This window comes from Niastella yeongjuensis (assembly GCF_900110245.1).
GTDB classification, from domain to species: Bacteria; Bacteroidota; Bacteroidia; order Chitinophagales; family Chitinophagaceae; genus Niastella; species Niastella yeongjuensis.
This window is the reverse complement of the sequence record NZ_FOCZ01000010.1, coordinates 173,015-230,685: the sequence shown is the minus strand read 5'-3', so window position 1 is coordinate 230,685 and position 57,671 is coordinate 173,015. Positions and strand designations below refer to the sequence as shown.

45 protein-coding genes (1 of these 45 cut by a window edge) are annotated in these 57,671 nt (G+C 44.1%); 17 read left to right on the top strand and 28 right to left on the bottom strand.

Annotation, left to right across the window (positions count from 1 at the left end; genetic code table 11):
• On the bottom strand, positions 1-39 hold the beginning of the coding sequence (locus BMX95_RS24850; RefSeq protein WP_081197303.1) for an MOSC domain-containing protein. 789 nt of this gene lie to the left of the window's left edge; 39 of the gene's 828 nt are visible here — the first part of the coding sequence; it begins with the start codon at positions 37-39; its stop codon lies beyond the left edge, outside the window.
• A 595-nt stretch (positions 40-634) separates the two neighbouring features.
• Between BMX95_RS24850 and BMX95_RS24845 the strand changes: the two genes are divergently transcribed.
• The 5 genes from BMX95_RS24845 (at position 635) to BMX95_RS24825 (ending at position 9,117) form a co-directional block, all read left to right on the top strand.
• Positions 635-1,444 (top strand): MBL fold metallo-hydrolase, encoded by an 810-nt coding sequence (locus BMX95_RS24845; RefSeq protein WP_081197121.1) that lies wholly within the window; start codon positions 635-637, stop codon positions 1,442-1,444.
• Positions 1,445-1,806: 362 nt separating this feature from the next.
• Positions 1,807-2,451: an RNA polymerase sigma-70 factor gene (locus BMX95_RS24840; protein WP_081197122.1), complete on the top strand. Its 645-nt coding sequence runs from the start codon at positions 1,807-1,809 to the stop codon at positions 2,449-2,451.
• Positions 2,452-2,598: 147 nt separating this feature from the next.
• Positions 2,599-3,870 (top strand): FecR family protein, encoded by a 1,272-nt coding sequence (locus BMX95_RS24835; RefSeq protein WP_081197123.1) that lies wholly within the window; start codon positions 2,599-2,601, stop codon positions 3,868-3,870.
• A gap of 413 nt (positions 3,871-4,283) precedes the next feature.
• The gene (locus BMX95_RS24830) at positions 4,284-7,727 is read left to right on the top strand and encodes a SusC/RagA family TonB-linked outer membrane protein (RefSeq protein ID WP_081197124.1); all 3,444 of its coding nucleotides are present in this window, start codon (positions 4,284-4,286) and stop codon (positions 7,725-7,727) included.
• Positions 7,728-7,746: 19 nt separating this feature from the next.
• Entirely contained in the window at positions 7,747-9,117 is a 1,371-nt protein-coding gene (locus tag BMX95_RS24825) for a RagB/SusD family nutrient uptake outer membrane protein (RefSeq protein ID WP_081197125.1), read from the top strand.
• 130 nt (positions 9,118-9,247) lie between these two features.
• On the opposite strand, the gene BMX95_RS24820 is transcribed toward BMX95_RS24825, so the two are convergent.
• From BMX95_RS24820 to BMX95_RS24805, 4 genes are all read right to left on the bottom strand, one after another.
• On the bottom strand, positions 9,248-9,505 hold the full coding sequence (locus tag BMX95_RS24820) for a hypothetical protein (RefSeq protein WP_081197126.1): 258 nt from the start codon (positions 9,503-9,505) through the stop codon (positions 9,248-9,250).
• A gap of 142 nt (positions 9,506-9,647) precedes the next feature.
• A complete protein-coding gene (locus BMX95_RS24815; protein ID WP_165758786.1) occupies positions 9,648-10,088 on the bottom strand; it encodes a MauE/DoxX family redox-associated membrane protein in 441 nt (146 codons plus the stop codon).
• 616 nt (positions 10,089-10,704) lie between these two features.
• Positions 10,705-10,971 (bottom strand): DUF6520 family protein, encoded by a 267-nt coding sequence (locus BMX95_RS24810; protein WP_081197128.1) that lies wholly within the window; start codon positions 10,969-10,971, stop codon positions 10,705-10,707.
• Between the two features lie 364 nt (positions 10,972-11,335).
• Complete coding sequence (locus BMX95_RS24805) at positions 11,336-11,701, bottom strand: phage holin family protein (protein WP_081197129.1); 366 nt, start codon at positions 11,699-11,701, stop codon at positions 11,336-11,338.
• A gap of 267 nt (positions 11,702-11,968) precedes the next feature.
• Between BMX95_RS24805 and BMX95_RS24800 the strand changes: the two genes are divergently transcribed.
• Positions 11,969-13,651 carry a PAS domain S-box protein gene (locus BMX95_RS24800; protein WP_081197130.1) on the top strand — a complete coding sequence of 561 codons (1,683 nt, stop codon included), beginning with the start codon at positions 11,969-11,971 and terminating at the stop codon, positions 13,649-13,651.
• A gap of 18 nt (positions 13,652-13,669) precedes the next feature.
• Here the strand turns inward: BMX95_RS24800 and BMX95_RS24795 are convergent, their stop codons facing one another.
• The 4 genes from BMX95_RS24795 to BMX95_RS24780 all read right to left on the bottom strand — a co-directional run bounded on the left by BMX95_RS24795 (position 13,670) and on the right by BMX95_RS24780 (position 19,705).
• Positions 13,670-14,686 carry a LacI family DNA-binding transcriptional regulator gene (locus tag BMX95_RS24795; protein WP_081197131.1) on the bottom strand — a complete coding sequence of 339 codons (1,017 nt, stop codon included), beginning with the start codon at positions 14,684-14,686 and terminating at the stop codon, positions 13,670-13,672.
• Positions 14,687-14,698: 12 nt separating this feature from the next.
• On the bottom strand, positions 14,699-16,990 hold the full coding sequence (locus BMX95_RS24790) for a GH92 family glycosyl hydrolase (protein WP_081197132.1): 2,292 nt from the start codon (positions 16,988-16,990) through the stop codon (positions 14,699-14,701).
• A 124-nt stretch (positions 16,991-17,114) separates the two neighbouring features.
• Positions 17,115-18,263, bottom strand: a complete 1,149-nt coding sequence (locus tag BMX95_RS24785; protein ID WP_081197133.1) for a formylglycine-generating enzyme family protein — start codon at positions 18,261-18,263, stop codon at positions 17,115-17,117.
• Complete coding sequence (locus BMX95_RS24780) at positions 18,260-19,705, bottom strand: arylsulfatase (RefSeq protein ID WP_242672957.1); 1,446 nt, start codon at positions 19,703-19,705, stop codon at positions 18,260-18,262. Before BMX95_RS24780 ends, BMX95_RS24785 begins: the two co-directional genes overlap by 4 nt.
• 148 nt (positions 19,706-19,853) lie before the next feature.
• On the opposite strand from BMX95_RS24780, the gene BMX95_RS24775 reads away from it, so the two are divergent.
• Positions 19,854-20,675, top strand: coding sequence for a purine-nucleoside phosphorylase (locus tag BMX95_RS24775; protein WP_165758787.1), 822 nt, complete (start codon positions 19,854-19,856; stop codon positions 20,673-20,675).
• Here BMX95_RS24775 and BMX95_RS24770 read toward each other — a convergent pair.
• A complete protein-coding gene (locus BMX95_RS24770; protein WP_081197136.1) occupies positions 20,670-21,083 on the bottom strand; it encodes a response regulator in 414 nt (137 codons plus the stop codon). The genes BMX95_RS24775 and BMX95_RS24770 overlap by 6 nt on opposite strands.
• 94 nt (positions 21,084-21,177) lie before the next feature.
• On the opposite strand from BMX95_RS24770, the gene BMX95_RS24765 reads away from it, so the two are divergent.
• Positions 21,178-22,083: a serine hydrolase gene (locus BMX95_RS24765; protein ID WP_081197137.1), complete on the top strand. Its 906-nt coding sequence runs from the start codon at positions 21,178-21,180 to the stop codon at positions 22,081-22,083.
• On the opposite strand, the gene BMX95_RS24760 is transcribed toward BMX95_RS24765, so the two are convergent.
• The 8 genes from BMX95_RS24760 to BMX95_RS24725 all read right to left on the bottom strand — a co-directional run bounded on the left by BMX95_RS24760 (position 22,080) and on the right by BMX95_RS24725 (position 29,923).
• On the bottom strand, positions 22,080-23,030 hold the full coding sequence (locus BMX95_RS24760; RefSeq protein ID WP_081197138.1) for a cation diffusion facilitator family transporter: 951 nt from the start codon (positions 23,028-23,030) through the stop codon (positions 22,080-22,082). The genes BMX95_RS24765 and BMX95_RS24760 overlap by 4 nt on opposite strands.
• Before the next feature lie 180 nt (positions 23,031-23,210).
• Positions 23,211-23,900: a hypothetical protein gene (locus tag BMX95_RS24755; protein WP_081197139.1), complete on the bottom strand. Its 690-nt coding sequence runs from the start codon at positions 23,898-23,900 to the stop codon at positions 23,211-23,213.
• A gap of 174 nt (positions 23,901-24,074) precedes the next feature.
• Positions 24,075-26,141 (bottom strand): alpha-ketoacid dehydrogenase subunit alpha/beta, encoded by a 2,067-nt coding sequence (locus BMX95_RS24750; protein ID WP_081197140.1) that lies wholly within the window; start codon positions 26,139-26,141, stop codon positions 24,075-24,077.
• A gap of 172 nt (positions 26,142-26,313) precedes the next feature.
• Positions 26,314-26,925, bottom strand: a complete 612-nt coding sequence (locus BMX95_RS24745) for a fumarylacetoacetate hydrolase family protein (RefSeq protein WP_081197141.1) — start codon at positions 26,923-26,925, stop codon at positions 26,314-26,316.
• A gap of 148 nt (positions 26,926-27,073) precedes the next feature.
• Positions 27,074-27,652 carry an aminoacyl-tRNA hydrolase gene (gene pth / locus BMX95_RS24740; protein ID WP_081197142.1) on the bottom strand — a complete coding sequence of 193 codons (579 nt, stop codon included), beginning with the start codon at positions 27,650-27,652 and terminating at the stop codon, positions 27,074-27,076.
• A 291-nt stretch (positions 27,653-27,943) separates the two neighbouring features.
• Positions 27,944-28,585 (bottom strand): 50S ribosomal protein L25, encoded by a 642-nt coding sequence (locus BMX95_RS24735; RefSeq protein ID WP_081197143.1) that lies wholly within the window; start codon positions 28,583-28,585, stop codon positions 27,944-27,946.
• Positions 28,586-28,614: 29 nt separating this feature from the next.
• Positions 28,615-29,565 carry a ribose-phosphate pyrophosphokinase gene (locus BMX95_RS24730; protein ID WP_081197144.1) on the bottom strand — a complete coding sequence of 317 codons (951 nt, stop codon included), beginning with the start codon at positions 29,563-29,565 and terminating at the stop codon, positions 28,615-28,617.
• 139 nt (positions 29,566-29,704) lie between these two features.
• The gene (locus BMX95_RS24725; protein ID WP_090519609.1) at positions 29,705-29,923 is read right to left on the bottom strand and encodes a hypothetical protein; all 219 of its coding nucleotides are present in this window, start codon (positions 29,921-29,923) and stop codon (positions 29,705-29,707) included.
• Between the two features lie 124 nt (positions 29,924-30,047).
• Between BMX95_RS24725 and radC the strand changes: the two genes are divergently transcribed.
• A complete protein-coding gene (gene radC, locus BMX95_RS24720; protein ID WP_081197146.1) occupies positions 30,048-30,740 on the top strand; it encodes a RadC family protein in 693 nt (230 codons plus the stop codon).
• 7 nt (positions 30,741-30,747) lie between these two features.
• Here radC and BMX95_RS24715 read toward each other — a convergent pair whose 3' ends face one another.
• The 8 genes from BMX95_RS24715 to BMX95_RS24675 all read right to left on the bottom strand — a co-directional run bounded on the left by BMX95_RS24715 (position 30,748) and on the right by BMX95_RS24675 (position 44,810).
• Positions 30,748-31,065 (bottom strand): DUF3467 domain-containing protein, encoded by a 318-nt coding sequence (locus BMX95_RS24715; RefSeq protein WP_014216490.1) that lies wholly within the window; start codon positions 31,063-31,065, stop codon positions 30,748-30,750.
• Between the two features lie 104 nt (positions 31,066-31,169).
• Positions 31,170-32,603, bottom strand: coding sequence for a SusD/RagB family nutrient-binding outer membrane lipoprotein (locus tag BMX95_RS24710; protein ID WP_081197147.1), 1,434 nt, complete (start codon positions 32,601-32,603; stop codon positions 31,170-31,172).
• Between the two features lie 14 nt (positions 32,604-32,617).
• The gene (locus tag BMX95_RS24705) at positions 32,618-35,836 is read right to left on the bottom strand and encodes a SusC/RagA family TonB-linked outer membrane protein (RefSeq protein WP_081197148.1); all 3,219 of its coding nucleotides are present in this window, start codon (positions 35,834-35,836) and stop codon (positions 32,618-32,620) included.
• A gap of 414 nt (positions 35,837-36,250) precedes the next feature.
• Positions 36,251-36,721: a lipid-binding protein gene (locus BMX95_RS24695; RefSeq protein ID WP_081197150.1), complete on the bottom strand. Its 471-nt coding sequence runs from the start codon at positions 36,719-36,721 to the stop codon at positions 36,251-36,253.
• 45 nt (positions 36,722-36,766) lie between these two features.
• Positions 36,767-38,239, bottom strand: a complete 1,473-nt coding sequence (locus BMX95_RS24690; protein ID WP_081197151.1) for a SusD/RagB family nutrient-binding outer membrane lipoprotein — start codon at positions 38,237-38,239, stop codon at positions 36,767-36,769.
• Positions 38,240-38,266: 27 nt separating this feature from the next.
• The gene (locus tag BMX95_RS24685; RefSeq protein ID WP_081197152.1) at positions 38,267-41,479 is read right to left on the bottom strand and encodes a SusC/RagA family TonB-linked outer membrane protein; all 3,213 of its coding nucleotides are present in this window, start codon (positions 41,477-41,479) and stop codon (positions 38,267-38,269) included.
• Between the two features lie 440 nt (positions 41,480-41,919).
• Complete coding sequence (locus tag BMX95_RS24680; protein WP_081197153.1) at positions 41,920-43,992, bottom strand: ComEA family DNA-binding protein; 2,073 nt, start codon at positions 43,990-43,992, stop codon at positions 41,920-41,922.
• Positions 43,989-44,810 carry a hypothetical protein gene (locus tag BMX95_RS24675; protein ID WP_133053819.1) on the bottom strand — a complete coding sequence of 274 codons (822 nt, stop codon included), beginning with the start codon at positions 44,808-44,810 and terminating at the stop codon, positions 43,989-43,991. The genes BMX95_RS24680 and BMX95_RS24675 overlap by 4 nt, the downstream gene beginning before the upstream one ends.
• 107 nt (positions 44,811-44,917) lie before the next feature.
• Here BMX95_RS24675 and folD point away from each other — a divergent pair, with 107 nt between their 5' ends.
• From folD to BMX95_RS24630, 8 genes are all read left to right on the top strand, one after another.
• Positions 44,918-45,793, top strand: coding sequence for a bifunctional methylenetetrahydrofolate dehydrogenase/methenyltetrahydrofolate cyclohydrolase FolD (gene folD, locus BMX95_RS24670; RefSeq protein WP_081197155.1), 876 nt, complete (start codon positions 44,918-44,920; stop codon positions 45,791-45,793).
• Positions 45,794-45,883: 90 nt separating this feature from the next.
• Entirely contained in the window at positions 45,884-46,501 is a 618-nt protein-coding gene (locus BMX95_RS24665) for a 7-carboxy-7-deazaguanine synthase QueE (RefSeq protein ID WP_081197156.1), read from the top strand.
• 115 nt (positions 46,502-46,616) lie between these two features.
• Complete coding sequence (locus BMX95_RS24660; protein ID WP_081197157.1) at positions 46,617-48,524, top strand: OmpA family protein; 1,908 nt, start codon at positions 46,617-46,619, stop codon at positions 48,522-48,524.
• 107 nt (positions 48,525-48,631) lie between these two features.
• Positions 48,632-49,735 (top strand): DNA-processing protein DprA, encoded by a 1,104-nt coding sequence (gene dprA / locus BMX95_RS24655; RefSeq protein ID WP_081197158.1) that lies wholly within the window; start codon positions 48,632-48,634, stop codon positions 49,733-49,735.
• Positions 49,736-50,282: 547 nt separating this feature from the next.
• Complete coding sequence (secA, locus tag BMX95_RS24645; protein WP_081197160.1) at positions 50,283-53,603, top strand: preprotein translocase subunit SecA; 3,321 nt, start codon at positions 50,283-50,285, stop codon at positions 53,601-53,603.
• 112 nt (positions 53,604-53,715) lie between these two features.
• Positions 53,716-54,513 (top strand): hypothetical protein, encoded by a 798-nt coding sequence (locus tag BMX95_RS24640; protein ID WP_090519607.1) that lies wholly within the window; start codon positions 53,716-53,718, stop codon positions 54,511-54,513.
• A 117-nt stretch (positions 54,514-54,630) separates the two neighbouring features.
• Complete coding sequence (locus BMX95_RS24635; RefSeq protein ID WP_081197162.1) at positions 54,631-55,503, top strand: class I SAM-dependent methyltransferase; 873 nt, start codon at positions 54,631-54,633, stop codon at positions 55,501-55,503.
• A 13-nt stretch (positions 55,504-55,516) separates the two neighbouring features.
• Positions 55,517-56,020, top strand: coding sequence for a methyltransferase family protein (locus tag BMX95_RS24630; protein ID WP_081197163.1), 504 nt, complete (start codon positions 55,517-55,519; stop codon positions 56,018-56,020).
• A gap of 134 nt (positions 56,021-56,154) precedes the next feature.
• On the opposite strand, the gene BMX95_RS24625 is transcribed toward BMX95_RS24630, so the two are convergent.
• Both BMX95_RS24625 and BMX95_RS24620 read right to left on the bottom strand, forming a co-directional pair.
• Positions 56,155-56,958: a 3-keto-disaccharide hydrolase gene (locus tag BMX95_RS24625; protein WP_081197164.1), complete on the bottom strand. Its 804-nt coding sequence runs from the start codon at positions 56,956-56,958 to the stop codon at positions 56,155-56,157.
• A 47-nt stretch (positions 56,959-57,005) separates the two neighbouring features.
• Positions 57,006-57,593: a c-type cytochrome gene (locus BMX95_RS24620; RefSeq protein ID WP_081197165.1), complete on the bottom strand. Its 588-nt coding sequence runs from the start codon at positions 57,591-57,593 to the stop codon at positions 57,006-57,008.
• Positions 57,594-57,671 lie beyond the last annotated feature (78 nt).

The window sequence follows — 57,671 nt, the reverse complement described above, 5'->3', positions numbered from 1 at the left end:
CTTTATGGGGTAAATGAATAATTCACTAACTGTAAGCATACGCGAAGGTAAAACCTTAGCATCAAAATTACCCGCGGCCCAACCTGCCATTTCTTTTGGTTGGCGCCCGGTCTGTACCGGGGCTTGTTCGGGATTTCTTTTGCTTTTCCCGAAGAAAACCCGGTATTCTCCCAGTGAAGACCAAAAGAAATCCCGAAGAAAAACGAGGGAGAGACTTCTCAAATAATTGGCTTCCAGCCAATTACAATCTTTATAGGCGAATCCCTGTATCGTAAACAAATGCTAATCAACCTACAAGCTGGTTTTCTCAATCCCATGTGCAAAAAAAATCCCGACGGTGACCGTCGGGATCCTGACACTTGTCAGCAGATATTTTGATGGATCGATACCCCAGTTAGGCGATACTAACCGAAAGTGTCCATGAATGATCTGTAGATTTCATGAATACCTCCTTTTCTTTGGTGAAACATAAATATACGCAAAAAACGTCATTCTCTTTTTGGGCAAAACCGAAAAATTTCTGGTATTAACTTTGCATTATCAGAAAACCTGATATAAATAATTATAGTGCGTTCCGGTTAACGTTGTTAAAAGTCTGAATCTCTATAGCAGCATTCTACGCAAACACTTTTCTATGATTATTTCGCCTTCGGCAAAGAACATTTGCAATACCTGCGGTGTTCGATACGGTACTTCTATTATTCCCACTATTTGCGAGATCTGTGCAGACGACCGGCAATACCCGGGTTTTACCGGGCAGATCTGGACGAGCTACAATGAACTGGCTACCCGGAGCACCATTCGGTTTTCCCGCTTACTATCAACCCTATACGATCTTCGAATTTCACCGGCATTTGCCATTGCGCAAAAAGCGCACCTGGTGCTTTCTTCCTCGGGCAATGTCTTATGGGATTGCCTGCCATTCATCGATGATCAAACCATTGCTTTTATCAGGTCATTAGGCGGTATCAGCGCTATTGCCATTTCGCACCCGCATTACTATAGTTTGATGCAGGATTGGGCTACCGCGTTCGACTGTCCTATTTATTTGCATGCCAGCGATAAAGAATGGATCAAAGACCCGGGTGGTTATATTGAGCTATGGAATGGCGCTTCAAAAAGGCTGTGGGACAATATCAGCATCGTTCATGTAGGCGGCCATTTTCCCGGAAGTACCGTATTGCACCTACCCGATCACGGAAGAGCAGGTTGTTTACTTACCGGTGACAGTATTTACATAGCGCCCAGCCGCCGGCACATGTCCTTTATGTATAGTTATCCCAACCATATTCCCCTTCCCAAAAAAGACATTGAATTCATCAATGAACGGGTACACCCCCTCGCTTTCGACGCGATGTATGGTGCCTTTGAATGGATGAATATCGCCGATGGTGCCCGCTCTATCTTTGAAAAATCCATCAGTCGCCATCTTTCCATTTATTAAGCTTCCAATATTTTACCATTGGATGACAAAAGCCCGCTACCGTTTTTTCACTGGAAAAACCAGATTAGTCACTTTTGGTACTCAGAGAAAACACTTAAGTCAATTTTTAATATATTTTTGTAAACTTGCAGCCCGCCGTTAGTTGTTTTAGGGATGAAGCATATAACGTGCATTTCTGGTTCCACGACTGCCTTGATTTTAGCAACCTCCGTTAATTGAAACTGGATAGTTATTCCTGTACCATTAGCAATTTATTGATAGTCATTAACCTTATCACCTATTTCCCTCGGTAAGCACCGGAGGGTTGCCAAACATATGTTGCCAATATGGGCCCTACACAGATGATCATAAATTGAAACCAGATGAAGAAGAAATTTACGGAAAAGGAAAATTGGCTCGCAGCATTTAATCAAGGAAGCAGTAGTGCATTTCGAATCATCTTCGAAAACTACAACAAGATCCTCTTTACCTGTGCCATGCAATTGGTAAAGGACAAAGAGCAGGCTGAAGATATTGTTTCTGAAGCCTTTACAAAACTTTGGCAACGCCATACTGTGTTTCAGACAGAAGAACATATAAAGGCATTCCTGTTTGTTGCCACCCGCAATGCCTGTTTGAATTACCTGAGGCATATTCAAAGAAAAACGGCCTCTCAAAGTGAATTATCCTATTTACAAAAAGACAAAGACGATCAGGATATTATCACCGACATGATAGAGGGCGAACTGTTGCGAAAGATCTATCCCCTGATAGAAACCCTGCCCAACAAATGCAAAACCATTTTCAAGCTCATTTATTTTGAAGATGCCAGTACCGATGAGGTGGCTGAAAAACTACACATCACCGCGCGAAATGTATTGAACCAGAAACGACGGGCCATACAATTGCTGAAAAAAAGATTACTGGTGGCAGTATTTGTAAGCTTTTGCCTGAACGGGTCAATTACCTGCAAACTGAAAAATGAACCCATCCCCGAAAACATAGTGTCTTTTTTATATATGCACTGAGTCACAATTGCCCAGATTTATTTTTATAGTTTTTTTTTGTCAAAAACGTCACTTCGTTGTTTTTATATAAGAAGGTAAAAAAGGCTCCGAGGGTTAGGCGCTTCCCATATGATTTGAGGCCACTTTGAAGTTTTAAATACCATAATTATGCAGGAAAAGGTAAATAGAATCACAAGTCTGATAGAGAAGTTCCTGGAAGAGAGACTGAGTGCAGAAGAGGATCTGGAACTTAAAGCATGGTTGGCGGAAGCTGAACATAATGATGCGTTTTTCAAACAACTCACCGATAAAAATGAGTTACGTGAAAAATTAAGGCTGTATGCAAGTGCTGATAGTGAAGCTATATGGAAGAAAACGCTGCAGAAGATCGATGGCGGTGCCAAACTGATAGATCTGTATCCGGAAAAGAAAACGTCAAAGACGCTTATTTTCAAAATAGCCGCAGCAGCGGTTGTCATCCTGTTTCTTTCAGTAGGCGGCTGGTACTTTAATCGCCAGTTCGCAACCAACCAAACAGCCAGTAACAATAAAAATAATGGTGGCGAAAAAAACAGGATCATTCCTGGCGGTAATAAGGCCACGCTGACCCTGGCTGATGGATCATCGATCATTCTGAACAATGTGCAGAATGGAAATGTGGCCGAACAGGGTCACATGCAGGTAACCAAGACTGATGGACGGTTAATATATAACAAGAAGCCGGATTCTGACGGATCTGTTAAATCAAATGATTTATTTAATACAGTTACTACCCCAAGAGGGGGCGAATACCAGATCACTTTACCTGACGGAAGTAAAGTTTGGTTAAATGCGGCTTCATCATTGCGTTTTCCTATAGCCTTCGCCGGGAACGAGCGAGTTGTCGAGCTCACCGGCGAAGCTTATTTTGAAGTTAACCCCCAAATCCAACCGGGCGCCCAACAGCAAAAAGGTCAAATTGCCAAAACACCATTTATCGTTAAAATAAACACCCCGGCCGGAAATAGAAACGAAGTAGAAGTACTGGGCACCCATTTTAACGTAATGGCCTACATCGAAGAAGGTGCCATCAAAACAACCCTGGTAGAAGGGAAAGTAAAAGTAACCTCCGGTAACAGCTTTCAAACAATACGCCCCGGCGAACAGGCAAAACTTGGTGCAGGCAATATATCCGTTCAACATGTTGATGCGGAAGATATAATTGGCTGGACAAACGGGTTTATCCCGGTTGGCGGCCACGATCTCGAATACACTATGCGGCAAATAGAACGCTGGTACGATGTCAATGTCGTGTTTCAGGGAAAAAAGCCCGAAACAGACTTTGAAGGCAGACTGCGCCGGGATGCTTCTATCCAGGACATAATCAAATTGCTCAATATCAATAATATAAAAGCCAGGTTGAACGAAAAAGACAGAACGATCATTGTAACGTCAGTGTAGTTACATTCAACTTATATATTAACGAAAGGCACCTATTTTATAGGGGTAAAAATAATTGCTCTCCCGTTAATCATTAAACCACATCTAACGCTGTTCTTCCATTGGAGAACGATATGAACCCGAACAGCGTTTAGCTAAAAGCTGCCCTGCGACCATGAGCTTGCTCGCTCATGGCTCGCAGTTGGGTAGCTTAATTTTTTTATATATTCATCCTGGCATCAATACGAAAGTGTAATTTTAACACACGGATATGGTATGTAGTTATCCATAAGGGGAAAACCTGTATTTTAGTCAACTTTTTTCCGATTGTGCAGGCATTTGGTTGACTATTTTTATTTTTACACACGAAATAAAGGTTTCAGTTCAAGGGGTATTTCAGGCGGTATTTCTCAATTTGGAGGAGGTCTCTGATTATGAAACACATAACTGCTTTTCTAATCATTGCTTGTGTACTTACAAGTGTGCCCGCACTTGCCCAAATCACTTTCTCCAAAAAGCATGTAACCATTACCGACCTGCGCAAAGTGCTGGAAAAAGAGGCAGGCTATACCATCTTCAACACCAATTCCATCTCTTCCCAAATAAAGCCGGTAAATATTAACGTTGTTAACGCCAGTATTGAACAACTGCTTGACGAATTTTTCAGGTACCAGACCTGTACCTACACCATCATAGACAAGATCGTTACGGTAATTCCCCGGGGCCGGCAAAGTGTTATGGGTAAAAAGCTAGCCAATATTAAAGGCAAAATATTGAATGAACAGGGCGATCCCATACCCGGTGCCACCATTACCATAAAAGACAGCCACCAGCAAACCAGCACCAACGAAGCCGGCGAATTCAAATTAAACGGAGTAGATGAAATTGAATTGAACATTATTGTTACCAGTATCAACTACGAACCGGAAGAGGTTAACTGGCAGGGAGAACCTGAATTGAATGTAAGGTTAAAACAACACATTAGTGAATTGAACAAAGTGCAGGTAGTTTCAACCGGCTACCAGAAAATCACAAAAGATAAAACCCCGGGCTCTTTTGTAAAAATAGACAATGAACTGCTCAACCGCCGCGTATCAACCGGCGTTATAGACCGGCTGGAAGGCATTACCAGTGGGCTGACATTCAATAAAAATATTAACCCCAATACCAACCAGTCAAACATTTCCATCCGGGGCAGAAGCACCATTTACGCAAATGCCAATCCCTTAATTGTAGTCGACAACTTCCCTTATTCCGGCGATATCAATAACATAAACCCCAATGATGTTGAAAGCATCACGGTTTTAAAAGACGCAGATGCAGCTTCTATCTGGGGCGCCTATGCCGGCAATGGAGTTATCGTTATTACCACCAAAAAGGGCCGGTATAACCAGCCGCTTAAACTTTCCGCCAACAGCAATGTGACAGTAGGTCAAAAACCTGACCTGTATTTTAAACCTGTATTAAATTCCTCCGACTTTATAGATGTAGAGAAATATCTATTCGGTAATGGATTTTATAATATTAATGAATCAAACCAGCTTCGCCCGGCCTTATCACCCGTAGTTGAAATTCTCATTAAAGAAAGAGACAAGTTGATTTCGCACGACGAGGCCGAACAACAATTAAATGTGTTGCGGGGTCAGGATACACGTAAAGACCTTGAAAAATATTTCTACCGCTCCAGCGTCAACCAGCAATACTCGGTAAATGCCAATGGTGGCAGCGCCAACAATAATTATTATTTGTCACTGGGTTATGATAAAAACCTTGACAACCTGGTCAGGAACGGTTATGATCGCTTAACCCTTACCGCCAATAATTCATTCTCCTGGTTAAAAAAGAAACTGGAACTGAATACGGCTATTGTTTATACCGAAGCCCGGGCACAAAATAATAATATCGGAGCCTTGAACGCTCCCTACCCTTACCTTGACCTGGTAGATGATTATGGGAATGCCTTAACCGCACCTGCAGATATCAGACAGGCATTTAAAGATACAGCAGGCAAAGGGAAACTGTTAGACTGGAACTATCGGCCTTACGACGAACTGAGGAATAGTAATAATACCTCAAAAACAACCGACTATCGTATTAATGGTGATGTTAAATACACCCTATTTAAAGGATTGAATGCAACGGCTCTTTATCAATACAATAAAGGATTTATTGAACAGAATAATTATTACAGCCAACAAACTTACTTTACCCGTAATTTAATAAACCAGTTTACAGAGGACACGGGACTGATCGTCCATCATATTCCCCTGGGCAGCATTTTAGACCAGAATACAGTTCAATATGAAACGCACAACATTCGTACACAGTTAAACTATAATACTGGCTGGTATAATCGCAATCACAGCCAATACCACCAGCTTACCGCATTGGCGGGCGCAGAGGTAAGGGGTACAAAAACATATTATGATGCCCTACGTACCTATGGGTACAATCAAAGTTTGTCCAACCTCTACCCCGTAGATTACGAGAATACCTATCCCCTGTATCAGGCGCCGGCTGCCTCTAAAAAGATCGAATACAGAAACAACAGCCGTACCCAGACAGACAATTTTGTTTCTTATTACCTGAACGCAAAATACATTTTTCAAAGAAGGTACATTTTATCGGCCAGCATTCGCAAAGATGAATCGAATCTCTTTGGCGTGAAAACCAACCAGAAGGGCGTACCCCTTTGGTCGCTAGGCGCCAGCTGGGAATTGAACCAGGAAAAGTTTTATACAATTGGCTGGTTACCCCTTTTGAGATTGCGTGTCACCAATGGGTACAAAGGCAATGTTGACAGAACGGTGTCTGCATTCACTACTGCCAGTATTGATGCGCCCAATCTGTATAATGTATTGTCTGCGTCTATCGATAACCCACCCAACCCATCCTTACGGTGGGAAAAGAATCATATGGTCAATTTCGGGGTTGATTTTGCGACAAAGAACAGTATTGTAGAAGGCAGCCTGGAATATTATACCCGTAAAGGAATTGATCTTATTGGTAACAGTCCGCTTGACCCTACCACCGGTGTTACCCAGTTCAGGGGGAATACAGCTGATATGAAGGGCAAAGGCGTAGACATCATGCTTCGCACTAAAAACATCAATAAACAGTTTAAATGGTTCAGCACGCTGTTGTTTAGTTATAATGCAGATAAGGTTACCGATTATAAAGTACAGCAAAGCGCGGTTTGGTATTATTGTGATCCCAGGTATATGAGTCCCATTAAAGGCAAACCGCTTTATTCTATCTACAGTTTAAAATGGATGGGCCTCGATCCGAATACCGGTGACCCACTTGGTTACCTCAATAAAGAGATCAGCAACAATTACAGCGCCATAAATAATTCATCGGATCTCTCTAACCTGATATACAGAGGCCCGGCCAACCCGGTTTATTTTGGTAGCCTTCGTAATAATTTCGGTTATAAACAAATGGAGCTGTCGTTTACCATTACCTGGAAAATGGGATATTATTTCAGAAGACCTTCCATAAATTATTATAATCTGTTCTATGGGCCTGTGCCAGGCCACCCGGATTATGAAAAGCGGTGGCAGAAACCAGGTGATGAAAATATTACCTCTGTACCATCCATGACATTTACTGAGAGTTTAAACAGAAGTAGTTTTTATTCTTATTCGGATATATTGATCGAGAAGGGCGACCACATCAGGTTGCAGGATGTTCAGTTAAGTTATCAGCTTAACAAAAGCGAGATGCGGTGGTTGCCCGTGAACCAGTTCAGGGTATACGTGTACACCAATAACCTTGGAATTCTTTGGAAGGCCAATCATGCCGGTGTTGATCCGGATTATATTTCAGGTGTTATTCCGCCCAGAACTATTGCCGCAGGTTTAAAAATCGATTTTTAGTCAGCTTATTCCTTTTCCAATGAAAGTTAATAACACATATCTCGGCTTATTTATACTTTGTTTGGGCATGCCCGGCTGCAGCAAAAAGGAATTTCTGGATGAAAAACCCAACTCCAATGTAGTTGTTCCAACTTCCCTTGAAGATTTTCAGCAGCTGCTCGATGACGAGGCCACATTAAGTTTTACACCTGCTTTAGGCGAGTTATCTGCTGATAATTTTTACATACTGCCCGGTTACTGGCAAATACTCAGTAAAAAAGAAAAGAATGCCTATGTATGGGCAGAAGATATTTACGAGGGAGAAGGTAAGGTTACAGACTGGAATACGCCCTATGAACAGGTATTAACTGCCAATGTAGTACTGGATGGATTGAATAAGGTTTCCCAAACACCGGGCAACCTGCAACAATGGAATAACCTGAAAGGTGCTGCCCTTTTTATCAGGGCTTATGCTTTTTATAACCTGGCGCAGGTTTTTGCCATGCCATATAACGCTGAAACAGCTTCAGCAGACCTGGGCATACCTTTAAAGCTTACGCCCAATGTTGATGAAGAGTTAACACGAGCATCCATTCAGCAAACCTACACGCAAATATTGAATGACCTGCAGCTGGCTAAAGAGCTGTTACCGGAAACAGTAACCATTTACCTTAACCGGCCCAACAAACCAGCCGCCAATGCCTTACTGGCCCGCGTATATTTAAGCATGCGTGATTACGAAAATGCAGGCCTCTATGCCGATAATTGTTTAAAGCAATTTAATGCGCTAATTGATTATAACTTAAAGGACCTGATTACATCGAGGCCCTTCGATCGTACGAATGTGGAAACTATGTATCAAAGCAAGATTAGTGAAACCAATGTAGTAAAAGGCATTAGCTATTGTTACCTGGATACCTTGTTGTATAGTCAGTATGCAGTAAATGATCTGCGGCGTTCGCTGTTTTTTACCGTAGCAGCCGGAGGTAAGGTCAATTTTAAAAATACTTATAACGCATCCAACTATGCTTTTACCGGTTTAGCAACCGATGAAATGTACCTGATCAGGGCCGAATGCCGCGCCAGGGCAGGCGACGTTACCAACGCCATTAATGACCTGAATAAGCTGCTGATACAAAGATATAAAACCGGCACTTTTATTCCTTATACCTCATTGACTGCAAAAGAAGCCTTAGATACGATACTTATTGAAAGAAGAAAAGAAATGCCTTTGCGAGGCGTACGCTGGACAGACATGAGGAGACTGAACATTGAAAAGCGTAACATTATTCCAACCAGGATGATAAACAACCAGCCGTATACCTTACCGGCCAATAGCAACAAGTATGCGCTGCCCATTCCCCCCGATGCCCTAATGATGGGGCATTATTTACAAAACAAGAGAGACTGATTTCATTTTATCAAAAGGCCAGTCATAAAAAATGACTGGCCTGTTAGAATGACTTGTACTTTATAATTGATGTGACTACAGCATGCATACTACATTAACCTCATCAATTAAACAGAGCTTTAACTACCAATTACAGCTGAAACCAACCGCCTTCGTGGCAAGGCGCATAATTGTTGGGTTGACCGATGGGATCGGGTTGATAGAAAGTGCAAACGCCGGCGCCAATAAAGCAATCATAATCTTCTCCAATAATACCTACCCGCACATACATGCTTCCGTTCCAAACGTATTGAGGTGAATTTGCGCATTGTTCGCAATTGGTAGCAAATGCACCACCAACGCCAGCCAGAATTGCAATCGCAACGAATGCCACTTTAATTTTGTTCATTGTTGTCCTTTTTCTAATGGTTAATCGCCTACTCTATTATGCAGGTTTTCGGCTACGCCTGACCTGTTACCGCCACGCAGCTTACTCCGGAATAAGTGCAATAGCAAAACAGGAAAGAGTTTATGTATTTGATAAGTGTTTTTTATGCGCCCGCTGTACGTACTGCCTCTACTGGTTCCCTCTTTTTAAGCCAGATGCCCAATAGGGAGATAACAACAAAAAACAGGTTAAAGAAAAGGTGTTGAGGCCAGGTGAGTTTTCTGATCACGCCACCACAGGAACAGGGAACATAATCGAACGCATGTAGCAGTATAGCCACTGTGTAGATCGTAAACGCTGTCATGAGCACAAAGGAAGCATACAACGCAGACACTCTGGTTTTCTCGAACATCAGGCCAATGGAAATCAATACTTCAATAATAGGAATACCCCAAACCAGGTAAGGGGTCATCCAGTTAGGGAACGGTTGATTGTTCATTTCGCCAATAAAAGTTTTAAACGCAAGCCATTTGCTTACACTTGCATATAAAAAAAGCAATATCAACAAGGAAGATATTATTTCAATAATAATCTTTCTTTTCATATATGAATGGGTATTAAGGGCGCAAGAGTTATTGACGAATGGAAGCATCCCAAATTTCACTGGTTCCTGTTAAACGTTAGATGTAGGTTAGAATAAGGTGTTCAGGGGATAAGGTAGAAAGGTAGAATTGAGAGCGATTGATAGAACTAAAGTTATATACTAATAGACTATGTTCAAAAATTTATATCAGTTATTTTTAGATTATTTAAGTTACATCTTCCAGTTTGCCTTATAATGCAAATAAACATCCTTTTAACAATTAATCAACCAACACATGATTGCATAAAACAAAAACTGGTTAGGCGTCGAATACCCATTATATATTTTTACGGTTCGTTTAAATACCGCTTCCCGGGCAAACTACATAAAAAAAACGGGTCAATTACAGATCCCGTGTTTTTTAATAAATAATTCATCATAAGTTATTAATATAAAAATCTCCATTCATAAAGGCAGGGTATACATCAATGATAGGTTCATTCATTGACATAACAAGACACAAAATCTTCCAATATGGTAGACTAACTACACAGTAATGGTTTACCTGTATACTTCAATACAAGCTTTCGGCTATACCTGTTATATAACCTGTTGCCTCCTTTATAACTGTGCCCGTTTATTGATCGGCCGGCACGTATTTCCCAATCCGATGCGGTGAATATTCCTTAGGCCGGGCAACCGGATCGGGCTGGTAATACGTACATACACCAGGAGTATCGTGGCAGTTATAGTCGGTACCAAAATCACCAACGGGTGCAAAAGCATTGTTCACGGGAATATACTGAGGCTGGTCATTGTCTTGCATATAAAAGCTGGTGGCAATAGCGCCGGCAATGGCAATGGTAATGGCGGTAATGTTTAAAACAAGTTTGATCCTTTTCATTTCAGGTGTTTAATGGTTAACAGTAGCTTCCGGAATAGGGAAGTCATTTGGGTGCATACAAATCCAATAAATAACGGTTATTCGAATACCTCACGTATTCAAACATGCGTATTATATAATCTGCATACATTAAAATAATACTTGCAAAACTTGTTCGGTTGGAAGAGTCACGTTAGTCGGAAAACGGCAGACTATCCATCTGGGTTATGAATACAATCACGCCGAATACCTGCTTTGAGGTTTGGAAGTTTACCGGGGAATCTGAATAAAAATAAAGAAGAAAAAGATTTTATTCAAATAAAATCATCAAACAATGATCTTTTCATATCATTGTAAACGTTATATATCTATATTGTACAGGAGATCAGGAACTTTCATTGTTGTCATCCTTCTTTTGCAACTGCCTTATTATTGCATTCATTATAGGATAACGTAAAAACCGGCCTCTTGCTATCCACACTATAATACCCAACAGCAAATAAATACCGGCTACTATCAAAAAACCGGCATACGGTTTTCCTATCCAGTTACTCAACGCCCAGGCGCCGGCAATACTTCCAAAAATCAAAAAAAGTAAAAAAAACAGGGCAACAATGGTAATGGCGATCAACTGACTTATGATCAACGAGGTTTTTTCAGCAATCTGTAGTTTGGTTAATTCAACCCTGGTATTGATATATTCCTTTACATGGTCGGTTAATCCCTCCCACTTGTCAAATGAATTACTCATAATGCCCGTATTAATGGTCTATCCGGCTATCCACATTAAAAAATTATTAGAATGGCGGCTATCCTGCACAAAGTTAACCGCACGCGACTTACCTTGAAATGATTGATATCAGTCTTCTTACCTCAATACGCCCCATTTTTTATAAAATATGTAGAGCAGGTGAAACAAACTGAACTGTTTATAAAACAATATGTTATAAAATACCAATGAATATACGACCATTGGCATAAATTTTTAAAATCATATAACATACGTTATATATCAGATATGAAATCAAAAGAAATGCCGCAGTTAAAAAGACCAAATAGTGACCCCAGACCCTCGTCCCTGCCCCGGACCTCCCCTGACAGCGGCAATGAACAATTGATACACTTTCTCGAAACAGATACACCGCCAACCTATACGGCTCAACAGCTGATACAGGCTTTGCCTGCCGCCATCTATACCTGCGATGCCAATGGTTTTATTCTTTCTTATAATAAAGCCGCCGCGGCCCTGTGGGGCCGGGAACCGGAAATTGGTAAAGAGGCCTGGTGCGGTTCGCCTATAATATACACGATGGATGGAAAGGCGCTGGCATTAGACCAGTGCCCAATGGCGATTGCCATAAAAGAAGGACGGGAAATTCAGGACACCCCCATCATCATTGAACGCCCCGATGGCAAGCGGCGGATCATTATGCCGCATTCCAAACCTTTTATAAATACCGCCGGAAAAGTAACTGGTGCCGTTAACATGCTGGTGGATATAACAGAGCAAAAGACTGTAGAAGAAAGTAACGGTCATTTTGCGGCCATTGTTGAATCTTCTGACGACGCTATTATTAGTAAAACCCTGGATGGTATTGTCACCAGCTGGAACAATAGCGCTGAAAGGATCTTTGGCTATACTGCCCAGGAAATGATCGGCGTTTCCATTACCAAAATAGTTCCGCCCAACAGACTGGATGAAGAACCTGCAATACTGAAGCGTTTAAAAAGAGGTGAACGCATCGATCACTTCGAAACCAAACGTATTACCAAAGATGGCAGACTGCTCGATATTTCACTCAGTATTTCCCCTGTTAAAAACAGTAAAGGTATTATTATAGGTGCTTCCAAGATTGCCCGGGATATCACCGCCCAGAAAAGAGTAGAACAACAGATAAAGGAAAGCGAAGAACGATTGCGCCTGGCCATAGAAGGCGAACAAAGGAAAGCCAAAGAAGAGCTGGAAAAGACGGTACTGGCCCGTACCAATGAACTGCTCAGTACCAATTCGGCACTCGAAAAATCGAATCACGAACTGGAACAGTTTGCATATATAGCCAGTCATGATCTGCAGGAGCCATTGCGCAAAATTCAAACCTTTGCCGATATGGTAAAGGACCATCTTCACGACAGCCAGTTAACTGAAAAATATTTTACCAGGATCTATTCTTCAGCCAAACGCATGTCGACACTTATTAATGATGTGCTGAACTATTCCCGGCTTACCAAAACCGGTGAACAGTTTCAAAAAACAGATCTCAATAAAGTATTGAAGGATGTATTATTTGATTATGAGTTACTCATTGAACAAAAACAGGCAACTGTTCTTCATACCGACCTGCCCACCCTTAAAGGGATCCCTTTGCAGCTACACCAGCTGTTTGCGAATTTGATCAGCAACTCATTAAAGTTCTCAGAAAATAAACCGGTCATCAACATTACGTCAACAATGCTTTTGGAAGAAGAAAGGGAATATGTAAAACTGGTTTTTAGTGACAACGGCATCGGTTTTGAACAACAATATGCGGAACAGATCTTCATCATCTTTCAGCGCCTGAACAACATGCGAACCTATAGCGGAACAGGTATAGGACTGGCATTATGTAAAAAAATTGTCGATCACCACGATGGTATCATTACCGCTAAAAGCGCGCCCGGTATGGGCGCTACCTTTACCATTATACTGCCAGTAAACCACTAATATTAAAAGACGGGCCTGTTATGTAGACCCTCTTACGATCAATTTTGCGGTAAGCTCTATCTCCGTTTTGGAGAGCTTGCTTTCTGTGCTTTCGCATTGTTCCATCAACAGGGCCACCGCTTTTTTAGCAATGGCTTCAACCGGTTGTTGAATACTGGTAATGCCGGGTGGATAGATGCGAAAGATATCGTGATCATCGAAGCTGATAACGGCAATGTCTTGCGGAATAGACATTTTTAACCGGTTGATGCTCTCCAGCCCCAGGATAGCCAGATAGTTGGTGGCAAAGAACAACGCATCCAGATGTGGATTATCCTTCAGCAACGCCGCAATTAACTCAACGGCTTCATCGCGTTGGTGTGTATAGGGTATTTTAAGAATATTGTCTTTATTCAGCCGGATGCCCTCTTTTGAAAGCGCCCCGATATACCCATCGAGCCGTTCTTCCATTTGTATAACGTCAAGGTCTACAGTAACAAAACCTATTTCCCGATAGCCCCGTTCAAACAAGTGCGCCATCCCCTGCGCAACGGCCTCCGTATTATTCACCAATACATGTGAAGCTTCTACAGCCGGCAAATAGCGGTCAATCAACACAACAGGCCGGTTCAACTGAACCAGTTGCTGTATATCATCTTCCATATGCGGTGCAGGCGTTATCAGGTAACCATCCACCTGCCGTTGCGATAACATATTGATCAGCTCCTTCCCTTTCGATGCATTATTCTCGGTACTGCAATACACTACCCGGTAGCCATATTGTTCGGCTTCTTCTTCAATCGTTTTTGCCAACGTAGCAAAAAATGGGTTGCCGATGTTCTCTACTATCAGCCCCAGCGTTTTTGATTTGCCGGTACGCAAACTGATGGCCAACTGGTTGGGGTAATACCCCGCATTACGGGCTACCTCAATCACTCGTTTTTCAACAGTTTCGCTGATGCGCATTTTGCGGGCCTTACCGTTCAGCACAAATGATACGGTCGACGATGCTACTCCCGCCATTTGAGCAATATCTTTTATGGATACTTTTTTCATATGGTTTTTGTATTATCGGGTCAATGCCTGGGATACCGAAAACGGATATGCAGCCGGTGTTGTTCCCCGGATATAGGAAGGCTTATTTTTCACATCGTATAACAATGTGCCGCCTTTCTGTAACTGACTGTGGTCGATCCAGTTTTTTGTATGTGCAACTCCGTTCAGTGAAATATTGTGAATATAAAAGTTGTTTTTGTCTGTTGCAGGGGCCTGTATCACCAGCTTTTTTCCATTTTCAAAACTGAGCGTCATTTTGCGGAATAACGGTGTTCCAAAAACGTATTGGGTTGTACCCGGACAAACAGGATAAAAGCCCATGGCTGAAAATACATACCAGGCCGAGGTTTGCCCGTTGTCTTCATCACCGCAATAGCCATCAGGTGCCGCATGGTATAATTTATTCATCACCTGCCGGATCCAGTATTGGGTTTTCCAGGGTTCGCCGGCAAAATTGTACAAATAGATCATGTGCTGAATGGGTTGGTTGCCGTGGGCATATTGTCCCATATTCATGATCTGCATTTCACGGATCTCATGGATAACACCCCCATAATAACTTTCATCAAAAACCGGTGGCAGGGCAAATACGGTGTCCAGCATTTTGGTAAACATTTTCGAACCACCCATCAGGTTTGCCAGCCCCTGTACATCATGGAAAACGCTCCAGGTATAATGATAGCTGTTGCCTTCGGTAAAAGCATCGCCCCATTTAAACGGATTGAACGGCGATTGAAAACTACCATCCTTATTTTTTCCCCGCATTAACAGCGTTGTGGTATCAAACAGGTTGCGATAGTTCATGCTGCGCCTGGCAAAACGATCCACTTCTTCTTTAGGACGGTTTATTGCTTTGGCCAGCTGACTAATGGCAAAGTCGTCATATGCATATTCCAGCGTGCGGGCCGCATTCTCATTGATCTTTACATCATATGGCACATAACCCAGTTGGTTGTAATACTGAACGCCTTTTCTTCCCACAGATGAAAGCGGGCCTTCATTTTCTGTATTCTTTACAATAGCTTCATACAGGGTATTGACATCATACCCACGTATTCCTTTTATATACGAATCGGCAATCAGCGAGGCCGAGTTGGAGCCTACCATGCAATCGCGATGGCCGGGGCTCGCCCACTCAGGTAACCAGCCGCTTTCTTTATAGGTGTTTACCAGCCCCTGCATGATCTGGCTGTTCAGGCTGGGATACATTAATGTAAAGAAGGGGAATACTGCCCTGAACGTATCCCAAAAACCATTGTCAGTAAACATATAGCCTGGTAACACCTGTCCGTTGTAAGGGCTATAATGCACTATTTCATTGGCCTTGTTGTATTCATAGAATTTACGGGGAAATAACAGCACCCGGTACAAACAGGAGTAAAAGGTTTGTAATTGATCGGGCGTGCCACCTTCTGCAAGCAACCGGCCTAACTCGCGGTTCCAGGATTCACGGCCTTTTTTACAAATGGCATCGAACGAATCATTGCCCAGTTCCCGCTGCGCATTTAGCTCAGCCTGTTCAAAACTTATAAAGGAGGAAGCAGTTCTTATATGGACCTGTTCGCCTTTTTTGGTTTTGAAACCAACAATGGCGCCCGTGTGATTGGCCTGGTATTCCAGGGTATCCTTCGCCAGTGTTTTATCATGCCAGGCATGTGCTATCGTAAAATCTTTATCGAAATAAACTACGAAGTAGTTTTTAAATCCTGCAGGCACGCCTCCGCTGTTGTCAGCTGAATAACCAATGATCTTTCTTTCTCCCGGAATGATCTTTATATAGGAGCCTTTGTTGAAAGCATCGATTACAATGAATGAACTGTCGCATGCCGGAAAAGTGAATCGCAATTGGGCAGCACGGTCCGTGGGAGTAATTTCAGTGGTTACATCGGCATCGGCCAGGTAAACACTATAATAGTAAGGGGTAGATTTTTCTGTTTTATGGGAGAACCAGCTGGCGCGTTTGTCCTGGTCGAAATTCATTTTCCTGGTAACCGGCATAATGCTGAACTGGCCGTAATCATTTATCCAGGGAGAGGGTTGATGGGTTTGTTTAAAACCCCTGATCTTTTCGGCGCTGTATTGATACGTCCAGCCGTCGCCCATTTTGTTTGTTTGGGGAACCCAAAAGTTCATTCCCCAGGGCAGCGCAATGGCTGGATACGTATTTCCGTTAGAAAGTTCAATTCTTGAATCGGTCCCCATTAACGGGTTCACATAATCCACGGGTTCAACCGGGATCTGGCTCGTTTGGGCATAGGAATAGCCATACCCAAACATCACTAGCAGGCAGACAATCGCTCTCATGTACTCAGTTAATTTAGTTGTATCTACGGGGAGGTAGATATGAATAAATCCGTAACAATGTTACACATCTAAAACGATTTTGCAAAATTAAAAAGAGCCCTGCTCAAATATTTTTTTCTGCTATCTACTGTTTTACGCACCGGAAGCCTGTATGTTCAAGACCGGTATCAGGTGAAGTTTTCATCCGGGCCGATACACGATAGCTGGCGCAATAAGATGCATGACACAAAAATGAACCACCGCGCACCACTCTTTTAGGAACAGTGGGTTCATCAGGATCGTAACTGGCGGCAGGCCCGGTGGGGTTCTCCAGTTTCTTTGCTGCCACCTGGGCATAATAATCTGAGCGGTACCAATCGGAACACCACTCCCATACATTACCGGCCACATCATATAAGCCATAGGCATTGGCGGCAAATGACTTAACCGGCGCCACCCGCGCAAACCCGTCAGCCACCGTATTACGATCAGGGAAATGTCCCTGCCAGATGTTTGCTTTCGGTTGTCCCTTTTCGACAGGCTCATTGCCCCAGGTATAGGTTTGATTGGCTAACCCTGCGCGGGCAGCCCACTCCCACTCCGCTTCTGTTGGCAATCGCTTGCCCGCCCATTTTGCGTACGCCATGGCATCGTCCCAGGAAACCTGTACTACAGGATAATTCTCTTTTCCTTTTAAGTTGCTGCCCGGCCCTTCCGGGTGTTTCCAGTCGGCCCCTTTCACCCATTGCCACCACTGGCTTACATCATTCAATGCAACAGCATGTACCGGCGGTGTAAATACCAGTGAAGCTGCCACCAGCAGGCTGTCGGCCGGTTTGGGTGTGCCTGGCGGCAGTTGTTTTTGTAATTCCACCCAATCGGGTGTACGTTCTGCGGTTGTTAAATAGTGGGTGGCTTTTACAAATTCCATGAACTGCGCATTGGTTACTTCGGTAGCATCCATATAAAAGCCATCTACGTGTACGGCATGCTGCGGATATTCATCCGGTCTGCCTTCCTTATCTGCAGCTCCCATTTGAAAATCACCACCGGGGATCTTCACCATCCCGACATAGGAGCTTTTGCCATTGGCAACAATTGAATCAGTTGAAGTGGCAGCCGCAAAACGCGATGGCAGGTTCGAGGTGCAGGACATAATAGTATCGCCTTTAGGGATACTATCTGTTCTTGCCGCTACTTTACCGCCTGATTGGTTACATGCTGCAATTACTGCTACTATAGCTACGGCACATATGGCGATTACGCTGCTGCTATTTTTACCTGTCAATCTCATTCTGCGTTTGCTGATTTTGTAAACAAAGGAAAATCCGGGCTCTCCCGGTGTTGCTGTTGCATAATTGTCCGGATCTGCTGCACTACATCCGGGTGTTTATCAGCCACATTATTTTGCTCGCCCTCATCTGTTGTCAGGTCATACAACTCTATAGGTCCATTGGGCTGCTCCGTTACATTTAATTTTATGCCTTTCCATTTTCCCATTCGCACGGCCTGTTTACCGCCCTGCTCATGAAACTCCCAATATAACCAGGGGTGCATGGGTGCATTTTTTTGTCCCAGCAAGGCCGGTACAATTGAAATGCCATCGATGTTTTTAGGTTTCGGGGCATGACCCAGTTCGGCAAACGTGGGTAAAAGATCCCAGAAGGCGCCTACATAATCGGAAGTACCGCCCGCTTTTATTTTACCGGGCCACCAGGCGATCATAGGCTCCCGCATGCCGCCTTCGTACAGGTCTCTTTTAATACCCCGTAATGGGCCATTACTGTTAAAGTAATCCGGATCATTGCCGCCTTCCTTATGCGGACCATTATCACTTGAGAAGATCACCAGGGTGTTTTTATCAATACCATCTTCTTTTAATTTTTGCAGGATCTGTCCAACATATGCATCCAGCCGGCCTACCATAGCGGCATAAGCAGCCCGGGGAAACGCCTGTGGCGCATAGCCTTTGCCATTCCATTTGGGTACCGGAATGGAGTGTTCATTGAGTAGCTTTTTGTATTTCTCAAATAAACTGTCGTTGGGCACCTGTAAGGCAGCGTGTGGCAGGGTATAAGAGAGAAATACAAAAAATGGATTGCTTTTATGCTGATCAATAAACTGCAGCGCTTTCTGGTGTATTAAGTCTGCCGAGTAATCAGTTGGCTGATCTGGTGTATTGGCGGCGAAGTCAACCCGCGTATCGTTTTCCCATAAATGATCAGGGTAATAATCATGTGCCAGCGACTGGCAATTGTATCCATAGAATGCATCGAATCCCTGTTTAATTGGATCGCCTGAGGAGGCTACCGGGCCCAGCCCCCATTTTCCAAAATCGCCGGTGGCATAACCTGCCTGCTTCATTACTTCTGCAATGGTAACGGCCGTATCGGGTATGGGCCATTGTCCTTCCGGTTGCACTCCTTTATTGCCCCGAATGGGGGTATGCCCTGTATGTTGACCAGTAAGAAAAGATGAACGGGAGGGTGCACATACGGCTGTGCCGGCATAAAACTGCGTAAACCGCGTGCCTTGTTTAGCCATGGCATCCAAATGCGGCGTTTGTATCAGCTTTTGTCCATAACAACCCAGATCGCCATAGCCCAGGTCATCTGCAAGGATGAAAATAATATTGGGTTTGGCTGTCTTTGCCTGTTGGGCATCGCTTTGCTGGCACAGGAACAATACACTTAAAACAGAGAAGGCGATCTTAACAAATGATTTGTTCATTTTCATTGGCATTGATTGATCTGTTATTACTCCACTAAATTAATAGAATTAACAATACAGATCATATTCTGAAAAAGAATACACTATTGAATAAAAATATTCAAATGCTAGTAAATAACCATTGGATTACTTTATTTTGAAAAAAAATCACGGGATGAACCAAATCATTGAAAAAATTAAACAAACAGCCCAGTTTTTAGAAGAGAAAGGATTCACCGGCGCTTCCACCGCTATTGTTTTGGGCACCGGCCTGGGTTCTTTTATTGACCGGGTTGAAGTGATCCGGCAAATTTCTTACAATGAGATCCCGCATTTTCCCACCTCTACTGTTGAATCGCACAAAGGTAAACTCAGCCTCGCCAGCCTTGGCGATAAAAAAATACTGATCATGCAGGGCCGCTTTCACTATTATGAAGGTTATAGCATGCAACAGATCACTTTTCCGGTAAGGGTCTTCCAGGCATTAGGTGTAACCAGCCTGTTGTTGAGCAATGCTGCCGGCGGCATGAACCCCGAGTACAAAAAGGGCGATCTTGTGTTACTGACCGACCATATTAACCTGCAACCTGAAAATCCCCTGCGCGGCGTAAACGAACCCGGTCTGGGGCCCCGGTTCCCAGACATGAGCCAGCCTTATGACCTCCGTTTAAACAAAGTATTTATTAAAACGGCGCTTGACCTGGCAGTTCCACTGAAACAGGGCATTTATGTGGCCGTGCCCGGGCCTAACCTGGAAACAAGGGCTGAATACCGTTTTCTTCGCGTGATCGGCGCTGATATGGTAGGTATGAGCACGGTACCAGAAGTTATTGTTGCCAATCAGATCGGACTGTCCTGTGCAGCCGTTAGTGTGATCACCGACGAATGTGATCCCGACAACCTGCATGCCGTGAATATCGATGAAATAATTGCTGTGGCCGCCAAAGCCGACGTAAAACTGAGTTCCGTATTCAAAAGCGTTATTGAACAATTATAGTGTTTGTATAGTGGCTGTTGACTGACCATTGATCAACGACCGCAAAAAACTGCAGAGTTCTGAAAACCGGGATGGTTTTGTAATAAACGTTACCGCGCCCAATTCTTTTGTTCTGAGAATATCTACCGGGTTTGAACTGGTGGTGTAAATGATTACCGGAACGTCTTTGAGGTGGTGGGTTTGTTTTATTTCTTTTAGAAATTGCAAACCACCCATGCGGGGCATATTGAGGTCGACAAAAATATAGTCGGGCAATTTGTTGGCAATTGAGAGCATGGTCAGGGCCTCTAAACCATTGGTAGCCGCCAATAATTGAATGGCTGAATCAACCTTTTCCAGCGCTGATTTAAATATTTCATGATCATCCAGGTCGTCATCCACCAAAAACAGCAGTTGATTTTGAAGCATTGAGATTAGTTTCTGAAATGTGATAGCCTACGTCCTGTTCAAGGTAAGTTTTTTTTCACATTTTCTATTATCTTCGGTTCAATAACTACCGGTTATGACCTATTATCCCAAAACTTTCTTATTGCTTGGCAGCCTGTTCCTGTTTTGCGCCTGCACCAATCGTATGTCAATAGATAAACTCAAAGATCAGATCAGTTCCAAACTGGCTGAACAACCGGGTAATTTTGCTGTGGCGTTCAAAGACCTTTCTACTGGAGAAATGTTGTTGCTTAATGACCAGGATTTTTTTCATGCGGCCAGTACCATGAAAACGCCTGTTATGATTGAAGTATACAAACAGGCTGCAGCAGGCAGGTTCTCATTGAACGATTCCTTTGCACTTAAAAATTTATTCAGCAGTATAGTCGACAACAGTGCGTTCAGTCTGAATGCCCATGACGACAGTGACACAACGCTGTACCAGCACCTGGGTGAAAAATATTCGCTGTATAACCTGGTATATGACATGATCATCAGAAGCAGCAACCTGGCCACCAATATGGTAATAGAACTGGTAAACGCACATAATGTTACACAAACCATGCGGCAGCTGGGTGCTGATAAAATACAGGTGCTGCGGGGTGTGGAAGATTCAAAAGCATTCGATAAAGGTTTGAATAATGTTACCACTGCAAACGATCTGCTGGTGATCTATGAAAAGATGGCGCAGGGTGAAATAGTAGACAACGCTTCTTCACAGGCGATGATTAAAATCTTATTAAACCAGGAATTCAACGACATCATTCCTGCCCGCTTACCAAAAGATGTTAAGGTGGCACACAAAACGGGGAATATCTCCCACGTTCTACACGACTCAGGAATCGTGTTTCTGCCCAATGGAAAAAAATACGTACTGGTGATCTTATCAAAAAACCTGCAGAACGAAGCCAACGCTAAAAAAGCAATGGCAGAAGTATCGGAAATGATCTACAACTATGTGATCACTCCCAGGGAATCTTAATGTAAGTGTTGTTGCGCCTGTTGTTCCAACCGTTCGTTCTCATCGGGGCAATGTATGGTTTTCGATTCCAGTTCAATAGTACTGTGGTGAATGTTGTGATGCATCAACTCATGTTTGAGCTGTTGGATCACTTTTAATTTTTCATCGAAAGGCAGGCCGTCATCGATGATCACATGGGCGGTGAGCGCGTTCTCGGTGGTGCTTATTGGCCAAATGTGAATGTGGTGTACGTTCACGATATACCCAACAGATAAGATAACACGGCTTATTTCATCCAGCTCAATGCCTGCGGGCACGCCATCTACCGACATATTAAAGCTATCGGTTAGTAACGACCAGGTGCCGATCAATATGATGATCATGATCGCCAGTCCAATCACAGGATCTAACCAGTACCAACCGGTGTAGGAAATTACAATTCCGCCAATAACCACGCCTACCGAAACCAGGGCATCGGCCAGCAGATGCCAGTAGGCGCCTTTTACATTCAGGTCGGTGTCTTTATGCCTGAAAAAAAGCAGCGCAGATACGCCGTTCACTACAATACCCAGTGCAGCCACCCAGGCAATGCCACTACCCTCTACAACGGGCGGCGACTGCAGGCGAAGTACCGATTCGTACCCCAGCATTCCAATTGCCAGTAGCAGCAGCAGGGCGTTTAAAAAGGCCGCTAATACGGTTGTTTTCTTAAATCCGTAAGTATACCGGATGGTAGCCTGTTTGTGGGCGAGTTTAAAGGCAATGTAGGAAAGCAGCAGGCTGGCAACATCTGCCAGGTTATGCCCGGCATCGCTCAACAGCGACATGGATTTATAGGTGAGGCCAGCCCCTATTTCCACCGCCACAAACACTATATTGAGGCCAATACCCAGCTGAAAGGCCTTCAGGCTTTCTTTATTGAACGATACGGCATGGGAGTGGTCATGGTGTGAATGATCGTGCGCCATTGCCCAAAGTTACAGGAAAATAAAAAGAGCGGGTAGTAGACACTACCCGCGAGTCACATGAGAAAAATTCTATTACCGCAACTGGTTTTATATGCTCCAGGGATGAGTTGCGATAGGCTATAGAAAAAAATCCCCGGAGAAAGTCCTCGCGGCGCCCCGTCTGATCAGGGGCTACCGCAATTATCTTACTGCTTTTGAATAATGCAACGGACGTTTGTGCAAAATTTCCATCAGCAGCTCAAATAAATCGTTTTCCCTGTAGTTGTACCTGAACTCCGTTTCTTTTACGTGCAGGTGCAGGGTGCCGCTGTTTAAACCGCGGAATTTTATCAACCGCGATTTCAGCATGCCCCAGAACAGATCAATTTCATCGATGTTCGATTTGCCGCGGATTACCCCTGATACCGAATCGTTGGTACGGTACAGGCGAATACTGTTAAAATCGGCAATGCCGTTGTACATGTGCAGGCGATGTTTTTCAACAATGTCGCGTTCGCCTTCCGTTTTTCCTTTTAACCAATCGTACATCCATTCCGAATCGATGTTGGCAATTTTGTCGGTGTAAATGGTTTCATCGTTTTTAAATATGCCGTAAAACGATTTCTTAGCGGCATCGCCATTGCTGGCAATACCCCCATTTTCCGACGCAAGATAAATGGCCGTTCCATTGGTGAATTGAAATGGATTTCTTTCCTCGCAAAACTTTGCGATGTGCGTACGAATCAGCTTGAAATACGCATTTACCGTAATACGGCTAATTCCCGTGATGTTGGCGATCTGTGTGGCTGTCAGATCTTCTGAGAATAATTTAATAAGTTCCCGAACTTTCCGCTCGGAAAGATGGGCACCTTTCAGATATCTGTTTTTCATGGCTGCTTAGGTGGTTTGAAGTACGTAACTCTACGTAAATAAGACAATTTTTATTATACGCCCCGTGTTAAAATATTATAAACGGCAGAAGGATAGGATGTACGATACAACCTACTTATCTTGTAGAATAAGAGAAGAAGTAAATTTATCTAGTAGAGTATATTTTGCTCGTTTTTACGAGAGTAATAACTGTTTAATTTTTGCAGCCACTTTTTCACCATTAGGTAACATGGCTTGTTCCAATTGCATATTCATCGGCACTGCCGGAACATTTAATGCGCCCATAACGGTAACAGGTGCGTCAAGCCATTGAAAACAGGTATAGGAAATTCTTCCGGCCAGTGCTTCCGCAAAGGAGTTGTTCTGCTGTTCTTCAGTAACTACCAAACATTTACCATGTTTTTTTACCCTTTCGAAAATGAGATTTTCATCAAGTGGGTACAACGTACGCAAATCAATCACATCCACCTGGCCCGGGAAATGCTTCGCAGCAGCCTTTGCCCAGTACACACCCATGCCATAAGTTATTACACAACAGGATTCACCGTTAGTAACGTTCACTTCATCCGCAGCTATAACCACTGCTGCTTTCCCTAATGGCAACACATAATCCCGGGACGGCTCAATTGTTTTTGCATCTTCGGTTCCCGGCACTTTGCTCCAGTATAATCCTTTATGTTCCAACATTACTACCGGATTGGGATCCAGGAATGCGGCCTTCATCAACCCTTTCATATCTGCCGCATTGGAGGGATATACAACTTTAATTCCTTTGACAGATAACAACGTTGTTTCAACACTGCCGCTGTGATAGGGCCCACCGCCGCCATAAGCGCCAATAGGCACGCGTATTACTGTTGAAACAGGAAATTTACCACAGCTCAGGTAGCTCGATTTAGAGATCTCTGTTACTAACTGATTAAAGCCGGGATAGATATAATCGGCGAATTGTACTTCCACGATTGGTTTTACGCCTACGGCGCTCATGCCCACGGTTGAACCGATGATGTAAGCCTCCTGAATAGCAGTATTGAAAACGCGGGTATCGCTGAATTTTTCCGCCAGTGTGGCCGCCTCGCGAAAAACACCACCCAGGCGCCGGCCCACATCCTGGCCGTACAATAAGGCTTCGGGGTAATCTTCCATTATTTCCCTGATGGCAAACAGGGCTGCATCCACCATAATGATCTTTTCATTACCGGCCGGTTGCCGTTGTCCTTTTTCTTCAGTAACAGGTGTTGGTACAAAAACATGGTCTGTTACAGTGGCCGTATCTGGATCTGGTGCTTCAGCCGCCTGTTGAAACTGCTCGTTTACGGCTGTCCACGCTTCTTTTTCTATGTTTTGTAATTGCTGGGAGTCGATGCCAAACTGTAATAAACGCAACCTTAATTTGGGCAGGGGATCACTCACTGCATGATTTTCCAGGTCTTCCGGGGTGCGGTAAAACTCCCTGCGCACACCGCTGGTATGGTGGCCCAATAACGGTACTTTGGCCTGCACCAGGTAAGGTGTTCTATGCTGGCGAACGTATTGCACCACACGGTGCATGGTATCGAAACTTTCTTCAAAATTGCTGCCATCGATTCGTACCCGGTCGAGGCCGGGAAAGCCAGCTGCATAATCATAAGCATCCATAACACGTACTTCTTCCGAGGTTGCGCTTATGCCCCAGTTGTTATCCTGTACCAGGTAAATCACGGGCAGTTTTTTCAGAATTGCAAACTGGAATGCTTCGCTCACCTCGCCTTCTGTTACACTGGCATCGCCCAGTGAACAAATTACCACGGGTAATTCGCCATTGGGGCCTTTTATTAATTTATGGGAATTGATCTGTTCCAGGTAATTGATACCCTGTGCAACGCCGGTGGTGGGGATGGCCTGCATACCGGTAGCGCTGCTCTGGTGTATAATAGTGGGTTTATCGGTACCGCGGTAGTTGGGGTGGGAATAGTATTCGCGGCCGCCGGTAAAGATATCGTCGCGTTTGGCCAGCAGCTGCAGCATTAACTGGTAGGGAGAAAAGCCCAAACCCAGCAGAATGCTCTCATCCCGGTAATACGGGCTTATATAGTCACAGGGGAGTAATTGAAAGGCGGCAGCCAATTGAATGGCTTCATGGCCTCGTGACGTTGAATGAACGTATTTGCAAATGGCGCGGTTTGCTTCATAGGTATCGGCCATGGCTTTTGCGGTACACATGAGCCGGTAAGCCTTCAATAATGTATCGGTGTGCATCATAGATAACCGGCAAAAGTAACAATAACAAATGTTAGTTTGGACTGGGATAGTGGGAAATTTGAGATTTATGAGTTTTTGGATGGTAAAGCCCCACAAAACCCGGTTCAGACAATAAAAAAGCCCTCCCCGAAGAATCGGGAAAGGCTATTTCCTTGTAATGATGATCTATTTGTTATTTGATCTCTAAACTTAATAAGCTGTCGTCTTCGATAAAGGCTTCCAGCTCGTCACCAACAACACATTCGCCTACTCCCGCTGGTGTACCGGTAAATACGAGGTCGCCGATGTTCACTGAAAAGTAGTTCGAGATATAGGCCACTACTTTATCGAAGTTGTTCATCATGAGCCCTGAATTTCCCTGTTGCACCAGTTCTTTGTTTTTATATAAACAGAAGTTGATGTCTTTTTTGTTTTTGACATTCGTAAGTGGGATCCACTTGCCAATCACGGCTGAATTATCCCAGGCTTTTGCTTTTTCCCAGGGCAACCCTTTTTCCTTCAACTCATTTTGAATGTCGCGCGCAGTAAAGTCGATGCCAACTGTTACTGCATCATAATATTTGCTGGCAAATCTGTCCTGAATGTATTTGCCATTCTTCGATATACGCAATACCAGTTCACATTCGTAATGTAATTCGTTTGTGAACTCGGGGTAATAAAAAGGGGTATGAGCCTGCAGTAATGCACTCTTAGGTTTCATAAACACTATAGGTTCATCCGGAACCTCGTTACCCAGTTCTTTTGCGTGAGCCACATAATTACGGCCTACACAGAAAATTTTCATACTCAACAAAGGGTTTAATTGAGATAATTGTTTTCAAGTTTCATGCGCCTGGAAAAGCCGGGGGTACGTGGTCATAGAGATATTGAATACCAGAATATTACTTACCACAAATATTGGCATTGCGAAAATAAAGATTCAAATTAACAAATCATAGTGTAAACTCCAATTTATTCGCTTCATTCATAGTTCGTTCGATGCCAATAGTGATAAAATTTTCTACCACCTCCACACATTTTTCAACCTTTCGTTTTACTAAGGGCGATTCCTCGGGCGTCCAGCGGCTCAGTACAAAATCAGCCTGCGCTCCTTTGGGGAAATTGTTACCGACACCAAATCGTAATCGGGGGTATTTATCGTTAAGAAGGGTCTCCTCGATGCTCCGCAATCCGTTATGACCGGCACTACTACCCGAAGATCGAAGCCGGATACGGGAAAGCGGTAATGCAATATCGTCTACTATTACCAATAATTGTTCCAAAGGGACCGATTCTTTTTCCATCCAGTACTTTACCGCCTTGCCACTCAGGTTCATAAAGGTGGTAGGCTTGATGATCGTCAACTTTTTGCCCTTCCACTTCATCTCACAAATGTGTGCCAGCCTCCCTACCCCAAAAAGGCCGCCGTGTTTTTGGGCAAATGCATCCACTACATCAAAACCTATGTTGTGACGGGTATACACATAATCTTCTCCAATATTACCTAATCCTATCAACAGGAATCTCGTCATGGCAATAGTTGAATAATGGGTGGTGGGGTAAGCTACATGCAGAAAAGGCCAAAAATGATCAAAACCGCTTTTGAGTCAAGGGTCAAATCAGGCAATCCGGCAAATGGATCAAATTGGTCAAATAAGTCACCGCAAAATTGAGTCGCACGTCAATCGGGTGGTAGGAACATTAAAAAAGGTCAAATCAGTCAATGATCCCTTTCTCTCAGTTCCCATGTGACTCACCTGACCCCTTTATATTTCGACTTAAAAGCCCCGAGTTACCGGGGCTTTATAATAACATTATTGAACTTATTTTTTAGCAGCTGGTTTTGCAGCAGCAGCAGGTGCCGCAGCTTTAGGAGCCGCACCTTTAGCAGCAGCAGGTGCCGCAGCTTCTTCCTGTTTCAACTGACGCGTCATTACAACTGATGCAATGGGAATACGCGGTGAGTTCAGGATCTCATAATTTGGCTCATTCACATCTTCAACACGAATGTTACCATTCAGTTCCAGCGTGGTAATATCTACTTCAATGTTCTCTTTCAGGTGTTGAGGAAGTGATTTCACCTTTAATGATTTCACTTTGGTAATAAGACGGCCACCATCTTTTACCCCCTGAGAAGTTCCGGTAAATTTAACAGGAATGGTTGCAATTACCGGTCTGTCCTGAACCAGTTCCAGGAAGTCTACGTGTGACAGAGAATCTGATACTTTGTCAAACTGCAGGTCTTTCAGGATACATTTGTAGCTTTTTCCGGCTACGTTAACTTCAACTAACAGAAAATCAGGAGTATATACGATGGGTTTGAAAGCCAGCACAGGTGCTGAAAAAGCAACTTCCTGTGTACCGCCGTAAATTACACCAGGCACCAGTCCCTGAGAGCGAATTTGTCGGGTGGCTTTTTTCCCGGTTTCGGTCCTCAGTTGTCCTTCGATTGTAATTGTTTTCATTGTTTATGTTTGTTTAAAAATTCCTGTTTTTAGCTGTTTCTTCTTTGGCTGTGTATGAATAACCCAGTGATACTTCTGTTCTCATACGCATTGCGAATAGCTACAGCAAACAATTCAGCAACGCTTAAAATCTTCACCTTCGAGATCTTTTGCTTCATCGGTATGGTATCACACACTACTATTTCTTCCAGTACACTGTTCTCTAAATTCGAGTAGGCATTGCCACTTAAAACAGGGTGTGTACACAATGCACGTACACTACGCGCTCCTTTCTCCTTCAACAAACCGGCTGCTTTTGCCAGCGTTCCACCCGTGTCGCAAATATCATCTATCAATACTACATCCCGGTCGGTAACGTCGCCAATAACCACCATACTCGCGATTTCATTGGCCCGTTTACGGTGCTTATCGCATATTACCATTTCAGCATTGAAATAAGAAGCGATCTCACGAATACGATTCGCACTTCCCACGTCGGGGGCCGCAAAAGTAAGGTTTTCCAACTGAAGTTGTTGGATATAAGGAATAAAAATAGCGGAACTGTCGAGATGGTCTACGGGGATGTCGAAATATCCCTGGATCTGGGGAGCGTGGAGGTCCATCGTGATCACCCGGTCGGCACCGGCAGCCACTAACATGTTGGCAACCAGTTTAGAACCGATGGCCACGCGGGGCTTATCCTTCCGGTCCTGCCGCGCGTAGCCATAATATGGTATTACAGCCACCACTTTATAGGCCGAAGCCCGCCGGGCGGCATCGATCATTAATAATAACTCAAGTAAGTTTTCTGCCGGGGCAAAGGTGCTTTGCACCAAAAAAACCATGTCACCCCGGATGCTTTCCTGAAATACAGGCTGAATTTCTCCATCACTGAACTTCGAGATGGTTATTTTTCCAAGGGTGGCCCCGAATTTCTGGGCTATTTTTTCGGCCAGGTATTGTGACCCTGTACCTGAAAAGATCTTGACTGACATTTGCATACCGCGATAAAATGTGCGGCGAAGATAACGCGAAGCGTGGGATTTGCCCGATAACCTATGGACAAAAAATTAATTCTTTGATAATTAAATAGGAACTCAACGGAAACTGATTAATCGGTAGATCCCCAAAACAATGCGCTTACTTGGTTACTGTCAGCAAAATATTCGAACCACCGGGCGTCATGGCAGTTGTTTTATGATTCTCTCCCGCTTCTTTCGCTATCTTTTTGGGATAGAATGCATAAAAAATAGCTGAACAAATAAAAATGGAGAAGAAAAGGGCGACAAAATACATGCCTATGCAAAAAAGAAATGGTTGATAACCTCCAATAGCAGCTAAAGTAGTCTTTCTATTCATGGGGATATAGATTAAGTATTTACAAAAGATTTGGATTTTGAAATAAATAGTGCCTGTACTTAGTACATAACGCACATTTTGTGGTTATAGTATTTATCCGAAAAGTACAGGAAATTTTTGAACTATGCAAGAAACTAAATTTACAATAAAAGAATGGGCTAAAGACGACCAACCACGGGAAAAGCTGCTAAGGAAAAATCCAGCCACTTTGAGCGACTCCGAACTGCTCTCCATCCTCATCGGAAACGGTCATCGCCAAAAGAATGCCATTGAACTGGCAAAAGAGGTCCTTCGACTGGGCAAGAACAACCTAAATGAACTAGGTAAAATTACCATACAGGAAATGATGAGTGTCAAAGGAGTAGGCAAAGTGAAGGCCATTGCTATCATGGCTGCCCTCGAATTGGGCCGCCGCCGGCAGGCCGCCCTATCCCTCGAAAAACCGTTTGTAAAGAGCAGTCGCGACATAGCCAATTACCTGCAGGCCCTGTTACGCGACCTGCCAAACGAAGTTTTTGCCGTGGCTTATCTGAACCAGGGCAACCGGATAAATCATTTTGAAATAATAAGTGAAGGCGGTATTACGGGAACCGTGGCCGATCCCCGCATCATTTTAAAAAAGGCGTTATTGGAAGAAGCGGTCAGCCTGATCCTTTGCCATAATCACCCATCGGGCAATTTACAACCCAGCCGGGCCGATCAGGACCTTACCAAAAAACTGAAGGAGGCTGCCAGGCTATTCGACATCTCCCTCTTTGACCATATTATAGTAAGCGAAAACGGCTATTTCAGCTTTGCCGATGCCGGAATGCTCTAGTTAGTGGTTACGCCTGCGCTGTTGGGCCACCGAAGTTCATAGGGATCTGCACATCTTCCAGGTCCTGGATCTTGCCATTGGCAGCTTCAAAACGCTGGATATTCTCGGTTAATGCCTTCATAAAGCGCTTGGCGTGCTGCGGCGTTAATATAATACGTGATTTCACCTTGCTTTTGGGTGTGCCGGGCATCACATTCACAAAATCTATTACAAACTCGGCGTGGGAATGGGTAATGATGGCAAGATTGGCATACTCCCCTTCTGCTACTTCTTCTGAGATTTCGATGTTAAGCTGGTTTTGCTGCTGGTTTTGATCTTCCATCATAAAAAGTTTAAGCCTCAAAAGTAAGAAACCGGGCGTAATATAAAAACAAAACCGTCCTCCCCGCAAAGCCGGGAGAACGGTCCGTTTGTTAAACAAGGAATATATTATAATTTATCCCAGAACAGTTTGAACTCCACTTTATCACCTCCCATATGGGCGGCAGCAGTGGTATAATTGGTACCGTTCAACTGCTGCTCACTAGCAGGGTAAGGGAAACGGTTGGGGAAGCCTGAAATGGCATTTACCACCGGTGTCAGTTTCGGATAGTCGAGCCTTCTTATTTCGGTCCAGCCTTCGAACGGACGGTTAAATAAAGCGATCCATTTCTGGAATCCGATCTTTTGTCTCCAGCCACCAGCAGCGGGTGCAGTAGCATAAGCCACCCCTGTCTGTGCCAGGTAATCAGAAGCATCTTGTGCGGTTCCACCCCAATGTTCAATGGAAGCGGCTATCGCATTGTTATAGTGCGCTTCGGCAGTACCTGCAACAGTATAACCACGCTCGATGGCTTCCGCCCGTAAAAATTCTGTTTCTACATAATCAAGGAAGATATAATTGGCATCGGCTGCATAGATCTGTGGGCCTATGTGGCTGAAATTGGCATACGTATTCACTTTGCCAACAATACCCCCGGCATAATCACCCGCTTTGTTAGTGGTGAAAAATACTTCTTTGCGTGGATCTTTTAAATTGATCAGCGGGTCCATCAGGTCTTTTGCAGCAACATAATCTGAACGGCCTCCGGTAACAATATCTGCATATAAAGGACTTTGGTTAGGGCTGTTCTTTTCGTATTTAAAAAATGCATTCTCGTCGATTGCACTATAAGCTTTTGGCTCAGACGCTTCCACAATAGCTTTTGCTTTTGCATTATCTACATCAGCCAGCATCATACCCATTTTAAATTGCAGGGTATTGCCAAATTTTATCCAGTTTTCAATACTGCCTTTGTTTATAATATCATCTGCTTCATCAAAGCCGCTGGAAGTGGTTTTTAATTTGCTGAGGTCATCTGCCAGTCTTTTTAACAGGTCCAGATAAACTGTTTGGGCATCATCAAAAACCGGAAACAGGTTGTCTCCATCCAATGCTGCTTTGTAGGGCACATCGCCAAATGTGTTTATCAGTACGTTGTACGCAAACACCTGCATGATATCAATACAGGCAAGCTGGTTTTGTTTGATGCCTGGATCTAAAAAGGCGTCAGCAGCAATGAGCCTTGAACCTTCAGCCAGATCTTTTAAAGCATCACGGTAAAATCTTACCCACCAGTTTCCAGGGATATTCCGCGTGGTAAAATTATACTGCGCTTCATCCTGGTATACAGCCATGGCCGTGTGACCGATGGTAAACCGGAATACATTTATGTTTACGCTGGCGTTGACGAGGCCATCTGCCATATTCCGGGTTGCATTGGAAAACAGCATTGACCCGGGAACGGTCCCTGGCTTTTTCTGATCAGTATTAAAACGGGAGATATCTTTTGTACATGCCGCTAACAGTAATACCGGCAATGCTAAATATAAAATCTTTCTCATGATTTGTTTCAGTTTTAGAATTTCAGTCTAACATTCATACCTATAGAGCGGGTGGTTGGATAAGCACCGCTTTGCATACCTATTAAATTACCGGCAGACACTGTTTCTTCAGGATCTGAGTAAGGTATGTTTTTATGGATGATCCATAAGTTGCGGCCAAATACAGAAACATCAATTCCTTTAATGGCTTTGATCTTTCCTAATACGCTTGAAGGCAATGAATAGGTAATGTTAGCCTCTCTTAACTTAACATAGCTCGCATCGTAGGTGTAGGCTACCTGTGGCTCTTGTGGAGAGTTGGCATCAACTACTACCCTTTTAATGTTTGCTTTACCATCTTTTGTAACGCCCTGGAATACTACACCGCCACCATCGGCCAATGAGTTACGAACGGGATTACCCAGGTCATTCAAACCAGCTGTTTCTTTATAAACACCGGTACCCTGTGCATAGAACTGATCGAGTGACCAGATGCTGCCACCTTGTTTCACATCCACCAGGAAGCCCAGTGACAGGCTTTTATACTTAAAGGTATTGTACACACCGCCGATCCAGTCGGGGTTAACATCACCAAAAATATTGGTGGTAGTGGTGGTAGTTACATAATATCCTTTATCGTCTATCAGCCTTTTGCCGTCTAACATTTCATAGGTTTTACCCTGAATAGTACCGTAAGGCTGGCCAACAGAAGCGTTCAGGCTTACCCCACTCTGGAAAGAACCCAGTTGGAGGTTTTTCGCGCCTGCATTCAATGAAAGTACTTTGTTACGGTTGCGCGTAAAGTTTACATTGATTGTCCAGGAGAAGTCTTTTGTGCGAACAGGTGTACCATACAATGACAACTCGATACCTTTATTCTCTATTTCACCGGCATTTATCCATTTCTTGGTATAACCAGTAGCTGGATCTACTTCGGCATTAATGATCTGATTGGTAGAATTGGTTTGATAGTAGGTAACATCAAAACCTAACCGGTTTTTGAAAAAGGCCATTTCCAAACCAACTTCACGGCTTTTGGTCAATTCCGGCTTAATGTCCCTGTTGTTCTTGGTATCGGTTACAGAGAACAAGATGGCAGAACCAAATGGAGTTGGCTGATCGTATACATCTTTTATAATACCCCATGGAGCCATGTTACCTACTGTGGCATAGTTTACACGCAGTTTACCGGTACTCAACCAGGGTACAGTAGTAAGGTGGTGTGAAAACAGCCAGCTGCCTGAAACCGCATAATAGTTATAGGCATTCGTATTAACTGGTAAGGTAGAAGCGCGGTCTCTGCGGAAAGTAGCGTCCAGTGATAAATAATCCTGGTAGCTCAGCGTTGCACCTGCAAAATAACCATCCACCGCAATAGGTTGATAAGTTTCAACCGGCGCAATATTTCCTCTTGAATTCGAAATGGAATATAAACCGGGAACGATCATACCACCGGAAGTGCTTGCCAGACTTGAATTGGAATTAGACCTGCGCATATTGGTACCTAACAGGGCCTTGAAATTAAGGTCCTTTGAAAGGTTTTTGTCAACATTGGCCATCAGGTCGTAGTTCAACTCATTGAAGGTACGGTCGAAGCGGGCGTAGGATGATTCACCCGAGCTGCCCACGGCAACACGTTCTTCCTGCAACTCGGCATAATTATCAACTGAAATACGTCCCAGGAAACTTAACCAATCAGTTGCTTTATAATCGAGAGATGCATAACCGAAGGTACGGCTGCGCCAGTCGGTTTCATAGTTCTCATAAACTGTCCAGTAGTAGTTATCTGTATAAATGGGATATAAACCATTCAATTCATCGGAAGGATCGCTCCAGTTCCAGGTTACGTTTTTACGATTCCTGAAATAGGCGTCTTTTTGTTCTTTGATATCAACGTTGGTCTGATACCATTGTCTGAAATTCTGATTTATATTACGTCCGCTGTAACCAGTTCCATACCGGCCCTTGCCATCTATTTTGGAATAGTTTACGGCGGCACTGGCCGTTAATTTAGGGGTGATAGCATATGTAGTACTGAAGTTCACTATATTTTTCCGAAGTCTGCTGTTTGGCAGAATACCCTTTTCCTCGTTGCGGGTGTAGCCTAATTTAAAACCTCCTTTGTCGTTGGCGCCATCCAACATGATGCTTTCGTTATTCGACAGGCGTGTTTCATAAAATGTAGAGGGGTCGTTTTGCGCAGCAACCCAGGGACGGGCCTTATGGTAATTTGGTCCGGCGGCATCAAATGCATCCCATTGATACACCATTATGTTTGGATCGAACTTAGCACCGTAGGAGGCATCCTGGGAAGTAGGCGCTACATAATCATCCACGCCATCCCCGTTTACATCAAAATAATAAAATCCATCTTTATCATAAGGATCGGAATAACCTGCGCCGTATTGTTTCTGGTATTCCGGAAAGGTTTTTCTGTCCATTGAGTTAACAGTGATACCTGAGTTCACAGTTAATCCCAGTCCTTTTTTAGCCTTTTTGGTTGTGATCATGATCACACCATTGGCAGCCCGTGAACCGTATAAGGCAGTGGCGGCCGCGCCTTTTAACACGTTGATGCTCTCAATGTCATCGGGGTTAATGTCGGCAGCAGCATTACCATAATCGTAGCCACCACGCCCGGTGGTCTGGTTGGTATTGGGGTTGTTAGGGGTGGTGACGGGCCTTGTGTTCATGGAATTATCAACCGGAACCCCATCTACCACAAATAATGCCTGGTTGTTACCGGTAACTGATTTGGTACCACGGATCACGATATTGGTAGAGCTACCCATACCGTTACCCTGGTTAATTTGCAAACCTGATACTTTACCGGAAAGTGCGCTGAAGGCATTACCGGTACGATTTCTACTAACATCGTCCCCTGCAACAATTTGTGCAGCATAAGGCAGGGTATTTTTTGTACGCTTGATACCCAGGGCGGTAACCACCACCTCGCTCATTGTTTCAGCATTGTTCAAGGCAACCAACAGGGCTCCGGTACCGCTGGCTCTCAATTCTTTGCCTTCAAAACCAACGGCAGAAACAATAAAAGTGGAATTTGCGGGAGCGTTGATGGAGAAGTTGCCGTTTGCATCGGCGGCGACGGCACTGGTGGTGCCTTTGATCTTAATGGTGGCAAAGGGAATGGGATCTCCTTTTGAATCCTTTACCTGGCCGGTGACAGTTTTGGTTTGCCCTACGGCCATAGCAGTGCATAGCACTAACACTGCTAGCAGTGATAGCATTTTTCTCATGTGACTTGTAAGTTTAATTTTGAGGTTCTAAATGTATTGAAATTCCTGATTAAACATCAAAAAAAAGTTAAATCGGGTTTTTCGGCAATAAAACCAATTTGGGCTAGACAAGCGAAATTTGGAAAATGCTGCAATCGTTTTTGCGGGCTAAATTTTGCAAAAGGGGATGAAAATCAGGGAGAGGGTAATAAAAGCTCCTATAAACTCTTCAAATTTGATGGCTAATACATTACACAAATCACTTAATTAATTTTTTTGTCCGCTAAGTGTTTTCCCGGAACAATCCAGCACTGCTTTTCGCCTCAATTGGGAAAAACGAGCAACCCATTCCATGCATAAACGGGCAAAAAAGAAAGGGTCCCGATAAAATCGGAACCCTTTTTATTGATCTAAATCAATTGCATTTACTTGTAATTAGTAGTCATCAGTATCCCACATGGTTCTGGCGTGACCTGCAATTTTGTATGTTACGCCGGGTTCATCGGAATACTGCACTTCCAGGTAGATACTGTCTGTTGGGTTATTGGTACGGGAGTGCCCAACATTTGGCAGAATTTTGCCATTGGTAATAGTGATCGCATTCGTTTTATGCACACTAATGTTCTGCGAATTCTGAGCAGAGAACTCTAAGCTGTTCATATCAATTTTCACTTTACATGCAAACCTGTAGCCATTTCCTACAGTATCCAATGAATTAACCCAGATTGAATCAGGGTTTGATGCCGTATTATAGGTAGTGATCTTTACTGTTGAGTCACCTGTTTTATAATTTACCCACCATTCATTAGCAACCTTAACAGCAGTGGTAGTACCGGGATCCTCCGTTTTGCTACAGGCTGTTAAAAGAGCAGCCACAAAAAATATTAAGATTATAATATATCGCATAAATAGTTTCCTTTTAATCTAATAAAGTAATTGTTGTGGTTAACCTTATTGTATTGCCCACCAAACAGGTTTTGTAATGGGTACTTCTGCCGGTGTATTTTTATTTCTTGATCTTTCGGAATCAGGAAATACCAAACGCTTGGGGAATTTACCGCCTGTTACACCATTAGGAGAAAACACGAATTGCCCGGGCACATAACTGGCTTCTTTTGAATAAACCGGGCTTGTTCTGGGATAACCGGTCCTGTTTTTGTCAAAGAATGCTTCCAGTGAATGGCAGCCATAAGCAAAGTGTGCCCATTTTTGAACAATGATCGCTTCAATCTTTTCAGGTAAAGTTCCGGCAGCAGGATACTCATATACACCACCCGCCTGAATAAAAGGAGCTACCTCATCACCATAACCCAGTGCAGCAAACGCAGCAGTTACCCCTTTATCATATAAGGCTTTTGCACCGGTGCCGCCAAAGTAGCGCTCAAGCGCTTCGGCTTGCAAGAAGTAAGATTCTGCTTCAGAAATAAACTCAACAGGGTCTGTTGGGGATTGATTAAATGTAGTGACCCTGCTGTATTTAGATAAAAAGTCACCCTGGTGCATAGGTACCGCATCTGTACTGTCATAGAAAGCAACAATACGGGGGTCATTGTTTGCATTTAACCAGGTAGTAAAGGTTGCACTCGCTTTAAGGTTTGTACCAGTATTTAACCGATAGATATTATACGCATAAAACGGATTTTGCTTGTCTGGCGTACTGGTAAAGAGCTTCATTGCGGCATCTATATCAAGGAAAGCTGCATTATTGGTATACAAATCCCTGATACCTGCTTCTGCTACCTCAGGGTGCGCATTGATCATACGCAGGTAAAATTTCAACTTCAACGTGTTCGCAAACTTTACCCAGCTATCCATATCACCACCGAAAATAAAATCATTGTCTGCGGGATCTCCATCTCTTTCTGTCGTAATATCTTTAGACAGTGCGGTGTCGATCCGCTTCAACAGATCCTGGTAAATGGTATACCCATCATCAAACTTCGGATTGATGTTAGCCTTTCCTTGAAAAGCCTCTGAATAAGGAATCTGGTCGTATAGATCTACCAGGGTAGCAACGGTGAATGCATTCATTACAGTACCCATCAGGTAATACTTCCATTCGCCAGCTTTCTTTGCCGTATCAAGTGCATAATAATAATCGTTCAGCGCTCCTGAATACAGTTCCGCATAGCTGCCTTGATAATCAGTGCTCTGAATGTTATAGGCATCAATGGTTTTGTATTGGTTCGAAGTCCAGTTCTGTGTGTAATATTGAGACCAGATACCGCCAATGATGTTTAATTCACCGCCAATGCGGCCCGTTGTAGACATCATGGCCGAAGGATAGATCAATGCCGCGGTACCAGTTACCACAGGCGCTTTGTTGGGATCGTTGTTAATATCAAGTTGCTTTTTGCAGCCAACAAAAATTGTAGAGGCAGCTGCAGCAATTATATATAAAGACTTTTTTATTGAAAGGTTCATACTTCAAATATTTTTTGGTCCAGGTAATTAAAAGCTTGCTCTCAGTGTCAAACCAAATTGTTTGGTGCTCGGTCCGGTTCTGAATTCACCAAATTCACTCTGCAGATCGTTTCCGAAGTTGGTTACTTCAGGATCGATGAAGCTGTTTGATTTTGGCGTCCACAACAGGAAGTTTCTTCCATAAGCAGTCAATGAAAGATTCGAAGCTTTTATTTTTGAAGCTATAGATTGTGGCAAACGGTAAGTCAGGGTTACATCACGTAACTTCAGGAACGATCTGTCAACAATAATATAGTTATAAACTTCTGCTTTATTCGTTGTATGATAATAGTAATCGTCGATATGCGCTTCGTCGATGAAAGTTTTGTTTTCTACGTAAGTAGTTTTTCCTGTTCCATCAACATTTGCATTCACCGAATTAGGAATAATAAACGGACGACGGTTGTTGTAAGTAGTATAGAGTGCATTACCTACAAAACCCATCAGGTCGGAAGTACCACTATAAAACTTACCGCCTTTTCTGTAATCCAACGAAAAGCCTAATTGAAAATCTTTATAGCTGATGGTATTTTGCAAACCCATCATAAAATCGCGTTGAGAGCTGCCATATTCCGCTTTATCGGGTGCAACTTCGGGTATACCTGTTTGTGCATTTACCACCATTTTTCCATCGGGTGCATACAGAGGTACCGGAGCCAGGAACACGCCAAGCGGTTTGCCGGGGATGGCATCAAACTCAGCATCGTATGCCTGTTGCAAAATCACTTTATCAGGACCACCATTTAAATTCTCCACATTACTACGGTTGCGGGCAAACGTATAGTTCATGGTCCAGGTAATGTTTCTGGTTTTAATAGGCACCACGGTTGCTGTAACCTCTACACCCTTGTTGCTAACCAGACCAAGGTTTTGTACCATGCCGGTATAACCTGAACCCGGAGAAATGGGCACAGTAAAGATCTGTCCGTCGGTTTTCTTTTCATAGTAATCGGCATCGATACCAAAGCGACCATTCCATAATGAGATCTCACCACCCAATTCAACCTCTTTGGTAATAATTGGTTTCAGGTGCTGGTTGTTGATGGTATTATCTATTTCATACCCACCTACCCCATTAATAGGGAAGGTAAGGTTACCATAACCTAATTGAACATCGCCAGGCGCCAGCACAGGATAGATCTGGTATGGCGCGGCATCTGCACCGGTTTTACCGTAAGCCGCTCTGAACTTCAGTAAAGAGATAGGCGTGTTGGTCAGGTCGAAAGTTTGAGAAGCTATCCACGACAGGTTAGCGCCAGGATAGAAAAAGCTATTATCATCCAACGGCAAAGTTGATGACCAGTCGTTACGGGCATTTACCGTTAAGAACAACTGACCCATGTAACCCAGGGTAGCCTGTGCATACACACCCGCTAATTTTCTAAATGAGTTTATATTAGCGCCGGTTGGCTGGTTTACTGAGTTAGACAGGTTATAAAAACCCGGGATGGTCAATCCTTCAATACGGGTGGTTACCTGTTTTGATTGCGACTGGTTATAGGTAGTACCTACCAATCCATCCAAAGTAAATTTAGAACTCAGCTCTTTATTGAACTTCAGGTTCAGGATGGTATTGAACGATCCATCGTAGTTGCTTGTTTCGGCATAAGAACCTACATCGGGCTGCCGTTCGGACCCTTCTACGTTACCACCGGCATTGTAACTACCTACTTTAGGCGCATTTTTTGCGTTCCAGGCAGTGGTGCGTGAGTTGGCAAAGTCGCCACCGATAATAAACTCAGCAGCCAGCCAGCTGTTGAACTTGTACCCGAGGTTGATGTTACCAAAAAGCCGGTCGGTATTTTGTTTACTGCCATTTTCGTTCACCCCATACCATGGATTCTCTGCATATGGCGTATAGTAGTTGTCTACGTTGTTGTATGGATTCTTATAGTCTTTGAAATCCTTAATCGACATATCTACAGGAAGCTGCAACAGATCTTCAAACAAGGAAGAACCCACACCAGATACGGCTCTTGTAGCAGGTGCGTTCATACGTCTGTTGATGTAGTTCATGGACGTATTCAGCGTAAAATTCTTATAGGTTGAATTGGAACGCAGCGCAAAAGAATGACGTTCCAACGCATCGGCTTTGGTAGGAATAATACCATCGCTGAAAACATTACCATAAGAAAAGTAAAACTTGTTGTTTTCATTTCCACCAGATAAGGAGATGGTATTGTTTGATTCGGTACCTACATCATAAAAGTCTCTTATATTGTCATGCGCTGAAAACGGCTTGTTTCTGTACACGCCATTTACGGGTGCACCCCATTCACGAACTTTTCCATCTAAACGAGGTCCCCAGCTACCATTTTCAGAGGGGATCCACTGTGCATCCCAACCCTGACCAAATTGATTTTGGAAGTCGGGTGTTTTTCCAATAGACGTTAAATTGTACGTGCTTGTCAGATCAACTTTCAGTTTACCGGCTTTACCACGTTTGGTAGTGATGATGATGGTACCGTTCTTGGCTTGTGAACCATAGAGGGCAGAAGCAGCAGTTCCCTTCAGAACAGTGATGCTTTCAATATCGTTCGGGTTAATATAGTTCAATCCGTTACCATAATCATACACCCCATCGGAAGCAGATCTTTGACCGTTGATAGGTACTTCACCACTTGAAGCGGGTCTGTTATCTGCCAAGGGCACTCCATCGATTACATACAATGGCTGGTTGTTACCGCCCGCAATAACGCCATAACCTCTTAATACAACTTTAGAAGAAGAACCAGGGGTTCCACTAACTGTAGAAATATCTGCGCCGGCAATTTTACCCTGCAACGCATCTAACGGCCCCAATGGAGCGGTTTTGTTGATATTTTCTGTGCTGAATGTAGCGGTTGAATAACCAACTTTGGCTTTGCTTTTCACCTGACCCATAGCAGTAACCACCACTTCTTTCAGTGATTCCTGTTCTTTTAAGTCAATGGAAAGAGTGGTTTGGGTGCCGGCATTGATCTCATGAGCCTGAAATCCTGCGCCTGAAACAATCAAAACTGCACCTTCTGGAATGTTTACGGAGAATTTACCATTTTGATCGGCAGCTACTGCACCTTTGCCGCCTTTAACTTTTACTGTCGCAAAGGGAACGGGGTTTCCCTGTTGATCTTTTACTTCGCCGGTCACTGTACGGGTTTGACCAAAGCTTATGGCAACGCAAGCAAGGAGCATCGCTGCCAGCAATACAATTTTTCTCATGAGACTTGTAGATTTTTTAAATAAATAAACCTGAAAAACTAAAAGCTGTTAATCGAAAATTTTTAATTCATTAATTAATAAATAATTTTTTAACCAACCGGTAGACAAACCTGATTCTGCAACCGCTGCAAACAAACAGCGTACAAAATTTTTTCAAGAAAACTTCAATGTAGTGACGATCTGGCTCAAACTCCCATTGGTATTGAATTACAAAAAGCCGTTACACTGTTTTAAAAAAATACCACCAATTAGCAATGGATCAAAAAATGTGAAAAACTCCTGTCACCTTATAAAAATTTAACAGATTTATAAAATTACAGGGCGGCAAATTTATATAAAAATGTTTTGGTATTATGTATAACCGAATTTTATTCCTGCTTTAATTAAAATTTAATTTGTCTTTCTGACATTTGATTTGAACAATAAATTATCATGATTGTTCACCGCCGCTTCAAAATAATTTGAAGCTTTGCGTCCAACCTATTATAGGCATCAATTAAAGTGGTAGTTGTTTCAACCGCCGAATGAGCGGGGTAAAGGGTTTGTGCTATCGAAAAAGAGAGTAGGCAATTTATTTTTCGCGGCCGCTGCATAACAGAGCTCCGCGTTAACCGGTAATTAACATTTACAACATAGCGGAATGCTTTATTAAAAAGTGGCGGTATAGAAAAATTATATAATACGGTATTCTCAAAGGCATACAACCGGCTGTTGTAGCCATCCGTTTCAATGTATTGAATTCGGGCACTAAAGAAAAAAGGTTTGAATGCTGGCTTCACATGCCCTTCGGTGTAAAAAAGAAAACCGGTTTCAGCTTGTTTGCTGTTACGCGCATACCAAACAGTTTCCACCCGGCTTCGCAATTCAACAGTCTTATTTAAGCGATAACTCACGTGAGTCCGCCAGTTTAACCGGGTCACCGGCACTACGGGTGAAATGCCCGGGAGGGAATCGGTTTCATTCATCGATTTGGTTTCCTGTCTGAAGCGGGTATATAGCTCCAGGTATTTATTAGGGGTATAATTCAATTGGATCAAATATTCATGTCCTTCAGTTGGAGCATTTACCTGGTATTTTAACCAGGGAAACCTGAATACGTCCATATATACGTCCAGTTTCCAGCCAGCAACGGGTTTGATGGATAACCCGGCATAAAAACCGTTTTCGTTCACCGGCAAACTGTTTTCGGTAAAAGCGTTGCTGAAAAGTGACTGATACCGGTTGTTAATAGAACGATACACGATTGCAAGATCAACTTTTGGATCAAGGCCGGCCAACAAACCATGTATCATGGCCCGGTTTAACAATTTATCAACCGCCACCTCTCCATACACATGCATATTTCGGAACGTATAACTATAATCGACGCTGTAATTACTCCAGTTCCGGCCATTGATAGCAAACTGGTCATATACCTGGCCGCCGGGCTGCAGGGGATTCGACAACAAGTACTGAACGGCATTAACGCCTATATGTGACCGGTTATTGGCCAGTTTCAAAGCTGCGCCCGTAGTTATGCAGGGCACATTGTTGCGATCATTCAGTTCGGCCATAGTGCGGTGATACCCGGTAGTTATAATGGAGGAAATGTATCCCGGCGAATTCAGCAAACTATCCGTTATGAGGTTGGTATTTAGCTTCCGGTACGAACCAAAAGCTGTAAACTGGATGTTTTTCTTCTGTAATGTAACCCCAATACCCCGGTGAAAATTATACTCCCCCGCCGAATTATAAGGTTGCAGCGTCGCGCCCTGTCGTTTTATACTCAATACCTCAGCGCTTTTTTTAAACCCCATCCCCTGCCATTGAATCAATCCCTGTCCAAACCCAATGGTAAAATCACCAATAGCCAGTGATTGGATAATGCCCAGTTTACGGGCGAAGAAATGAAAGGAATAAAAATCGAACCCGTTCTTTTGCGTGCCTTTAAAAAATTGTTCTCCGGCATCTTTGTCGCCTGTTATGCCAAATTGCAACAGGTTTTTGTAATTGTATTTATAGCGCACCAGCACCGCCGCTGCACTTCCCAAATAGCTGTCGGTTGCTTTTGCCGCTTCGCCGGATGTATTTACAGTTTGTGCCAACCGTAATAAAAGGGTTTGTTCGCCCTGCCGGAATCGTTCGCCTAGCTTTTCAATGATGTTTTTGGGATCACTTACAACTATATAAGGCAATAACCGCTTTATAGTGGGCACATCCCACGCCGGAACGGCCTGCAATTCGTGTACCTGTAATAAAGGCCCCAGCAGGCTCCGGTATAATAAAAGGTTACTGATCTGCAGATCGGTTAACAGGCGCAGGTTCTTTAATTCATTTTCGGTAGCTGTATTCAAATTAATGGGGTGCTGCTGTAAATACTCCAACTGCTGCCATTGGCTGTCATCTTCTGTTATCCCTTCTTCCCGTTCCGCCTGCATTTCCAGTTGTTGTTCATTAACCGGTGTGGGCGGTTTTTCCTGGGCCACCACCACCGTTCCCTGCGCAGCCAGCCATATGACAAACGTCCATTTCACGGTTCCGTTTTTTGTTTTCCATAAAATAACAGCAGTAAGCCGGGTGTAAGCCCCAGTTGCGGGTGAAAACGCACACAGGCATCGGCCCGGCAATTTTTCCATTGCCAGCCTACACCTATATAGGGTGAGGTAGTGGCGGTGGTAATGCCCGTGCGTACAAACAACCTGTCGGGTACCAGTATATATTGCAAACCAGCCTGCACGTTTACCGGCTGGTTTTCTTCTTTGGTGAGTTCGGCGCTCAGGAGTAATTGAGCCGACACTTCATACCCCGCACCAAACTGATAAACAGCTGCCAGCTTTTCCTGGTAATGATTGCGAAAATGCCCACCCACGGGGTTTGCAATATGAAAACCGGTGATGAGGGTTGAACTCACCTGCCACTGACTGCCAACTTCAAACCCAATTGCCGCATCATTGCCATAACCAGCCACGTGCATCATATTATAATTACACTGAATGCCCAGACTCACCTTCCCCAGGTTTTTACCATAGGCAAGCCCGGCCTGGCTTTCATTAAAATCGTTGAACCCGGCATACTGCATAGCGATGCCTACCCCTCCACGGCCTACCGGCATGGCAGCGGTGGCCATAAAGAGCGACAGGGCTTTTAACCCATATTTTTGTTCGGTATAAACACCCGCACTTGTTTTGGAAATATTACCCAGGGCCGCCTGATTGGCGAGAAAGGAAAACGATTGGGTAAACTGATGGCTGTAAGCGCCCAAACCGGTATACAAGGTACCGGGTGAGTAATGTATTGACTGGCCATTGGCTAGCCAGGGGATAAGAAATAATGGCAATAACAGGTTTCTCAAAACAGCAAGCTTTTCAGAATCAGGCACTAAACATATTTAAATATTGTTGATATAACAAATTTTTATTCAGGTTAGGGCAACTTACCGCAGTACTTTACCTTTGCGCCATGAAAATTTTAGACGGGCAGCTTGTATCACAGGCAACAAAGGATGAATTGAAAATAAAAGTGGCTCAATTGGTAGCGGAAGGTAAAAAAGTACCCCATTTGGCCGCCGTACTGGTGGGCAACAATGGAGCCAGTGAAACGTATGTTGGTTCTAAAGTAAGAACCTGTGAAGAGATCGGATTTCATTCTACCCTCATTCGCCTCGAAGATGACATCACCGAATTCAAATTGCTGGAAACAATTGAAAAGTTGAATGATAATCCCGATGTGGATGGCATTCTGGTACAATTGCCTTTGCCTAAACATATTTCTGATGAGAAGGTGATCAACGCCATCGATCCTTCAAAAGACGTGGATGGTTTTCACCCTGTGAGTGTTGGAAAAATGGTACAGGGTCTTCCTACTTTTATTCCCGCCACCCCGCACGGCATTATGCTGATGCTGGAACACTATAAAATAGATACGAAAGGCAAACATGCGGTAGTGATTGGCCGCAGTAATATTGTGGGCCGCCCCATGAGCATACTGCTGAGCGCCAATTCCAATCCTGGTAATTGCACAGTTACCATTTGCCATTCAGCCACCAAAAATTTAAAGGAACTGTGTCTGCAAGCTGATATCATTGTGGCTGCCCTGGGCAAACCCGAATTTGTTACGGCCGACATGGTGAAAGATGGCGCTATTGTAATTGACGTAGGTATTACCCGTGTTGCCGACGCTACTAAAAAAAGAGGCTATGCCTTAAAAGGAGATGTACAGTTTGATACGGTATCACCCAAATGCTCGTGGATAACACCGGTGCCAGGTGGTGTTGGTCCTATGACCATTGCCGCGCTGATGAAAAACACTTACAACGCCTGCATAGAAAAAAACTAGTAATATATTAACGTAATTATATACTAATGCCAGCCCGCCAGTAGTGTTAGCGAAGGCGATGCTAAAAGCGCATTCAGTAACTTTGTGTCTATGGTATCAACACAACCCACTATACAATATCCTGTAATGGAAGCCTTCTATACATTACAAGGCGAAGGCTATCACCAGGGAAAAGCTGCTTATTTCGTTCGCCTTGGCGGATGTGATGTGGGTTGCGTTTGGTGCGATGTAAAAGACAGCTGGGATGCCGGTAAACATCCCTTGCAATCAATTGATGAAATAGTGACTGGCGCCAGTGCATTTCCCGGCCGTATGGCCATTGTTACCGGGGGCGAACCGTTGATGCATAACCTCGATGCGCTCACCGATGCATTGCATGCAGCCGGCTTTGCCACCAATATTGAAACTTCCGGCGCCTGGCCGGTCAGCGGTTCCTGGGACTGGATCTGTTTATCACCCAAAAAGTTCAAAGCGCCATTGCCTGAAATACTGCCCATGGCCAATGAATTGAAAGTGGTGATCTATAACAAAAGCGATTTTGAATGGGCTGAAAAGTATGCCGCCCTGGTATCGCCCTCCTGTAAATTATTCCTGCAGCCGGAATGGAGCAAATCGGCCATGGTAACTCCGCTTATCATTGACTATATCAAGGAAAATCCACGGTGGGAGTTCTCGCTTCAACTACACAAGTACATTCACGTGCCTTAATGGCCATTTATAACGCTTTCTTATAAACTTTTTGGCTGAAATCATCGTCTAATCGGGGGTGGAATTTTATCTTTATACCCCCCAGCCCATTGCCTTTTCACCATAAAAGCTATAGATGATAAAAAAGTTAATTGCAATATCCATGCTGGTTGGGCTTTTTTGCTCAGCCCGGGCACAATACGATCCTGATAAGGTAAATAAAAAGGCAAAAGCCTCTTTTGAAAAAGCCTACAGCTTTGCCATGAATGGAAATTATGCAGAAAGTATAAAAACCCTGCAGGATGCCATTAAGTTAGACCCCCGCTACCTGGAGGCTTACTTATCGATAGCAGGTTTGTATTCTGAACAAAAGAACTACCCGATTGCGCTTGAAAACTACGAGAAAGCAAAAGCTATAGACAGCAATTGGTTTAAAGAATATGATCTCCCCTATTCCATTAACCTGGCTGGCATGGGTGAATTTCAGAAAGCGCTTACGGCGATAGATGAATTTTTGGCTATTCCTAACCTCAATCCACAAAGCAAAAAGGCAGCTAATTATCGCCGAAAAACATATCAGTTTGCCATCGATTACAGCAACCAGCATCCCGCAGGGAATTATAAGTTTTCGCCACAGAATATGGGCGATAGCATCAACAGCAACCACCTTGAATATTTTCCTACGTTTACCATAGATGACAAGGATTTTATTTTTACGCGCCGCGTAAATGGCAATGAAGAGTTTTATGAATCGCATTTTGAAAATGGCCATTGGACAAAAGCCGCTCCCTTACCGGGTGACATCAACTCGAACCTGAACGAAGGTGCCTCGAATATTTCACAGGACGGGCAGTGGCTCATCTTCACGGGTTGTAATTTCCCTTATGGCTATGGCAGTTGCGATCTGTATATTTCATACTTAACACCCGAAGGCTGGAGCAAACCCGAAAACATGGGCAACCGCATTAATACGGAGTCCTGGGAATCTGCCCCCAGCCTGTCGGCCGATAAACGCGATCTGTATTTTGCCAGCAACCGCCCCGGTGGTTATGGCGGCCAGGACCTGTATGTTTGTCGCCAGTTGCCCAATAGCCGCTGGAGCGATCCTGAGAACCTTGGGCCCGAAATAAATACCATCGGCGATGAGAGTGCCCCTTTTATTCATGCCGATAACCAAACGCTTTATTTCACTTCGGCTGGCCACCTGGGTTATGGCGGTTCAGACCTGTTCATGGCAAAAAAACAGGGCAAGGGCTGGAGCAAACCAATAAACCTTGGCTATCCCATCAATACCATCGAAAATGAAGGCAGCCTGGTTATTGCCGCCGATGGCAAAACCGCCTATTATACCAGCGACCGTACCGATTCCCGGGGCGGGCTTGACCTGTATTCATTTCAATTACGAGATGATATCAGTCCGGCCAGAACGCTGTGGGTAAAAGGAAAGGTGTTCGACAAAAAAACACTGAAAGGATTGCCCTCCGGTGTTGAACTAACCGACCTGGGCACACGTGAAGTAATAAGCAGGGTACAAACCGATGCTACCGGCAATTACCTCATCACCTTACCTGTTGGTAAAGACTATGCGTTCAATGTAAAACGCCGGGGCTACCTGTTCTTCTCAGAAAACTTCCCCCTGAGCCAGAAAGCACCTGACAGCACTTACAAGATCGATATTCCCTTACAACCCATTGAAGCCAATGCCAGCGTTGTGTTGAAGAATATCTTTTTTGAATCGGGTAAGTTTGATCTGAAAGACGAATCAACTATCGAGCTGGATAATATCTTCCAGTTAATGAAAGAGAACCCTACCCTTAAAATACAGATCAGCGGCCATACAGATAATGTTGGTAAGGCTGCCGATAACCTGGCGCTCTCCAATAACCGCGCCCAGGCTGTTGTGAAATTCCTGGTAAGCAAAGGCATTGAACAGGCACGCCTCACCTTTAAAGGATTTGGCGCCACACAACCTGTTGCAGATAATGCTACAGAAGAAGGCCGCGCACAAAACAGAAGAACAGAATTGCAGGTTATTAGTCAATAGTAATTGAAAATAAATTTTACCAGCCTCAGTACAAATAAACCGTACTGAGGCTTTTTTATTGCTGTTATAAAAAAGGGAAGTTGTAAATTAGGGGGCATATTACCGCTATGATAAACGATCTGCTTTACCAGCTGGCATTAACACAGGTGCCTCAAATTGGCTGCGTACATGCCAAATTACTGATTGAACAATTCCACACTGCTGAAGCCATCTTCAAGGCAGGCATTTCCCAACTCGAAAAAACAGAAGGCATAGGAACTGTTCGCGCACAACACATTAAACAGTTCAGGGATTTTGCCAAACTAGAAAAAGAGATCGACTTCATAGAGAAGTACAAAATAAAACCGCTGTTCATTAGCCAACCCGATTATCCGCAACGGTTGTTGCATTGTTACGATTCCCCTACTATGTTATTCTACCGCGGTAATGCCAACCTCAATACCTCCCGTATAGTGGCTGTTATAGGCACCCGTATGAACTCGGCATATGGTAAACACCTCACTGAAAACCTGGTAGAAGCGCTGGCCCGGTATAATGTGCTTGTTATCAGCGGGCTGGCATTTGGCATCGATGCCATTGCGCATAAGGCTGCGCTTCAACATGCTACGCCCACCGTAGGGGTGCTGGCACATGGCCTCGATTCCCTGTATCCCACAGAACATACGAACCTGGCAAAAGAAATGGTTCAACAGGGCGGCGGTTTAATAACAGAATTCTTTAGTGATGTTACAGCAGAAAAGCACCACTTTCCCATCCGAAACCGGGTAGTTGCCGGCATGTGCGATGCAGTAGTGGTCGTTGAAACCGGCGTAAAAGGCGGCAGCATGATCACCGCGGAGCTGGCCAATGGTTACAATCGCGACGTATTTGCCTATCCGGGCAGGGTAGCCGATGCCAAAAGTGCAGGTTGCAACGCGCTCATCAAAAACAATAAGGCCATTTTACTCACCAATGCACAGGAATTGGCAGAATCTCTTGGCTGGAATGAACCCACCCACAAAAATCCTCCGCCCCAAAAAGAACTCTTTGTTAATTTAAATGCCGATGAACAAACCCTGGTTGGCATACTAAGCGAAAAGAAACCGGTGCACATCGATGAACTGAATTTGCGGTGCGGTCTTAGCACCAGTTCGCTGGTAACTGCCGTTCTCAACCTCCAAATGCAAAATATTGTTCAGGCCCTGCCAGGTAATATGTATCAATTGGTGTAAACCAGGTCAACAGCCATTGGTAGTCAATGAACTAACTTAAATCCTTCACAAATCAGTGACCGGGGATTGTAGCGGAAGGGTAGCAAACCGGCGGGGTAATGGTGGTCTTATTGCCAGGTAATTGTAGTGGGATGCTCTGAAGGTTGTCCGGGAACTGTCTGAGGACAGTCGGGAATAGTACTGTAAGGGGCATCCACAGACAATATCCAGACAATATTCAGACAACTACCAAAGCACTTCCTGACCATTCCACTAGAGTCTGACACCTCTTTGGCGCCCATTCAGGGCGGAAAACAGGCAACCGGCAAAGGCAGGCGGGCGCTCTTACATGGTTCATTTCCACCATATAAAAAAATGGTGCTTAAAATCCAAGCTATTGCCTGCAAACCATTGACTTCTATCACTGCCAACTGCCTGCTTTTTCTTACCTTTGACGTCCCTGTCAAATTGGCTCGCTGCCAAACTGTAGCATTCCTTTTGATCAGGTGTTCGGTACCTTTGTAACAATTGTTGTGATTTACTTTCAAAAATAATTAACAGCTATATCATGTTAGGTTTTCTGTCAAAAATGTTCGGGGGAAGCAAATCGGAGAAAGACATCAATGTAATTCGTCCGCTTGTAGACCAAATCAACAAACACTTTACCGCTTACCAGTCGCTATCTAACGATCAGTTGCGCAACAAAACCCAGGAATTCAAAAGCCGGATAAAAGCGCACCTGGAAAAAATTGACAGTGAAATAGCCAGTTTAAATAAACAGGCAGAAGAACTGCCTTTTAGCGATATCGTAGGAAAAGATGCCATTTACCAACAGGTAGATGCCCTGATCAAGGATCGGGATAAGCAAATTGAGGAAGTATTAAAAGAAATTCACCCCGAAGCATTTGCCGTGGTGAAAGAAACAGCCCGCCGTTTCAAGGAAAATCCTGAAATGGTATCTACTGCAACCGAACTCGACCGCGAGCTCAGTGTAAAAAAAGAATACATTACCATACAAGGCAATAACTCTGTTTTCAAAAACAGCTGGAATGCCGGTGGTAGCCAGATCACCTGGAACATGGTACACTACGATGTACAGTTGATAGGTGGTACGGTATTGCACCAGGGTAAAATTTCAGAAATGGCAACCGGTGAAGGTAAAACCCTGGTTTCTACCCTGCCGGCTTACCTCAATGCCCTGGCTGGCGCCGGTGTTCACATTGTAACCGTGAACGACTACCTCGCCAAACGTGACTCTGAGTGGAACGGAACCATTTTCGAATGGCTGGGTCTTACCGTTGACTGTATCGACAAACACCAGCCCAACAGTACTGAAAGAAGACAAGCTTACCAGGCCGATATTACCTACGGTACCAACAACGAATTCGGTTTCGATTACCTGCGCGATAACATGGTGCATACGCCGGAAGAAATGGTGCAACGCAAACACCACTTCGCCATGGTGGATGAGGTGGATAGCGTATTGATCGATGATGCACGTACACCATTGATCATTTCCGGCCCGGTACCCCGCGGTGAAGACCAGCAATATCATATTTTACGCGATCGCGTTCGCAACCTGTTCGAAATGCAAAAGCAGGTGGTGAACAAAAACCTGATCGATGCCAGGAAGATGTTTGAAGGAGGTGATGATGATCCGAAATCAGGTGGTTTGGCATTGATGCGCGCCTTCCGTGGTTTGCCCAAACACAGCGCGTTGATCAAGTTCCTGAGTGAACCCGGTACCAGGGTAAAACTGCAAAAGGCAGAAAACTATTACCTGGCCGATCAGCAGAAACAAATGCCATTGGTTGACGAAGACCTGTTCTTCCACATTGATGAAAAGAACAACTCCGTTGATTTAACCGATAAAGGTATTCAGGCCATCACCCGCGCCGGTGAAGACACTGAGTTTTTCGTACTGCCCGACATAGGCTACCACCTGGCAGAAATCGACAAAAGCGATTTTTCAGCTGAAGAAAAATTGCAAAGCAAAGAAGCAGTCCTGAACGAATATACCATCAAGGCCGATCGTATTCACACCGTACAACAATTGCTGAAAGCATACACGTTGTTCGACAAAGATGTGGAATACGTAGTTATGGATGGTCAGGTAAAGATCGTAGATGAGCAAACCGGTCGTATTCTCGATGGCCGCCGTTACAGCGATGGTTTACACCAGGCCATTGAAGCCAAGGAAAATGTGAAGATCGAAGCCGCTACACAAACCTACGCTACCATTACCTTACAGAACTATTTCCGTATGTATCACAAACTGGCCGGTATGACGGGTACTGCGGTAACCGAAGCCGGTGAGTTCTGGGATATTTACAAACTGGATGTGGTAACCGTTCCAACTAACGTAACGGCTATCCGTAAAGACCAGGAAGACCTCGTATACAAAACCAAACGCGAAAAATACAAAGCTGTTATTGAAGAAATAGAAAAACTGCGTGCGGCAGGCCGGCCAGTACTGGTTGGTACCACCAACGTGGAAGTGAGTGAATTGCTGAGTAAAATGATGCAGGGTAAAAAGATCCCGCACAACGTATTAAACGCCAAACAACACGCCCGTGAAGCACAGGTAGTAGCTGAAGCCGGTTTGGCCGGTGCGGTTACCATTGCCACCAACATGGCCGGTCGTGGTACCGATATCAAGCTCGGACCCGGCGTTAAAGAAGCGGGTGGTTTGGCCATCATTGGTACTGAACGCCACGAAAGCCGCCGTGTAGACCGCCAGTTGCGTGGTCGTGCCGGTCGCCAGGGCGACCCTGGTACCACTCAATTCTATGTATCGCTCGAAGATGACCTGATGCGTTTGTTTGGCAGTGAGCGTATCGCCAGCATCATGGACCGTTTTGGTTACAAAGAAGGCGAAGTGATCCAGCACAGCATGATCACCAAGAGCATCGAGCGGGCACAAAAGAAAGTAGAAGAAAACAACTTCGGTATTCGTAAGCGCCTGCTGGAATACGATGACGTAATGAATAAACAACGTAACGTAGTTTATAAAAAACGTAACCACGCATTGTTCGGTGACCGCCTGGCGCTTGACCTCGATAACGCCTTCTACATTGTTGCCGAAGGACTGGTGAATTCATTCCAGGAACAAAGCGATTACGAAGGGTTTAAACTGGCAGCCATTGTGAACTTTGGCATAGACACTGCCATTACCCAGGAAGAATTCGAAAAAGACAAAGCAAACGACCTGGCTGAGAAATTATACCAGGAATCGGTTGGCCGTTATCAGCATAAAACCGAAGAGCTGCAAAAGCAGGCAGTACCGGTATTCCAGAACATCCGTACATCACAGGGCAGCCACATCGAAAATGTAGTGGTTCCTTTCACTGATAACAAAAAAGGCTTACAGGTACTGGCCAGTCTGAACAAAACGCTTGAAACAAGTGGCCGTGAGCTCATCAGCGCCCTGGAAAGACAAATAACCCTCGCAGTTATAGATGAAGCCTGGAAAGAGCACCTGCGTGCCATGGATGACCTGAAACAAAGCGTACAAACAGCATACCTGGAACAAAAAGATCCACTGGTTATTTATAAGATCACTGCCTACGATCAGTTTAAACAAATGGACAGTGATGTAAACAAAGACATCATCAGCTTCTTATGCCATGCCGGTATACCTGTTGAACAACAGAATCCTCAGCAGATCCGTGAAGGTCATGAACAAAAGACCGACATGAGCCGCATGCGTGCCAATAAAGAAGAGATCGATGCCCGTGGTGAAGATTATGCAGCAGATGAAAATGACCAGTTCAGTGATGAACCCATCAAGCATGAGCCGGTTCGTGTAGGCCCCAAAGTTGGTCGTAACGATCCTTGTCCTTGCGGTAGTGGCAAGAAGTTCAAGAACTGTCATGGTGCAGGTTTATAATTGAAAGATTATTTTTTTATGTTATTTATAAAAGCCTTGATGATACCATCAGGGCTTTTTTTATTTACCGAAATAGCTTGCAAATACCCGCGGACGTTACTATTTTGGCGCCATGACTATGAAAAAAACCATTTTCCCCCGCCTGTTACCGGCCATTGCTATTTTCTTTTGCACCGTATCTATACTACCTGGCTGCGACAACGTTGACAATGATGTAATATTAAAGCAAGATGGAGTTAAAGCCTTAGGGACGCTTAAAGACGGAACAGGAGAATCCGGCAAGTACAGTGAATACTTCGACGTAATAGTAGAATATACAGATGAGAACGGGACCTCGCTCACGGTTCACAAATCAGTAACCCGGTCAGATTTCAAAAGTTTCTCCAAGGACCAGCAGGTTATGTTGGTGTATTCCAGAAAGAACCCAGCCATTATAAAGCTCCTGTTAACCCCCGAGGAAATACTGGAATACACCGGGATAAAAGAAAGAGACATGGAAATCGCAGACCTGAACGCCCTGGTGACCATGAAAAAAGAAAACATGGATTCCAGTCTCAATAAGATCACCTTCGGATGGGTAAAAAATAATGATACTGCCTGGATCAATGAAAGGAAAAACCAGTATATAAGAGTGTTTCCCCATGAAAAATCAATAATATATATAGCTAAGTCACCTGAATATAAGCGATTTTACGACCTGGCGAAACAAGCCGGTTACCGGTCTGTTACGGAGGGGAAAGAAGGATCGGACTTAAGAATTTTCGAGAACGATAGTTTAATCATTGATTTGAACTTAAACCGGAGCACCAGGGAACGCGATATTAGCCCTGGAAATGTCCCCATTCCAATAAAAGAGGAAGTGCAGCTGAGTGTTGTTACCCTGAGTAAAAAACAACCTGCAAAAAAATAATTATAAAGCCCTCCCCATAAATGGGAGGGCTTTATAATTACTGGTAAATTTACTGTTAAGGATCATCAATTTCCGGCTAAACGGTGTATTTTAGTTTCTCAAATGCATTAGCGATGTATGAAAGCAGATAAAGCAAGCCAGACAGCGCAATACATGGCTTTATTCCGGGCATTAGAAACCACACAACCTGCGAATAAACGGCTCTTTAAAGATCCGTATGCGGTATCGTTTTTAGATGGAAAATTAAACTGGGCTGCCCGTCTTTCCTTTCTTTCATTTGTACGCAATTATGTTCAGCGTACCATTCACAAGAAAATACCCGGCGCCTTAACCTCTGGTATTGCCCGCACCCGGTATATCGACGATCTGTTACAACAAACCATTCAACAAAACATACAACAGGTAATAATCTTAGGAGCCGGTTTTGATACCCGTGCCCTTCGGCTTGATGCTTTATCAAATATGCCTGTTATTGAAATAGACCACCCCAACACCGCCCAGAAGAAAACCGCCATCCTGCAAAAAACACTGGGCCATCTTCCCAACCATATTCACTACTGGCAAATAGATTTCAACAAAGAAAGCCTGCAACAGCTGGCGGTTAGGGAAAAGCTGGATTTTTCCATCCCTACCACCATCATTTGGGAAGGTGTAACCAACTACCTGAATGCAGAAGCGATCAATAAAACATTTGCTTTTGCCAGTGAATTTGCTACTGGTTCATATATTATCTTTACATATGTACACCAACAGGTACTGGACGCGCCCGAAACATTTTTTGGCGCCCAAAAGCTGTTGCAAGACCTGGATGCCATTGAGGAACGCTGGACATTCGGTTTTAATCCTGAAAAATTATCCCTCTACCTGCAATCATATAATTTCGTACTACTTGAAGACTCCGGAGCAGCTGATTACCGCGATCGTTACTTGCCCAACCGCCCTGAAAAGGGATATGAATTTTACAGAGTAGCATTTGCTTATAAAGCTTAAAATTATTTGACATATGGAGTCGCCATCAAATTGGAAACACGTACGTGACATTCTTATAATGCCATTCACGGTAACATTCATTGTTCCTTACCTGTTATACAATAGCAGAGATCCCTTCATCCCCCACTCTTTAACCACCAAACTGATCGGCTGGTTAATAGCAGTAGTTGGTTCAGCTCTCTTTGTGTACACGGTATTCCTTTTTAAAACGATGGGTCAGGGAACGCTGGCCCCCTGGGAGCCTACGAAAAAACTGATTGTGGAAGGCCCCTATCGTTATTGCCGCAATCCCATGATCACCGGGGTGTTCTTTATGATAACCGGAGAAGGGCTGATGTTATTTTCTACCAGTATACTGGCATGGGCCGTAGCCTTCTTTATCATCAATACCCTGTATTTTATTTTCGTGGAAGAACGCAGCATGATGCAACGCTTTGGCAGCGATTACCTGAAGTATAAGAAACATGTGCCGAGGTGGATTCCCAGGTTGCGACCATTTAAATTGTTGAATTCGTGAAAGGGCAGAAGGCAGAGGGCAGAAGGCAGAAAGAAATACACTTCTGCGCGGAAGTCCCTTATCAACTCTATCAACGTCGTCAACTTGTTAACCTGTCAACTCGTTAACTTGTTAACTTATCAACTCTTATCAACCTATTTCAACTCCTTAATCTCAACTCTCCTAAAATCCACCGGCTGTCCTTCGCTCTGCAGGGCAATAAAGCCTGAAGAAAGGATCTTGCCATCCTGCTTGATCTTTGGATCATAGTTTTCAACCACGCCCCCACCGATCTGCGGTTTTGAGTATTGCATTACGGTATCGCCATTGATGATGTGCGTGATCAAAGAATCGCCCAATACAATCAGTTCGGCACGTACCCACTGATCGCCATCGTATGTTTTGGAAGTTGAATTGATACAATGCCGGGTATCCAGCACGCCATTGTACACAATGTTGGTACCGGGCGAACACATATTGCCGGTAGGACGCGGATTGCCATCGCCCAGTCCGCCCAGTAATTGAAACTCGATGGAGATGGGCCAGTTCTGTTCCTTAGGCATGGTATGCGGGTCCTGCGAATGGAACATGATCCCACTGTTGAGCAAGGTGTATGAAGGAGCATCTTTTTTCCATTCGCCGGTGAACCGGTACTCCACCACCAGGTGGTAATACGAGAAAGGTGTTTTATAATACAGGTGACCGAACTGATCGTTATACGCCCCATACTGATCATAGCGTACCTTGATCATGCTGTCTTCTACCCGGAAGGTTTTACCAAAATTATCGCCCACCTCGTGGTGGTTGATCTTTACTACCCAGTCGTTGAGATCGTGGCCATTGAATAGTTTTACCCAGCCGTCTTTTCCGGCGTTGGTCTTATGGGCGCTGTGACAGGCAGCAATGGTTGTAAGTACAACACAAAAAATGCAGCAGCGAATGAATGATCCTGTATGCATAAAGGATAGTGTTCTTTATACGGAAGTTACAGGATTATTGCCACAATCTAATGCATATTGATGGTTGCCATTGGCACTACGTTCTTTATAGGTTTGATTGTTTTCAGGTAGGCGAAAATGGCTTTCAGGTCCTCATCAGATGCTTTACTATACTCCTGCCAGGGCATGGGAGGCAATAAGGGGCGGGTATTATCAAGCCCTTTGTATTTACCTTCCCGGATTGATTTAATAAACTGGGCCTCAGTCCAGGAGCCGGTACCGGTTGAATCGGGGGTAAGATTGGCCGAATAAGAAATGCCCCAGGGGCCCACATAATTGGTGAGTATCTGGTTAAATAAGATCCAGTTTTTCGAGGTACCGGTATCGAATTTGGCAACCGGCATATCAGCCGGGTGGCCCGATAACAACCTGTCTTCATCAAATACAGGTCCGTTAGGTCCCATCTTCTTGGGGGTATGACAATCATTACACCCCATGATGCTTACCAGGTAAGCACCTCGTTTTGCCATACTATCGGGTGAAATACCTTCGGTACTAACGCCAGCCACATGTTCCTCAGCAACTGGCCCACTGCAAAAAACCAATAAAACGGTGGCACATACAGCGATGCATACCAATACCAATACTTTTTTCATATACAAGCATTAAAGGTTAAAGAGATGTGTAAACCTGAATATACTTCATATTGTTACGGCATTGTATCTTGAAGAACT

Coding starts and splice junctions, on each gene's coding strand:
- BMX95_RS24845 (WP_081197121.1), top strand. CDS start 635: ATGATTATTTCGCCTTCGGCAAAGAACATTTGCAATACCTGCGGTGTT.
- BMX95_RS24840 (WP_081197122.1), top strand. CDS start 1,807: ATGAAGAAGAAATTTACGGAAAAGGAAAATTGGCTCGCAGCATTTAAT.
- BMX95_RS24835 (WP_081197123.1), top strand. CDS start 2,599: ATGCAGGAAAAGGTAAATAGAATCACAAGTCTGATAGAGAAGTTCCTG.
- BMX95_RS24830 (WP_081197124.1), top strand. CDS start 4,284: ATGAAACACATAACTGCTTTTCTAATCATTGCTTGTGTACTTACAAGT.
- BMX95_RS24825 (WP_081197125.1), top strand. CDS start 7,747: ATGAAAGTTAATAACACATATCTCGGCTTATTTATACTTTGTTTGGGC.
- BMX95_RS24820 (WP_081197126.1), bottom strand. CDS start 9,505: ATGAACAAAATTAAAGTGGCATTCGTTGCGATTGCAATTCTGGCTGGC.
- BMX95_RS24815 (WP_165758786.1), bottom strand. CDS start 10,088: ATGAAAAGAAAGATTATTATTGAAATAATATCTTCCTTGTTGATATTG.
- BMX95_RS24810 (WP_081197128.1), bottom strand. CDS start 10,971: ATGAAAAGGATCAAACTTGTTTTAAACATTACCGCCATTACCATTGCC.
- BMX95_RS24805 (WP_081197129.1), bottom strand. CDS start 11,701: ATGAGTAATTCATTTGACAAGTGGGAGGGATTAACCGACCATGTAAAG.
- BMX95_RS24800 (WP_081197130.1), top strand. CDS start 11,969: ATGAAATCAAAAGAAATGCCGCAGTTAAAAAGACCAAATAGTGACCCC.
- BMX95_RS24795 (WP_081197131.1), bottom strand. CDS start 14,686: ATGAAAAAAGTATCCATAAAAGATATTGCTCAAATGGCGGGAGTAGCA.
- BMX95_RS24790 (WP_081197132.1), bottom strand. CDS start 16,990: ATGAGAGCGATTGTCTGCCTGCTAGTGATGTTTGGGTATGGCTATTCC.
- BMX95_RS24785 (WP_081197133.1), bottom strand. CDS start 18,263: ATGAGATTGACAGGTAAAAATAGCAGCAGCGTAATCGCCATATGTGCC.
- BMX95_RS24780 (WP_242672957.1), bottom strand. CDS start 19,705: ATGAAAATGAACAAATCATTTGTTAAGATCGCCTTCTCTGTTTTAAGT.
- BMX95_RS24775 (WP_165758787.1), top strand. CDS start 19,854: ATGAACCAAATCATTGAAAAAATTAAACAAACAGCCCAGTTTTTAGAA.
- BMX95_RS24770 (WP_081197136.1), bottom strand. CDS start 21,083: ATGCTTCAAAATCAACTGCTGTTTTTGGTGGATGACGACCTGGATGAT.
- BMX95_RS24765 (WP_081197137.1), top strand. CDS start 21,178: ATGACCTATTATCCCAAAACTTTCTTATTGCTTGGCAGCCTGTTCCTG.
- BMX95_RS24760 (WP_081197138.1), bottom strand. CDS start 23,030: ATGGCGCACGATCATTCACACCATGACCACTCCCATGCCGTATCGTTC.
- BMX95_RS24755 (WP_081197139.1), bottom strand. CDS start 23,900: ATGAAAAACAGATATCTGAAAGGTGCCCATCTTTCCGAGCGGAAAGTT.
- BMX95_RS24750 (WP_081197140.1), bottom strand. CDS start 26,141: ATGATGCACACCGATACATTATTGAAGGCTTACCGGCTCATGTGTACC.
- BMX95_RS24745 (WP_081197141.1), bottom strand. CDS start 26,925: ATGAAAATTTTCTGTGTAGGCCGTAATTATGTGGCTCACGCAAAAGAA.
- pth (WP_081197142.1), bottom strand. CDS start 27,652: ATGACGAGATTCCTGTTGATAGGATTAGGTAATATTGGAGAAGATTAT.
- BMX95_RS24735 (WP_081197143.1), bottom strand. CDS start 28,585: ATGAAAACAATTACAATCGAAGGACAACTGAGGACCGAAACCGGGAAA.
- BMX95_RS24730 (WP_081197144.1), bottom strand. CDS start 29,565: ATGCAAATGTCAGTCAAGATCTTTTCAGGTACAGGGTCACAATACCTG.
- BMX95_RS24725 (WP_090519609.1), bottom strand. CDS start 29,923: ATGAATAGAAAGACTACTTTAGCTGCTATTGGAGGTTATCAACCATTT.
- radC (WP_081197146.1), top strand. CDS start 30,048: ATGCAAGAAACTAAATTTACAATAAAAGAATGGGCTAAAGACGACCAA.
- BMX95_RS24715 (WP_014216490.1), bottom strand. CDS start 31,065: ATGATGGAAGATCAAAACCAGCAGCAAAACCAGCTTAACATCGAAATC.
- BMX95_RS24710 (WP_081197147.1), bottom strand. CDS start 32,603: ATGAGAAAGATTTTATATTTAGCATTGCCGGTATTACTGTTAGCGGCA.
- BMX95_RS24705 (WP_081197148.1), bottom strand. CDS start 35,836: ATGAGAAAAATGCTATCACTGCTAGCAGTGTTAGTGCTATGCACTGCT.
- BMX95_RS24695 (WP_081197150.1), bottom strand. CDS start 36,721: ATGCGATATATTATAATCTTAATATTTTTTGTGGCTGCTCTTTTAACA.
- BMX95_RS24690 (WP_081197151.1), bottom strand. CDS start 38,239: ATGAACCTTTCAATAAAAAAGTCTTTATATATAATTGCTGCAGCTGCC.
- BMX95_RS24685 (WP_081197152.1), bottom strand. CDS start 41,479: ATGAGAAAAATTGTATTGCTGGCAGCGATGCTCCTTGCTTGCGTTGCC.
- folD (WP_081197155.1), top strand. CDS start 44,918: ATGAAAATTTTAGACGGGCAGCTTGTATCACAGGCAACAAAGGATGAA.
- BMX95_RS24665 (WP_081197156.1), top strand. CDS start 45,884: ATGGTATCAACACAACCCACTATACAATATCCTGTAATGGAAGCCTTC.
- BMX95_RS24660 (WP_081197157.1), top strand. CDS start 46,617: ATGATAAAAAAGTTAATTGCAATATCCATGCTGGTTGGGCTTTTTTGC.
- dprA (WP_081197158.1), top strand. CDS start 48,632: ATGATAAACGATCTGCTTTACCAGCTGGCATTAACACAGGTGCCTCAA.
- secA (WP_081197160.1), top strand. CDS start 50,283: ATGTTAGGTTTTCTGTCAAAAATGTTCGGGGGAAGCAAATCGGAGAAA.
- BMX95_RS24640 (WP_090519607.1), top strand. CDS start 53,716: ATGACTATGAAAAAAACCATTTTCCCCCGCCTGTTACCGGCCATTGCT.
- BMX95_RS24635 (WP_081197162.1), top strand. CDS start 54,631: ATGAAAGCAGATAAAGCAAGCCAGACAGCGCAATACATGGCTTTATTC.
- BMX95_RS24630 (WP_081197163.1), top strand. CDS start 55,517: ATGGAGTCGCCATCAAATTGGAAACACGTACGTGACATTCTTATAATG.
- BMX95_RS24625 (WP_081197164.1), bottom strand. CDS start 56,958: ATGCATACAGGATCATTCATTCGCTGCTGCATTTTTTGTGTTGTACTT.
- BMX95_RS24620 (WP_081197165.1), bottom strand. CDS start 57,593: ATGAAAAAAGTATTGGTATTGGTATGCATCGCTGTATGTGCCACCGTT.